General features: G+C 61.2%; 49 protein-coding genes (1 of these 49 running past the window's edge). 12 read left to right on the forward strand and 37 right to left on the reverse strand.

The window, feature by feature from the left end; genetic code table 11:
- The 13 genes from fliN to fliE all read right to left on the reverse strand — a co-directional run.
- On the reverse strand, nucleotides 1-77 hold the 5' portion of the coding sequence (gene fliN / locus E4656_RS06110; protein ID WP_135482060.1) for a flagellar motor switch protein FliN. Its footprint begins 457 nt before the window's first position; only the first 77 of its 534 coding nucleotides appear in the window; the start codon lies at nucleotides 75-77; its stop codon lies off the left edge, out of view.
- Between the two features lie 69 nt (nucleotides 78-146).
- On the reverse strand, nucleotides 147-1,280 hold the full coding sequence (gene fliM, locus E4656_RS06115; protein ID WP_135482062.1) for a flagellar motor switch protein FliM: 1,134 nt from the start codon (nucleotides 1,278-1,280) through the stop codon (nucleotides 147-149).
- Between the two features lie 8 nt (nucleotides 1,281-1,288).
- On the reverse strand, nucleotides 1,289-1,819 hold the full coding sequence (locus tag E4656_RS06120; RefSeq protein WP_135482064.1) for a flagellar basal body-associated FliL family protein: 531 nt from the start codon (nucleotides 1,817-1,819) through the stop codon (nucleotides 1,289-1,291).
- Between the two features lie 90 nt (nucleotides 1,820-1,909).
- Complete coding sequence (locus E4656_RS06125; protein ID WP_135482066.1) at nucleotides 1,910-4,060, reverse strand: flagellar hook-length control protein FliK; 2,151 nt, start codon at nucleotides 4,058-4,060, stop codon at nucleotides 1,910-1,912.
- 97 nt (nucleotides 4,061-4,157) lie between these two features.
- Complete coding sequence (locus tag E4656_RS06130) at nucleotides 4,158-4,520, reverse strand: Hpt domain-containing protein (RefSeq protein ID WP_135482067.1); 363 nt, start codon at nucleotides 4,518-4,520, stop codon at nucleotides 4,158-4,160.
- Nucleotides 4,517-6,229: an ATP-binding SpoIIE family protein phosphatase gene (locus E4656_RS06135; protein ID WP_135482069.1), complete on the reverse strand. Its 1,713-nt coding sequence runs from the start codon at nucleotides 6,227-6,229 to the stop codon at nucleotides 4,517-4,519. The genes E4656_RS06130 and E4656_RS06135 overlap by 4 nt, the downstream gene beginning before the upstream one ends.
- A gap of 18 nt (nucleotides 6,230-6,247) precedes the next feature.
- On the reverse strand, nucleotides 6,248-6,553 hold the full coding sequence (locus tag E4656_RS06140; protein ID WP_135482071.1) for an STAS domain-containing protein: 306 nt from the start codon (nucleotides 6,551-6,553) through the stop codon (nucleotides 6,248-6,250).
- Between the two features lie 129 nt (nucleotides 6,554-6,682).
- A complete protein-coding gene (gene fliJ, locus E4656_RS06145; RefSeq protein ID WP_135482073.1) occupies nucleotides 6,683-7,135 on the reverse strand; it encodes a flagellar export protein FliJ in 453 nt (150 codons plus the stop codon).
- Complete coding sequence (gene fliI, locus E4656_RS06150) at nucleotides 7,132-8,592, reverse strand: flagellar protein export ATPase FliI (protein ID WP_205849106.1); 1,461 nt, start codon at nucleotides 8,590-8,592, stop codon at nucleotides 7,132-7,134. The genes fliJ and fliI overlap by 4 nt, the downstream gene beginning before the upstream one ends.
- Nucleotides 8,576-9,694 carry a FliH/SctL family protein gene (locus E4656_RS06155; protein WP_135482076.1) on the reverse strand — a complete coding sequence of 373 codons (1,119 nt, stop codon included), beginning with the start codon at nucleotides 9,692-9,694 and terminating at the stop codon, nucleotides 8,576-8,578. The genes fliI and E4656_RS06155 overlap by 17 nt, the downstream gene beginning before the upstream one ends.
- 18 nt (nucleotides 9,695-9,712) lie before the next feature.
- The gene (gene fliG / locus E4656_RS06160) at nucleotides 9,713-10,750 is read right to left on the reverse strand and encodes a flagellar motor switch protein FliG (protein ID WP_135482078.1); all 1,038 of its coding nucleotides are present in this window, start codon (nucleotides 10,748-10,750) and stop codon (nucleotides 9,713-9,715) included.
- Nucleotides 10,743-12,506 (reverse strand): flagellar basal-body MS-ring/collar protein FliF, encoded by a 1,764-nt coding sequence (gene fliF, locus E4656_RS06165; protein WP_135482080.1) that lies wholly within the window; start codon nucleotides 12,504-12,506, stop codon nucleotides 10,743-10,745. Before fliF ends, fliG begins: the two co-directional genes overlap by 8 nt.
- Before the next feature lie 49 nt (nucleotides 12,507-12,555).
- Nucleotides 12,556-12,996 carry a flagellar hook-basal body complex protein FliE gene (gene fliE / locus E4656_RS06170; protein ID WP_135482082.1) on the reverse strand — a complete coding sequence of 147 codons (441 nt, stop codon included), beginning with the start codon at nucleotides 12,994-12,996 and terminating at the stop codon, nucleotides 12,556-12,558.
- 253 nt (nucleotides 12,997-13,249) lie between these two features.
- On the opposite strand from fliE, the gene E4656_RS06175 reads away from it, so the two are divergent.
- Complete coding sequence (locus E4656_RS06175) at nucleotides 13,250-13,948, forward strand: hypothetical protein (RefSeq protein ID WP_135482083.1); 699 nt, start codon at nucleotides 13,250-13,252, stop codon at nucleotides 13,946-13,948.
- Here E4656_RS06175 and E4656_RS06180 read toward each other — a convergent pair whose 3' ends face one another.
- The 5 genes from E4656_RS06180 to fliS all read right to left on the reverse strand — a co-directional run bounded on the left by E4656_RS06180 (nucleotide 13,949) and on the right by fliS (nucleotide 18,881).
- A complete protein-coding gene (locus tag E4656_RS06180; RefSeq protein WP_135482085.1) occupies nucleotides 13,949-15,316 on the reverse strand; it encodes a sigma-54-dependent transcriptional regulator in 1,368 nt (455 codons plus the stop codon). It abuts the gene before it with no gap.
- Nucleotides 15,313-16,449: a sensor histidine kinase gene (locus E4656_RS06185; protein ID WP_205849107.1), complete on the reverse strand. Its 1,137-nt coding sequence runs from the start codon at nucleotides 16,447-16,449 to the stop codon at nucleotides 15,313-15,315. The genes E4656_RS06180 and E4656_RS06185 overlap by 4 nt, the downstream gene beginning before the upstream one ends.
- 67 nt (nucleotides 16,450-16,516) lie before the next feature.
- Nucleotides 16,517-17,983: a sigma-54 dependent transcriptional regulator gene (locus E4656_RS06190; protein WP_135482087.1), complete on the reverse strand. Its 1,467-nt coding sequence runs from the start codon at nucleotides 17,981-17,983 to the stop codon at nucleotides 16,517-16,519.
- 122 nt (nucleotides 17,984-18,105) lie between these two features.
- On the reverse strand, nucleotides 18,106-18,444 hold the full coding sequence (locus tag E4656_RS06195; RefSeq protein ID WP_135482089.1) for a hypothetical protein: 339 nt from the start codon (nucleotides 18,442-18,444) through the stop codon (nucleotides 18,106-18,108).
- Nucleotides 18,441-18,881 carry a flagellar export chaperone FliS gene (gene fliS / locus E4656_RS06200; protein ID WP_240753902.1) on the reverse strand — a complete coding sequence of 147 codons (441 nt, stop codon included), beginning with the start codon at nucleotides 18,879-18,881 and terminating at the stop codon, nucleotides 18,441-18,443. The genes E4656_RS06195 and fliS overlap by 4 nt, the downstream gene beginning before the upstream one ends.
- A gap of 267 nt (nucleotides 18,882-19,148) precedes the next feature.
- Here fliS and E4656_RS06205 point away from each other — a divergent pair, with 267 nt between their 5' ends.
- From E4656_RS06205 to E4656_RS06215, 3 genes are all read left to right on the forward strand, one after another.
- Nucleotides 19,149-21,194 carry a class I SAM-dependent methyltransferase gene (locus E4656_RS06205; protein WP_135482091.1) on the forward strand — a complete coding sequence of 682 codons (2,046 nt, stop codon included), beginning with the start codon at nucleotides 19,149-19,151 and terminating at the stop codon, nucleotides 21,192-21,194.
- 194 nt (nucleotides 21,195-21,388) lie between these two features.
- Nucleotides 21,389-22,744 (forward strand): YjgN family protein, encoded by a 1,356-nt coding sequence (locus tag E4656_RS06210; RefSeq protein WP_135482093.1) that lies wholly within the window; start codon nucleotides 21,389-21,391, stop codon nucleotides 22,742-22,744.
- 2 nt (nucleotides 22,745-22,746) lie between these two features.
- Nucleotides 22,747-23,832: a M48 family metallopeptidase gene (locus E4656_RS06215; RefSeq protein ID WP_135482095.1), complete on the forward strand. Its 1,086-nt coding sequence runs from the start codon at nucleotides 22,747-22,749 to the stop codon at nucleotides 23,830-23,832.
- Between the two features lie 411 nt (nucleotides 23,833-24,243).
- On the opposite strand, the gene traF is transcribed toward E4656_RS06215, so the two are convergent.
- From traF to E4656_RS06290, 15 genes are all read right to left on the reverse strand, one after another.
- Nucleotides 24,244-25,824 (reverse strand): conjugal transfer protein TraF, encoded by a 1,581-nt coding sequence (traF, locus tag E4656_RS06220; protein ID WP_167855955.1) that lies wholly within the window; start codon nucleotides 25,822-25,824, stop codon nucleotides 24,244-24,246.
- A gap of 594 nt (nucleotides 25,825-26,418) precedes the next feature.
- A complete protein-coding gene (locus E4656_RS06225; protein ID WP_135482098.1) occupies nucleotides 26,419-27,780 on the reverse strand; it encodes a peptidoglycan DD-metalloendopeptidase family protein in 1,362 nt (453 codons plus the stop codon).
- Nucleotides 27,781-27,988: 208 nt separating this feature from the next.
- Nucleotides 27,989-29,242: a flagellar hook-associated protein FlgL gene (gene flgL / locus E4656_RS06230; RefSeq protein ID WP_135482100.1), complete on the reverse strand. Its 1,254-nt coding sequence runs from the start codon at nucleotides 29,240-29,242 to the stop codon at nucleotides 27,989-27,991.
- Nucleotides 29,242-32,313, reverse strand: coding sequence for a flagellar hook-associated protein FlgK (gene flgK, locus E4656_RS06235; RefSeq protein WP_135482102.1), 3,072 nt, complete (start codon nucleotides 32,311-32,313; stop codon nucleotides 29,242-29,244). The genes flgL and flgK overlap by 1 nt, the downstream gene beginning before the upstream one ends.
- A 6-nt stretch (nucleotides 32,314-32,319) precedes the next feature.
- Nucleotides 32,320-33,357 carry a flagellar assembly peptidoglycan hydrolase FlgJ gene (gene flgJ, locus E4656_RS06240; RefSeq protein ID WP_135482104.1) on the reverse strand — a complete coding sequence of 346 codons (1,038 nt, stop codon included), beginning with the start codon at nucleotides 33,355-33,357 and terminating at the stop codon, nucleotides 32,320-32,322.
- Between the two features lie 458 nt (nucleotides 33,358-33,815).
- Nucleotides 33,816-34,952 carry a flagellar basal body P-ring protein FlgI gene (locus tag E4656_RS06245; protein WP_135482106.1) on the reverse strand — a complete coding sequence of 379 codons (1,137 nt, stop codon included), beginning with the start codon at nucleotides 34,950-34,952 and terminating at the stop codon, nucleotides 33,816-33,818.
- An 18-nt stretch (nucleotides 34,953-34,970) separates the two neighbouring features.
- The gene (gene flgH / locus E4656_RS06250; RefSeq protein ID WP_135482108.1) at nucleotides 34,971-35,666 is read right to left on the reverse strand and encodes a flagellar basal body L-ring protein FlgH; all 696 of its coding nucleotides are present in this window, start codon (nucleotides 35,664-35,666) and stop codon (nucleotides 34,971-34,973) included.
- 128 nt (nucleotides 35,667-35,794) lie between these two features.
- Nucleotides 35,795-36,580 carry a flagellar basal-body rod protein FlgG gene (flgG, locus tag E4656_RS06255; RefSeq protein ID WP_135482110.1) on the reverse strand — a complete coding sequence of 262 codons (786 nt, stop codon included), beginning with the start codon at nucleotides 36,578-36,580 and terminating at the stop codon, nucleotides 35,795-35,797.
- 64 nt (nucleotides 36,581-36,644) lie between these two features.
- Nucleotides 36,645-37,388: a flagellar basal body rod protein FlgF gene (locus E4656_RS06260; RefSeq protein ID WP_135482112.1), complete on the reverse strand. Its 744-nt coding sequence runs from the start codon at nucleotides 37,386-37,388 to the stop codon at nucleotides 36,645-36,647.
- 320 nt (nucleotides 37,389-37,708) lie between these two features.
- Nucleotides 37,709-42,430, reverse strand: a complete 4,722-nt coding sequence (locus E4656_RS06265) for a flagellar hook-basal body complex protein (RefSeq protein WP_135482113.1) — start codon at nucleotides 42,428-42,430, stop codon at nucleotides 37,709-37,711.
- Between the two features lie 30 nt (nucleotides 42,431-42,460).
- Complete coding sequence (locus E4656_RS06270) at nucleotides 42,461-43,210, reverse strand: flagellar hook assembly protein FlgD (protein WP_135482115.1); 750 nt, start codon at nucleotides 43,208-43,210, stop codon at nucleotides 42,461-42,463.
- Between the two features lie 13 nt (nucleotides 43,211-43,223).
- Nucleotides 43,224-43,664 (reverse strand): flagellar basal body rod protein FlgC, encoded by a 441-nt coding sequence (gene flgC, locus E4656_RS06275; RefSeq protein ID WP_135482117.1) that lies wholly within the window; start codon nucleotides 43,662-43,664, stop codon nucleotides 43,224-43,226.
- A gap of 2 nt (nucleotides 43,665-43,666) precedes the next feature.
- Nucleotides 43,667-44,065: a flagellar basal body rod protein FlgB gene (gene flgB, locus E4656_RS06280; protein ID WP_135482119.1), complete on the reverse strand. Its 399-nt coding sequence runs from the start codon at nucleotides 44,063-44,065 to the stop codon at nucleotides 43,667-43,669.
- 230 nt (nucleotides 44,066-44,295) lie between these two features.
- Nucleotides 44,296-45,117, reverse strand: coding sequence for a CheR family methyltransferase (locus tag E4656_RS06285; RefSeq protein WP_135482121.1), 822 nt, complete (start codon nucleotides 45,115-45,117; stop codon nucleotides 44,296-44,298).
- Between the two features lie 134 nt (nucleotides 45,118-45,251).
- Nucleotides 45,252-46,202 carry a chemotaxis protein CheV gene (locus tag E4656_RS06290; RefSeq protein ID WP_135482123.1) on the reverse strand — a complete coding sequence of 317 codons (951 nt, stop codon included), beginning with the start codon at nucleotides 46,200-46,202 and terminating at the stop codon, nucleotides 45,252-45,254.
- 132 nt (nucleotides 46,203-46,334) lie between these two features.
- On the opposite strand from E4656_RS06290, the gene flgA reads away from it, so the two are divergent.
- From flgA to E4656_RS06310, 4 genes are all read left to right on the forward strand, one after another.
- Nucleotides 46,335-47,192, forward strand: coding sequence for a flagellar basal body P-ring formation chaperone FlgA (flgA, locus tag E4656_RS06295; RefSeq protein ID WP_135482125.1), 858 nt, complete (start codon nucleotides 46,335-46,337; stop codon nucleotides 47,190-47,192).
- A gap of 70 nt (nucleotides 47,193-47,262) precedes the next feature.
- Nucleotides 47,263-47,580 (forward strand): flagellar biosynthesis anti-sigma factor FlgM, encoded by a 318-nt coding sequence (flgM, locus tag E4656_RS06300; RefSeq protein ID WP_135482127.1) that lies wholly within the window; start codon nucleotides 47,263-47,265, stop codon nucleotides 47,578-47,580.
- A gap of 42 nt (nucleotides 47,581-47,622) precedes the next feature.
- Nucleotides 47,623-48,084, forward strand: coding sequence for a flagellar protein FlgN (gene flgN, locus E4656_RS06305; protein ID WP_135482129.1), 462 nt, complete (start codon nucleotides 47,623-47,625; stop codon nucleotides 48,082-48,084).
- A gap of 72 nt (nucleotides 48,085-48,156) precedes the next feature.
- The gene (locus E4656_RS06310; RefSeq protein ID WP_135482131.1) at nucleotides 48,157-49,593 is read left to right on the forward strand and encodes a coiled-coil domain-containing protein; all 1,437 of its coding nucleotides are present in this window, start codon (nucleotides 48,157-48,159) and stop codon (nucleotides 49,591-49,593) included.
- A 4-nt stretch (nucleotides 49,594-49,597) separates the two neighbouring features.
- On the opposite strand, the gene E4656_RS06315 is transcribed toward E4656_RS06310, so the two are convergent.
- Nucleotides 49,598-51,412, reverse strand: coding sequence for an ABCB family ABC transporter ATP-binding protein/permease (locus E4656_RS06315; protein ID WP_135482133.1), 1,815 nt, complete (start codon nucleotides 51,410-51,412; stop codon nucleotides 49,598-49,600).
- A 124-nt stretch (nucleotides 51,413-51,536) separates the two neighbouring features.
- Between E4656_RS06315 and E4656_RS06320 the strand changes: the two genes are divergently transcribed.
- Nucleotides 51,537-52,052: a hypothetical protein gene (locus E4656_RS06320; RefSeq protein WP_135482135.1), complete on the forward strand. Its 516-nt coding sequence runs from the start codon at nucleotides 51,537-51,539 to the stop codon at nucleotides 52,050-52,052.
- A gap of 8 nt (nucleotides 52,053-52,060) precedes the next feature.
- On the opposite strand, the gene E4656_RS06325 is transcribed toward E4656_RS06320, so the two are convergent.
- Nucleotides 52,061-52,798 carry an HdaA/DnaA family protein gene (locus tag E4656_RS06325; protein WP_135482137.1) on the reverse strand — a complete coding sequence of 246 codons (738 nt, stop codon included), beginning with the start codon at nucleotides 52,796-52,798 and terminating at the stop codon, nucleotides 52,061-52,063.
- Complete coding sequence (locus tag E4656_RS06330; protein ID WP_135482139.1) at nucleotides 52,791-53,885, reverse strand: DUF2066 domain-containing protein; 1,095 nt, start codon at nucleotides 53,883-53,885, stop codon at nucleotides 52,791-52,793. The genes E4656_RS06325 and E4656_RS06330 overlap by 8 nt, the downstream gene beginning before the upstream one ends.
- A 208-nt stretch (nucleotides 53,886-54,093) precedes the next feature.
- On the opposite strand from E4656_RS06330, the gene purM reads away from it, so the two are divergent.
- Genes purM through E4656_RS06345 form a run of 3 tightly spaced genes read left to right on the forward strand, consistent with a single transcriptional unit; the run spans nucleotide 54,094 to nucleotide 56,532 of the window.
- The gene (gene purM / locus E4656_RS06335; RefSeq protein WP_135482140.1) at nucleotides 54,094-55,146 is read left to right on the forward strand and encodes a phosphoribosylformylglycinamidine cyclo-ligase; all 1,053 of its coding nucleotides are present in this window, start codon (nucleotides 54,094-54,096) and stop codon (nucleotides 55,144-55,146) included.
- Entirely contained in the window at nucleotides 55,143-55,820 is a 678-nt protein-coding gene (gene purN, locus E4656_RS06340; protein ID WP_135482142.1) for a phosphoribosylglycinamide formyltransferase, read from the forward strand. Before purM ends, purN begins: the two co-directional genes overlap by 4 nt.
- On the forward strand, nucleotides 55,783-56,532 hold the full coding sequence (locus E4656_RS06345) for a DUF3108 domain-containing protein (RefSeq protein WP_135482144.1): 750 nt from the start codon (nucleotides 55,783-55,785) through the stop codon (nucleotides 56,530-56,532). Before purN ends, E4656_RS06345 begins: the two co-directional genes overlap by 38 nt.
- Before the next feature lie 21 nt (nucleotides 56,533-56,553).
- Here E4656_RS06345 and E4656_RS06350 read toward each other — a convergent pair whose 3' ends face one another.
- Entirely contained in the window at nucleotides 56,554-57,549 is a 996-nt protein-coding gene (locus tag E4656_RS06350; protein WP_135482146.1) for a 2-hydroxyacid dehydrogenase, read from the reverse strand.
- Nucleotides 57,550-57,671: the final 122 nt, after the last annotated feature.

A 57,671-nucleotide genomic window follows, 5' to 3' on the forward strand; every position in this document is an offset into this window, starting at 1 on the left:
TGGTCATCCTGATCAGCACGCTCCTCGGGAGCCTGACCATTCTCTTCTTCTTCGGGCGGTTGGTTCTCGTCAGCCATGACCGACCTCCTGCTCATTCTCTGCTGAATTCATACCCGGGCCGGCTCGGTGAGCCGTCCGGGCAGTAGTTATTTCCGGCCCTGAGCCTTTTTTTCCTGCTCCTGACGCTTGCGATCCTGCGTACTGATCACACCCGTGTCCTTCTTCTCACCCTTGTCTTCGCGGTGGTAACGCTCCAGCTGTGCCCGCCGGCTGGCCAGCACGGCCGAAGCGATATCGGAATCTTCATCCTCGACCTGGGCCCCGCGCGGAATCGGCTTGCGCACCTTGAGGGCCAACTGGTCGCGGGATCGACCCAGCGAGGTCTCGAACACCGGCACACCATTGGCGGACATCACCGTGGTCTCCGGCAGCTCAATCGGGATGATGTCACCGGGCTTGATATCCACCAGGTGCTTGAGTGCGATCTGCCGGGTAGCCACCTGGGCGGTTATACCCACGGGGGCATTCAGAATATCCTTCTGCAGCGACAGCACCCAGCGTTCATCCACCTCATCGACGTCACTCTGTACCCCGGCGTCCAGTATCTCCCGCACCGGCTCGATCATCGAATACGGCATGGTGACATGCAGGTCACCGCCGCCGCCATCCAGCTCCACATGGAAGGTACTGACCACCACCACCTCGCTGGGGCTGACGATGTTGGCCATGGCCGGGTTGACCTCGGACGACACATACTCGAAGTCGACGCCCATGACCGCGCCCCAGGCTTCCTTCATGTCGACGAAGACCTGCGACAGGATCATCTGCACCACACGGATCTCTGTGGGGGTGAATTCGCGCCCCTCGATCTTGGCGTGACGCCCGTCACCGCCGAAAAAGTTGTCCACCAGCTTGAACACCAGCTTGGCGTCCAGAATGAACAGGGCCGTGCCGCGCAGCGGCCGTACCTTGACCAGGTTGAGACTGGTCGGCACGTAGAGGGTGTGGATGTACTCCCCGAACTTGAGGATCTGTATCCCACCCGAAGCCACGTCCGCACTGCGGCGCAGGAAATTGAACATGCTGATGCGCGTATAACGGGCAAAGCGCTCGTTGATCATTTCCAGAGTCGGCATCCGTCCCCGGACGATCCGATCCTGACTGGTCAGGTCATACTGTTTGACCCCACCGGGATCAACGGCATCCTCCTCTTCCACGGCCCCGTCGTCGACGCCGTGAAGGAGCGCATCAATTTCGTCCTGTGAGAGCAGATCCTGCATGCGCGCACCTACTGTAAAACAAAGTTGTTGTAGAGCACGGCTTCGACGCCCTGCCCCTCTGATCGCTGGGTGATAATCCGGTTCATCACCTCCGCCAGCGTCTCCACCAGCTCTTCCTTGCCCTCGCGGCGCTGGATATTGCCAAACGTCTGCTCGCTGAGCGTGGTGATGATTTCATCCCGCACCAGCGGCATATGCTGGGTCAGTGCATCCAGAGACGCCTGATCGCGTGCCCTGACCGCCAACTCGACCCTCAGGAAGCGCTGTCGCGAGCCCACATCATAGGTCACCACAAAATCCGGGTTGAGCTGCAGATACAGCGCCCTGGTCGGCGGGCGGGCCTGCTGCTGCCCCGGTTCACCGTTTTCTGTCACCACCGGCTCGTCAGCGAAGAAACCGGTCAGAAACAGGGTTCCCCCAACGGATATGCCGGCGATCAACAGCATGACCCCGGCCATGGCCAGAATCTTGACCAACCGGCCCTTGTTGCCGCCTTCCTCTTCCAGATCATCGCCCAGATTGTCGTTCTGTTGAGTCATACGGCCATCCCGTTACCTTTCGGCATCATTACTACTGCGGGCAGTATAGCCCACCGACACCGCAGACCTGAACCATTGGCTGGGCAGACTTCACACATACTGATCCACCAGACCCACCGGCTCACGACGGCCGGCCGTCAGATCGGCTTCCGCACCGCCTTCTTCCTCGTCGCCACCGGCGCCACTGCCCTCTTCCTGCTCGGCCAGGTCATCCTGTGCGGCTTCACGGTCGGTAATATCGACCTGCACCTCGGTAAACCCCTGTTGTTCCAGCTGTTCACGCAGCCGGTTCGCCTGTTGTTCCAGCAGGTCACGAACCATTGGCTGCTGCGCCACAATCTGTACCTGTACCTGATCACCCTGGGTGGTTATGCGAATATCCAGCGCGCCCATATCCGGCGGGTCAAGGCGGATGCGGGCTTCCTGTATTTCCTGCCCAATCATCATCACCAGACGCTCGCCCAATTGTCGGGCCGCTTCACCGGTGCTGTAGCGTATCGGCATCTGGCGCTCAACATGCGCCCGCACCTGCTCGGCCACTGCCGGGCGCTGATCGCGCCCGAGCGGTGATTCGGTCACCAGCCGCTGCAAGCCGGAATCTTCCAGGCTGGTACGCGCCATGGAATCACGCTCGGTACGCCCCAGCAGACTGGACAGCAGCGCCTGCTCGCGCTGGTTCTGCCGCTCCTGGCGGGACGACACCGGGGCGGGCTCCTCGCGCTCGTCCGAGTCGGCGCTCAGGTCAGCCTGCATGGCCTGCATGGCACGGGTCATCAGACCCGGAGGCTCCACAGGGGCAGGCGTCTGTGCCTGTTGGAGCGCAGCAGAGGCGGTGCGCTGCCATTCCGACAACACATGGTGCAGCAGTTGCCGGGCCGCCGCGCTGTCAGTCAGGTCAACCCCGTCCCGGGCGTGGTCAAGCAAACGTTCCAGAGTCTCGGTCAGATCCGAGCCCAGGGTGGCCTGCCAGGCATCACGCAAATCTGCCGGCAAGGCATCCAGTTGTTCCGCCAGCGCCTGCAACTGCGCCAGCATTCGATCCGTCAGCCCTGCCGGCAATTGCAGATCAAGGTCATCCGCTGCCGCCTGCAGTTCGCGCACCAGGTCCTGCAGCGCTTCGAACGTCAGCACCAGCTGCTCCAGATCCTCCACCGGAGCTTCATTCAGCCAGTCGCCATCCAGCTCATCGGTTGCTGCCAGCAGGCTTTCAACGGCCTCGGCATCCAGCTCCGGCATGGACGGGAGCGGGGTCTGTGATTCGCCGTCCGCATCAAGCCGGTCGGCGTCATCATCCGCTGCCGGCGCACTGACCCAGGTGTCATCTGACAGCTCATCCCGAACCAGATCGGTGTCGATGGGCGCTGCCGCACCAATCACCGACTCCGCTGCAAGCATCGACTCCAGTTCAATCATTGATTCCGGTTCGATCATCGACACCGCATCCGTCTGCGGTTCGATATCGCCGACCACTACCGGCGTGTTCAATCCATGGCTGACCAGTGCCTGAATCAGATCATCCCGCTCGAGCAGGGTCATGTCGAAGTCGTCCCCCGGTGCCACCAGGTCGGCAGGCAGGGCCTGCAACTGAGTGGCCAGCCAGTCTTCCACCGACTCACCGGCCAGTGCGGCTTCCCGGGTTACCGCCAGGGCCAGATCAATATCCGACCAGGTGTCCAGATCGGCTTGCAGCACTGCCGCGAGGTCTTCCCGGCCCGGCAGCTCCGCCGCTAGCAGATCCTGCTCCGGCAGCTCCGCCGCCAGCAGATCCTGCTGTTGGCCCGCCACCGGACTGGCAGCGTTGTTCCTGGCGGGCAATGGTGGCAGCGGGCCCGGGCGCTCTGCGCTGGCAGCTCGAGACGCTGCCGACGGCCGCTCCGACTGCTCCGGGGAACGCCCGGCTTCAGCCCGCCACTCGCTGCTCTGTACCTGTCCGGCGTTGCGTTCCGGGCGGGCGCTGCGCGCCTGTCCCGTGCGGCGCTGGTCAGCCGGGACAGATTCACGGCGGGACGATGGCTGGCCGCGGTGTCGTTCACCGTTCGGCAAGTTGTTGCCGCCGCGTGTGTCCGGGCGGTCAGGCTGGGCACGTCCCTGGGGTTGCCGGCGCTGCTGGTTCAGTTGTTCGCCATAGCGCTCCGCAAACGGCGAAGGACGCTCGCTCGATACGGCCAACCCGGCACGTTCCCGCGTGTCCGAGGGGGCCGGCTCAAGTGGTGTCTGTGTTTGAATCTGGAATCCCAGCATTGATTGATCCATCCAGGTTACTGATCGGCAGGATCCGCCAGGCGGCCTGTCTGACAGTTGGGTAGCAATCTTCAGGCCAGAACGGCCAGAGACAGGATCAATCAGCGGGAAACCGGGCTGCCAGCACTTCCCGCGTGGCGCTCAGGCGATCGCGGACCACGGCCAGCAGACGCTCTGTGTGCGCGGCATCCAGGCTCTGTCCGGCGTGCAGACACTGCTGGCAATAGTTCTCCAGTTCCAGACAGCTGCGCGCCAGCGCCACGGCGCCGACATTGGAGGCACTGCCCTTGAAGGAGTGCGCCGCCCGCCGCAGCGCGTCAACGTCCTCCCGAGTCGCTTCCAGCGCCTGCAGGCGCTGCACGGAGTCATCGCTGAAGGTCTGCAGCAACAGTGCGAAATCATCGCCCATGATCAGCTGCAGTTCCGCCAGCACGGCGGCATCCAGTGTGGTGGTGGTCATATGCGGGTCCCCAGACGCCGTTGCGGCCAATGGAAATCGACCTCCACAATATTGCCCTTGCCCAGATACTCGACCCGGCTGCACAGCTCCCGCACCAGCCCCATGCCACGCCCGGCCAGCGGCGTTTCGGCGGCGGCTGCCGCCGCAGGCAGACTGGCCGGCTGGCGACCATGATCGAAACCGGCGCCGGAATCTTCCATGCGAATGGTCAGCAGGCCGCTGTTGCCGTCGGCCGTCTGCCGCATGGTCAGTTCGATACGACCGGAGGCCAGTCGCTCAAGGCGCTCCTGACGCTCCTGATAATAGCGACCGAACCCCTCACCGGTTGACTTGAGACGACTGTCCAGGCCCAGCACCCCGTGCTCCAGGGCATTCGAATAAAGCTCGGAAATAATGGTGTAGAGCTGGCTGCTGTAGGCATTCAAACCGTCGGTCTCGCTCAGTACATGCATGATCAGTGGCATGGGATTGTGATGCTTCAGGGTCAGGGTCGGAAAAACGAAGCTGACCTGCCAGTCCAACGCCACATAGGGTTGCCGGTCTTCTGCCTGTGCCGCAGCCAGGTCGTCGGCCGGCGGGTCGGTCATCATGACCTCGACCAGGGTGGTGTCATCCGTACTGGCTCGATTGGCCTGAAAGCGGCCCACGGCAGCCAGCAAATCGTCGAACAGAGTCTCCGGAACATCGGCGCGGGCAAACACAGCCCGCAGTCTGTCTTCACCAAACAGCTCGCCGTCCGGGTTTTCTGCCTCCACAATGCCGTCGGACCACATGAAGAACCGATCCTGGTTGCGCATGGCAAATTCATGCATCCGCAACGAAAACTGATGCCCCTCGGTCACCCCCAGCGGCAGATTCAGCGGCGGCAGAGCCGTGATATCGCCCCCCGCAGCATGATAGAGAAAACAGTCCGGCACCCCGCCCACCCAGGCGCGGCCGATTTTCTCCCGCATGTCCATGTGCAGGGCCACAGCACAGCAGAAGAAGTTGGTCGGCAGGACGCGCGTCAGCTTGCGGTTCATCTCGCGGATGATCTCTTCCAGTTCGAAGCCCTTGCTGGTCATGCCATAGAAGGTTTCGGCCAGCGGCATGGCTCCGATGGCCGCCGGCAGGCCATGGCCGGTAAAGTCTCCGAGCAGCACATGCAGCCCCCCGTCGGGGCGCATCCGGGCCAGTACCGTGTCGCCGTTGAACATGGCCCGCGAAGACAGTGAGTAGCGCAGGTTATCAATGCGGATATAGCCCGCATGGGTGACATTGTCGTACACCTTTTTCGCCACCGCCTGCTCCAGCAGCAACTGGCGGTGGTTGGCCTGCAGGGCGGCATGCATATGTCGCATGCGGCCGAAGGCGCTGATCTTGGCGCGCAGAATCACCCTGTTGTAGGGTTTGGAGAGAAAATCATCACCACCGGCATGCAGACAGCTGGCGAGCGAATCGGCATCCTGCAATGATGTCAGAAAAATGACAGGGACCAGTTCGTCACCTGCCAGCTGCTTGATGGCGCGGGCGGCTTCCAGTCCATCAAGTACCGGCATCAGCACATCCAGCAGGACCAGGTCCGGCCGCTCGGCCTCATACACCGCCGTTGCCTCCTGCCCGTCAGCGGCTTCCAGTACGATATGCCCTTCCTTGCGCACTATGGCACTCAGAATCATGCGATCCGTCTGATTGTCATCGGCAATCAGTATGCGCAGGCATTCGGTCATGGCAGGGCCCCCGGGTGCCTATTCGATATTGAACAGCTGCCCGAAATTGGAAATGTTCAGGATCTTGCGCACATCGGGGTTGCAGTTGACGATACTGATACGGGCGCTGTCGCCCCCGGCATGGTCCCGCAGCAGCAACAGCATGCCCAGCGCCGAACTGTCGAGATAGGTGGCATCCGTCATGTCGATGTTGTAAGCCCGCACCTGAGCAGGCGCTGATTCGTAGGTTTCACGAAACTCCTGATGGGCACTGAAGTCGAAGCGGCCGGTTACCTTGATAGTCAGTTCCGTGCCGTCTGATGATGGATGAGCCGTTACTGTCATGGGTCTCTGTCCTCACTGTTCCTTACATCCGTGCGTCAGTCCCGCTGCCGCCGCTGGCAGAACGGAACCCTGTTGATGACCGTAGCATAGTGGTTCGGCGTACAAATATCACCCACTGCAGAGCTCAAGTCAGTTCTCTCCCTGCAGGCGCTGACGCTGTTGCTGCTGTTGAATCAGTTCATCCAGCATTTTCTGCTCCTGCCGGGACTGCTCCAGTTGCTCCAGCTTGCTGATGCGCTCGATGGCAGATTCCATGGAGCGGCGCTCCAGATGGGCGTTCTGCCAGACACTCTGGGCACGTTCCAGTTCGACCCGCGCCAGGCCGACCTGGCGCTCCTGCTGGGCAATGATGCCACGCAGCTGTTCAATGTAGTCCTGCAGCCGGCGCCACTGGGCCATGCTGACGCCCCGCCCCGGGGTATTGGCACCATCGTGATAGTCACGCTGATAGTCCACCAGTTGCTGCAGTTGGCGCTCATGCTCGTCGAGTTCGCCCCGCGCCCGCGATACCACCTCGGCAGCCTGATCTTCCCGTCGCTGGTACAGACGCAGCACGACCTGCAGGCGCTCCGAACGTTTCATGAATCAGCACCGCCGCCGGCAGGCCGTTTCGGCATGGGCTTGATACCGCCACTGGCGCCGGCTCTCTGACCACCCTGACGGCGCAGGTTCTTCTGCCCGCCACGCGCAGGTTTGCTGCCGGCACCAGCGGCCCCGGCACTGCCGACCAGTTGCTGCATCTGCTGCGCACTGGTGGCAAAGTCGAATTTTTCCTGCAGACCCTGACGCAGAAAACCGCGCATGTCCGGCATCAGCCGCACGGCGGTATCAAGTTCCTGATCCTGGCCTTCGGTGTAGGCACCGATGCTGATCAGGTCCTGACTCTGCTGATAGCGGGAAAAGAATTGCTTGAATGTCTGTGCCGACTGCAGATGAGATTCGGTCACCACCTGCGGCATGGCACGGCTGATGGAGGCCTCGATATCGATGGCCGGGTAGTGACCCTGCTCAGCCAGCCGGCGGGCCAGCACCACATGGCCATCCAGTATGGCGCGCGCGGAGTCGGCCACCGGGTCCTGCTGATCATCCCCTTCGGTCAGCACGGTGTAGAAGGCGGTGATGGAGCCGCCGCCCTTTTCGCCGTTTCCGGCCCGTTCCACCAGGCTGGGCAGGCGGGCAAACACCGAGGGCGGATACCCCTTGGTAGCCGGCGGCTCGCCGATGGCCAGGGCAATTTCCCGCTGCGCCTGGGCATAACGGGTCAGCGAATCCATCAGCAGCAGCACATTCTTGCCCTGCGCGCGGTAGTACTCGGCGATGGCGGTGGCGTACTGGGCCGCACGCAGACGCAACAGCGGCGGATCATCAGCCGGCGAGGCCACCACCACGCTGCGCGACAGCCCCTCCTCGCCCAGAATCTCGTCGATGAACTCCTTCACCTCCCGCCCCCGCTCGCCAATCAGCCCCACCACGATAATGTCGGCGTTGGTGAAGCGTGTCATCATGCCGAGCAGTACCGACTTGCCGACACCGGAGCCCGCGAACAGGCCCAGACGCTGACCCCGGCCCACCGACAACAGCGCATTGATGGCCTTGATGCCGACATCCAGCGGTTCCCGGATGGGCTGGCGGTGCATGGGGTTGATATATTCGCCGTGCAGCGATTGACGGCTGCGACACAGCAGCGGCTCGCCGGTATCGATGGGTTCACCGAACCCGTTGACCACGCGGCCCAGCAACTCTTCGCCAATCACCAGTTCCGAGGCACTGGCAATGGGTACCACTTCCGCACCGGCGCGCAAGTGCCCCATGGCCTGCACCGGCATCAGGTAGGTCTTGTCTTCGGTAAAACCGACCACTTCGGCTTCCAGTGACTGCAGACCATCGCGCACCAGACAGCGGTCACCTACCGACACCGCCAGACCCGAGGCCTCCAGCGTCAACCCGACTAACCGCGTCAGCTTGCCTGACACCGGCAGTTCCGGCTGTTCGGGCACCCGCGCCAGGGCACTGCTCAGGGCTTCAGCCAGTCGGCTCATCGTCATCTCCCGGCGCAGCGTCTTCGTCGATCACGGGGTCAGAGCCTTCAGCGTCAGGGTCAGAGCCTTCAGCGTCAGGATCAGAGCCTTCAGCGCGGGAAGCAGAGCCTTCAGCGTCCTCTTCTTCAAGGTCGTCGACTTCGGCCTCCGGTGCTGCCGTCTGCCGCTGCGACGCAGTAGCCGCCGCACTCTCGTCCAGCAGCGCAGAGAACCGATCAGCGCTCAGCGAGCGCAGAGCTTCAGGCGGCTCGGCAGCCTTGCTGAAGCCGTTGTTCAGATCCAGCAGGGCCATGATCTGCCGCTGATAGCGCTGATCCAGGCTGTAATCCAGCAGGCTGTGATGGGTCTTGATCAGGCAGCCACCGGGAGACAGGCTGTCGTCGGGTTGCAGATCCACCTGCTCCAGCCAGTGCAGTTGCAGGCCCTTGAGCATGGAACAGTCTTCCGGATGCAGAAAGATGCGCATCCGCTCGTGGGCGGCCGGCATCAGTTGCACGGCCTGATGGACAATGTCTTCAATCTGTTCGGAGTTCTGCTGCAGCGACTGCACTACCAGCCCCTGCGTCAGCTTGAGAATCAGGTCGCGCGCCACCGGTGCCAGTTCCTGCTCCAGTGCCTGCTCGTGTTCATTCAGCGCCTGAATGGCCTGACCAAAGCGTTGGCTCAGCGCCTGCAGGTGGGCATCCAGGGCCGCGCGGGCATCGATCTCGGCCTGCTCTCTGCCGGCGGCCTCACCGGCATCCAGGCCCTCGGCATGCCCTTCCTGATAGCCAGCAGTGCGACCCTCTTCAAACCCGGCCTGGTAACCGGCCTGGCGGCCCTCTTCCAGACCTTCTTCACGCGCTGCTTCCCGAATGGCCTGCAGCTCCGCCGCCGAAGGCGGCGCGGGAACCACTTCGTCTTCGGCTTCTGCACCGGTCGCCGCTTCGTCGTCAGCGGCTCCGGCCAAGGGGTTGCCGCGCTGGCGCATGGCGGCTTCCCGCAGCGCCCGGTTGCCCAGTGCATCTTCTTCATGCACGCGCGGGCCTTCCAGATCAGGCAGCTGCCACGAGCGCACATTGAGCTTTTCGGCTTCGGTAAAACCCTTTTGATTGACTGCCACGCCGGGAACTCCCTACCGTCAGACCAGAGACTCTGAACCCGCGCCACCCAGTATCAGGTCGCCGGCATCGGCCATGCGACGCGCAATGGTAAGAATTTCCTTCTGCGCAGCCTCCACATCGGACACCCGTACCGGGCCCATGGCTTCAATATCATCACGCAGCAACTCGGAAGCCCGTTTGGACATGTTGCCGAGCACTTTCTCCATCAGGCGGTTGTCGGCACCGCGCAGCGCCACCTTGAGCAGATCCGTGTTGATCTCGCGCAACAGTGACTGAATACCGCGATCGTCGATATCCACCAGGTTTTCGAACACGAACATGAGCTCCTCGATCTCGGTGCCCAGGTCTTCGTCGATATCCTTGATACCGTCCAGCAGCTCGGTTTCGATGCTGCTGTCCAGGAAGTTCATGATCTCGGCAGCCCGCTTCACGCCACCCAGAGCCTGCTGCTGAGCACCGGCGCTGGAAGCGAACTGTTTCTCCAGAATATCGTTGAGCTCCTGCAGGGCAGCCGGCTGTACCGTATCCAGGGAGGCCACCCGCATCATGATGTCGAGCCGCACCTTCTCGTTGAAGTGCTGCAGGATTTCCGCCGACTGTTCGCCATCCAGATAGGCGATCACGATGGCCTGAATCTGCGGGTGCTCGTTGCGGATGATGTCGGCCACCGAACGCGGCTCCATCCACTTGAGGGTATCCAGACCGGTGGTGTTGCCGCCGAGCAGAATGCGGTCGATCAGGCCGGTCGCCTTGTCGGCGCCCAGGGCCTGCGTCAGCATGGCACGAATGTATTCATCCGAGCCCACGCCCAGACTGGTACGCCCGCCGACTTCGTCCAGAAACAGCTGTACCACACCTTCGACCTGCTCCTGCGTGACATCGGACAGCTGTGACATGGCGGTACCGACCCGCTGCACCTCTTTCGGCCCCATGTGCTTGAGCACCTCGGCAGCGTCGCTTTCACCCAGCGTCATCAGCAGGATGGCGGCCTGGTCGAGCTTGCGCACGCCATCCAGTGCCTTGCGGTTGTCATTGGCCAGATTCTGCTCAGTCATCGCTCATGATCCACTTCTTCATCAGTACCGAGACCTTGCCCGGGTCTTCGGCGATCAGGCCGCGCAGGGCCTCCAGTTGCTTGTCAAAGCTCTCGGACGGCCCTGGCAGCAGATACTCATCGGACACGCTCAGGGTCACCTTGTCATCCGAAATGGCATCTTCGTCGATATCCAGCGCATCCAGCGCCGCATCATCGTCCACCTCGTCTTCCGCCTGTGCCATCAGGTTGCGTACCGCCGGCCGGACCACACCGAAGATGAGGATCAGCAGGAAGATGCCACCCAGCACGTAGCGCATGATTTCCCAGAACCAGGGCTCGCGCCAGAACGGCGGCTCTTCGATCACCTCTTCCGGGGCCATGAACGCGGAGTTGATCACGTTGACACTGTCTCCGCGCGCCGCATCAAAACCCACTGCATCCTGTACCAGAATGCGCAGCCGGTTCAGTTCTTCCTCGGTCCAGGGCACGCGTTCGACTTCACCGTTGGCGTTGACCTGGCGCATGTCATCGACCGCCACAGCCACCGTCAGGCGACGCAGACGCCCTACCTGTTGTTGAGTGTAGCTCAGGGTGCGATCAACTTCATAATTCCGCGTCGATTCCGAGCGCTGTGTCTGTGGCGGCGGGTTGATCGGGTTGCCGTCTTCATCTACCTCTTCCGGTGCTTCGGCGTCCCCCGGCGGCTGATTGGTCAGCGCGCCCGGAATACCACCATCGGCCTGCCCGATGGTCGTTTCATCCAGCAATTGCTCACTGCGCAAGGCGATCAGATCGGGGTTGTACAGCTCTTCGGCCTGCTCGATACGGGTGAAATCCACATCCGCCGACACCTGCGCCTGGAAACCCTCGTTGCCGATCACCCGTTCCAGAATGCCGTGAATGCGCCGCTGCAGGTTGTCTTCCACCCGCCGCGCAAACTGGAACTGGCGGTCGGTTTCCTGATCCGAGGCGTCCATTTCCAGATCACTGAGCAGACGGCCACGTTGATCGATCACACTGACCTGGCCGGAATCCATCTGCGGCACGCTGTTGGCGACCAGATTGACGATGGCCTTGACCTGATCACGTTCCAGGGCCGTGCCACCATGCAGATCCACAAACACACTGGCGGAACCCTGCCGTACATCGCGCACAAAGACGCTGCGCTCCGGAATAGCCAGATGAATGCGGGCGCTGCGCACCTGATTCATCGACATCACGGTACGCGCCAGCTCGCCCTCCAGGGCGCGCCGGTAGCGGGCCGTCTCCATGAACTGACTGGTGCCCAGACCACCGGCATCATCCAGCAATTCCATACCAACCGTCTGATCAGTACTCAGGCCGGCACGAGCCACCGCCAGCCGGGCATCATGCAGTTGGCTGTCGCGGACCAGTATCAGGCCGGAATTGGGATCGATATTGAAATCCACGCGGGCTTCGGACAGCACATCCAGTACATCACGCACTTCATAGCTGTCATGCGCGCTCATCAGGGGCCGGTAGTTGGTACCCTGGGTCCACAGCACTGCCGCAAAACCCAGCGCCACCGCCGCCGCCAGCGCCACCATCAACCAGAGCTGACGCATCATGGTCAGGCGCTGAAAGCCTGCAATCAGCGGATGCGGTTTCTTGTGCTCGGTGTTGAAACCACCGCGCTCATTGACCGAACTGGTGTTGGCGACCGCATCCCGGCTGGAACTCTCCTGACTCTGACCACTGGTTGTGGCCGGAGCATTCGAGGTGCCGGTGCTGGGCGCCGCAGGTACATTTTCCATCAGGCTGAATTCTCCGGATTGGTGTCAGCAGTCATCCTCAGGCCAGCCATCAGACCGGCATATTCATGATTTCCTTGTAAGCTTCCAGCAGCCGGTTACGCACCTGCGTGGTCGCCTCAAAACTCACCTGGGCCTTGTTGGCCGCGATCATGACGTCCGGCAGGTCAACGCCCGGCACACCCTGTTCATAGGCTGTGCGCAGGGTGTTTGCGGTCTGCTGACTCTGATTCACGGTATCGATGGCGCTCTTGAACATCTCGGCAAAGCGCGGCGCATCCTGCATCGAGCCGGTCGGTGCCTGGCCTTCCACCCGCGGCATGCCGGGGGCTGCATCCTGTGCTACCGACCCGATGCCCTGCGGCCGCTGAGTCTGAGGCTGCACCGCATCGGGACGTGGCATCTGCTGCGGCTGGTTCTGCACCTGCATCTGCGATCGCATCTGGCGCATCTGGCTGAGCACGCTCTGCACATCGGCTCGATTGTTGATCATGGCCCCTACCTCTTCGGACAGCGACAGCAGTCGCCCTCACTGTCAATTTTCTGTTATTCATTTCAGGTAGGGGATACCTTGCAACATTGAGGCCAGTTATTGCCGCCCGGCAAGGCGTTGCCTCTGACAGGCGGGAAAAAAGTACGTCAAGTGGTTGCCCGGGCGGGCCGTCGGCCCTAGAGTGCGGCTCTGTAGTTGCCGAGCATGCGTTTGTGCTCTCTCACTCATGCTTTCTATCCGGAGTTGCCCGACAGTGCTCAAGACCCGTCATCTGTTTGTGCTGGGCCGCCACCGCCGGCCTTGGCCTGCTGTCACTTTTCTGACTGTTCTGCTGGCGAGCCCGGTCGGTGCCAATTCGCTGTCCACTGCCTTCAACGAAGAGGGCCGCTGGGACCCCAGACTCCATCTGCATGGCGGCGTACAGGTGATCGACCGGCCGCAGCGCCCGGAAGACCTGGATGCCTACTATCTGGAACTGAATTCCGCCCTGTCTCACCGGGACCTGTCGGCAGTCAGCCTGCTGCTGGACCTGCGCGGTGAAAGCCTGACCAGTGTCAGCGGCGAAGACCGGAGCACCGGGCTGTTTGCCCATCTGCGGCCCGGCATCGGGCTCACCGCCCCGCTGACCAGCAACTTCCACCTGTACGGCGAAGCCAAACTGAACAGCACGCTGGAATGGTACAGCCTCAACGGTGAGCAGGGTGAGGACTACCCCGCACACTACAATACGGCGCTCTATGAAGTCGGGTTTGCCGACAACTACCGGGGGGCTTACTGGCGTCTGGGCATGGCCTGGAGCGGCCATGCCGAGCGCGCCGACCGCCAGCCGTGGCAGCTGCGGGGGCACGTCCATGTGGTCGACCACTGGGACGAGAGCGCCTGGTCCTGGGGTGTCAACGGGCGCCTGGCGCCCGACTACTTCTCCATGGGCCTGAGCCTGAGCTTCTTCTGATCAGGCCATGGCCGCATCGACATCCACACCCATTTCGCGCAGCCGCGCCATCTTGTAACGCAGGGTGCGCGGGCTGATGCCCAGATTCTCGGCCGCCTGCTTCTTGCGCCCACGCGCCGCGCGCAGCGCATCCACAATCAGCTGATACTCGTGCTGTTTCACCCCTGCCGTCAGCATATTGTCGCTGGCCAGGTTCTGGCTCGGCTCGGTGGCCCGGGTGTCCTGATCAATCAGATGCTCACCTGACAGGCCCAGATCATACTCGGTGATCACCTGCCCCTGCTGCAGAATCAGGGCCCGCTGGATGGCATTGTCCATTTCCCGGATGTTGCCCGGCCACGGGTGCCGCAGCAGCGCCATGCGTGCTGACTCGTCCAGCTGCACCGGCGCCTTGTGCATGCGGTCGGCATGCAGGCCGATCAGCCGTTCGGCCAGCGGAATGATATCCGCCGAACGCTCGCGCAGCGGACGCCATTGCAGCGGGAACACACTGAGGCGATAGAACAGATCTTCGCGGAAGCTGCCTGCCTGCACACACTGGCGCAGATCCCGGTTGGTGGTGGCCAGCACCCGCACATCCAGTTGGATGGTCTTGCGCCCCCCGATGCGCTCCACTTCACGCTCCTGCAATACACGCAGCAGCTTGGCCTGCAGGCCGAGGTCCATTTCCGAGATCTCGTCCAGCAGCAGGGTGCCGCCTTCAGCCTGCTCGAACTTGCCCGGCAGCGACTGAATGGCGCCGGTAAAGGCGCCTTTCTCGTGACCGAACAGGGTGGCTTCCAGCATGTTTTCCGGAATGGCCGCACAGTTGATGGCCACAAAGGGCTTGCCGGCCCGGTTGGAGTGCTGATGGACATAGCGTGCCAGCACCTCTTTACCGGTACCGCTTTCGCCGGAGATCATGATGGTGGAGTCGGTGGGTGCCACCTTGCGTGCCAGCTCCAGCACATGCTGCGAGCTGGGATCGGACGCGACCGGCGCACTGGCATCCTGCGTGATACGACTGCCCAGATGACGATCCAGCACATCCAGCAACTGCTGCGGTCGGAACGGCTTGACCAGATAGTCCACCGCGCCCTTCTGCATGGCCTCGACCGCATTGGCCACATCGCCATAGGCCGTCATCAGCACCACAGGCACCTGCGGAAAATCGCGCCGCAGCTCATCCAGCAACTCATAACCGGACTTGCCCGGCATCCTGACATCACTGACCGTCAGCGCAATGGCATGGCGGGCCAGCAGGGGCACTGCGGCTTCTGCCGAGTCGGCCACCACCACCTGATAGTCATGCATTTCCAGGGTGTCGCACAGAGCATCACGCAGGCTCTGATCATCTTCCACCACCAGTATGGTCGGGTTTGAACTCATGATGTGGTCTCCGTACAGTCATATTCAGGCAGGATCAGGGTGGCACAGGCCCCCTGGTCGTTATTGCTCATGGTGAACTGGCCGCCGTGGGCGCGGCTGACCGCCTGCACCACGGCCAGACCGAGGCCGGTACCGCTGGCCTTGGTGGTCACAAAGGGTTCGCCCAGCTGGCGCATGATATTGCCGGGCACACCCGGGCCGTTGTCCTGCAGTTGCAGCCGGATGGTCGAGTGTTCGCGGGTGACATGCAGCTTCAACTCGGCATTCTTGCCCACCGATTCGATGGCATTGTTGATCAGGTTGCACAGGGCGCCGACCAGAGTGTCCCGATTGCAGACCACGCGGGCCGTGGGCACTTCGTCCAGCACAATCAGCTCTGCTTCCTGGCGGTCCAGGGCGGCGGCGCTGGCATGACGCAGATCAGCCAGCAGCTCCGCGATGTAGACCTTGTCCACCAGTCGCACTTCACCGCGGGCGAATACCAGCATGTCACGCACCTGCTTTTCCAGATGTTCCAGGCGCGACTGTACCTTCTCCGCAAAGCGCACCCGCTGCGGCTCGGTGAGACCGGTCTGTTGCAGGTTCTCGGTATAGAGCATGGCCGCCGACAGCGGCGTGCGGATCTGATGCGCCAGGCTGGCCACCATGCGGCCCACACTGGCCAGACGCTGGTGCTGTGACACCTGGGCCTGCAGGTGACGGGTGGCGGTGAGGTCATTGATCACGACCAGCTGACCCCGGCCCTCCAGGGCGCAGGTATCCAGGCTGACCAGACGGCCACTGTGCAGGGAAATCTCGTGTCCGTCATGCTCCTGCGGGCGGAATGCCAGTTTTATGACACGCCCCCAGGGCTGACCGACGAGACGCGGCAGCTCCGGATGGGCCAGCAGCGTCATGGCGGCGGGGTTGGCGATATCGATACGGCCACGCGGGTTGATCACGATCACCCCGGTGGGCAGGATGCGCAGCAGACCTTCGAGCTGGTCCGCCAGTTGCTCCTTTTCCTGCAGCTCGCGCATGCGCTGCGCACTCAGGGCGCTGATTTCGCCATTGAGTGCGGCGACTTCGCGGGCGAAGTCCTCAGCGGTACGATCTGTAGCCTGCTGTGTTGCCTGAGCTGCGGTGTAAGACACTGCCAAATTTCCGTCTTTTTGTCGGGCTTTGACAGTGTCTCTGCAAGGGGTGTGCCGAATTGTCTGTTTACGGTAGGTCGCGCTTCAACAGACCGTATTTGCGCATCTTCTCGACCAGGGTGGTGCGGCGCAGCTGCAGCTTGTCGGCCGCCCGGGCGACCACATCGTCACAGTCCTCGAGGGCCTGCTTGATCAGCTCCTGCTCCAGTTCGGTCAGATACTGCTTGAGGTCCATGCCATTGACCGGCAGCAGCGCCTGGGGCTGCAGGCTGGCGTCAAAACCGGCTTCGACCAGATCGGCTGCCAGCGGGGTCGGCGCCCTTATCGGAATCTCTTCCGGGTCTCCATCCTCGACATGGCGATACTTGGGCGGCAGTTCCTGCACCCCGACCACACTGTAGGGATGCATGATCACCAGACGCTCGACCAGATTGGCCAGCTCACGCACATTGCCCGGCCAGTCATGACGGGTCAGCGACATGATGGCAGCCGAATTGAACTGCACCGAGCCGCGCTTTTCGTTCTCGACCCGCCGAATCAGTTCATTGATCAGCAGCGGGATATCTTCCGAACGCTCGCGCAGTGCCGGCATCTCGATCGGGAACACATGCAGGCGGTAGTAGAGGTCTTCACGAAAGGAGCCCTCCGCAATCATGTCTTCCAGGTTGCGGTGGGTGGCGGCGATCACGCGCACATTGGCCGTGTAGGTCTTGTTGCCACCGACCCGTTCGAAGGTGTTCTCCTGCAGTACCCGCAGCAGTTTCACCTGCATCGACAGCGGCATGTCGCCTATTTCATCCAGAAACAGCGTGCCGCCTTCGGCCAGCTCGAAGCGCCCGGCGCGCGCCGTGATGGCGCCGGTAAAGGCCCCCTTCTCGTGGCCAAACAGTTCGCTTTCCAGCAGTTCGCCCGGAATGGCGCCACAGTTGACCGGCACAAAGGGCTCGTCCTTGCGATTGCTGTGATAGTGCAGATTGCGCGCCACCACCTCCTTGCCGGTACCGGACTCACCCAGAATCAGCACCGTCACATCCTTGTCGGCCACCTGGGCCATCATCTCGCGCACATGCTGCACACTGCGCGAGCTGCCCACCAGACTGCGAAACAGCTTGGTGTCACGCTGCTGCTGACGGGAGCGGCCCAGCTCATACTGTTCACGGTACATCTGGCACCGGTGCATGGCATCAATCAGGCGATTGTAGGTGGTTGGCCAGGTCAGATTGCCCAGCACCGTATTGCGGTGCTCTTCAGCCAGGGTTTCCGGTGCAATGGGGTTATCAAGGGTGATGATGGGCAGGCCGCGATTCCAGGCAAAGATCTCGCTGACCATCTCGGCGGTCGGGCGTTTGGTACGACCCAGTATGATGCCACCAAAACCCATGGGGCTTGTTTCCAGATGCTCCTCTGCGTGACGTTGCCAGTCAGTGCTGGCCAGCGTCAAAGTCTCATCCTGGAGAAAATTGAAAATCAGACTGACTTCCTCGCGGGCGGATGGATCATCCAGCAACACGAGAAACTTGTTTTCTTGCCACATGCGATGCCGCTTCCTGTTCGCTGCCAATACTGCGCGGAGGCGCTTTCCTACTCAGGTTGTAGCATGATTGTGATTGGAGTCAAATATTTGTCAATATTTTTATGGGGAAGGCGACGGAATGTTTATTTTTTATACACTGCGTGGCTGACTGCAGCGCTGCGTTCCTGGCGCAGATCGTCCTCTTTTTGACGCAGGTGGGTATCCAGTGCCCTGGCTTGCGCCAGTGCCTTGTGCAGAAACTCGATCAGTGCCTGCAGGCGGATATCGACCTTTTCGCTGGCAAAGCCCGCCGCCATGGCCAGGTTGAGTTCGCCCGCCACGGCATCCAGCTCGCGCGCAACCTCGCCAAGCTGGTGCCAGTCCTGCCCTGCCATGGCCGCGCGCGCCTGCTCATGGCAGGCCTCGAGACGCAGCAGGAAAACCGCTTCCGAGGCGGGTTCTGAGCGCAGCCGGGCGTTCACTGTCCGCTCCGGGCCATTTCCTGCAGAGCTTCGTCGCGAATACCATCCCAGGCGTCCTTGATCTCGGTCAGCAGCCGGATCACCTCATCGACAATCTCCGCATCATTCTTGACGTTGGCTTCGAACAGCCGCCGCGTCATGTAGTCATACAGGCGCTCCAGATTGGCCGCCACCTCGCCGGCGTCCATGTTCAGACTCTCCTGCAGGCCGGAGATAATCTTGATCGCCGAATTGAGCATCTTGTTGCGCTGCTCTATCTCGTTGCGCTCTATATGACCCCGGGCAGCGGCCATACGGTCCAGAGCGCCATCAATCAGCAACTGGATCAGGCGGTGTGGATCTGCGTCCATGACACCGGTCTGGTTGCCCACTGTCTGGTACTGCTTGGCGGCACGTGCATACATGATTGAATCCTCAACTTCGGTCTGATCAGACATACTGTCTCTTGTGGCGACCGGCAACGACAAATCTTGAGCCGTATTTACGTCCAGGGAGACGGTCTGACTATTTTGGCACAAACCTTGGAACTCTGCTTTTGCAAACACGGAACAAAGACTGACCGTGCAGCGTCCCGAAACCGTCGAAACCCGCCTGGCTGGCGGGTTCTGAACTCGGCAACCGGGAAGGACGGCGGATTCGGGAACAAAGGGGTGGCGGGCAAATTACTGCCGCCCGCAGGCAAAGCACTGCCGGAGAACAAGGCCATGACAGAGGCACAACAGCACAAAGCAGACGCGCGGGCAACGCGCGCGGCCGGTGACCTGGATCACCTGGAACAGCAGGCCGCCTGGCACCTGGATCGCGCCGGCCTGCGGGGTATTGGCGAAGAAGCCTACCGCTATCATCTGCGCAGTGCGGAGGAAATCGGCCAGACCCTGTTGGCGCACAAGCCGACCCGCGCCCGTGCCCACAACCTGCTGGGCCGCCTGGCCCTGGACCAGGGGCAGTTCGAGATCGCCGCTGACCATCTGCAGCAGGCCGCCCGCCTGGCCCCACATGATGCCGGCGTGCGCTTCAGTCTGGGCCATCTGGCCCTGCAGCAGCAGCGCCTTGCCGACGCCGCCGGCGAGTTCCGCCGTGCCATCGAGATCGACCCGCTGGCCACCGTGGCCGACCAGTCGCTGGCCTATGTGCACTATCGCAGCGGCCTCTACGCGGAAGCCTTCAGCGACTATCGCCGCCTGATTCGCAAGTACCCCAACCAGTGGACACTGAAGACCCGGCTGCTCGAATGCGCCGCCCGGGTGCGGGCAGACTATGATGACCCGGCCCTGCGTGACGACATGCCGGAGCTGCTGCAGACACCGGACCTGGATCACCAGGCGCTGGCATCGGTCACCGGCTCGCTGCTGATTCACCGCTACCACCTCACCAACCCGGACAGCCGCATCGACCTGGCCGCCCTGCTCAGTGACGACCTGTTGCTGGAAGCGCTGCACCGGTTGCTGTTCGTGCACCCCGAGGTGGAAGATCTGGTGGCCTCGTTGCGTACCACCTGCCTGCATCACCACCTGACCCTGGGTCGGTTCGATGCCCCGCTGCTGCGTCTGTTCAGCGGACTGCTGCGCTACGGCCTGCACTGCGAGCAGGTATTGCCGGAAACCGAAGACGAAATCACGACGCTCGACAGCCTGGAACAGTGCTGCGCCGAACTCGCCGCTGCCGATGACCTGCCGGGCCTGGCCCTGCCGCTGGCGTTGCTGGCCCTGTACCGGCCCCTGGACGACCGCAGCTGGCTACCGCCGACCGAGCGGTTGGAAAGCCTGTGGCCGGAACCTCTGCAGCCCATGATTCCGGCACTGATCACCAACCGCCATGCCGAGCTGGCACGGGCGCAGGAGATTCCCACCCTGACCCCGATCACCGACGATACGTCAGCCGCGGTGCGTCTGCAGTATGAAGAAAACCCCTATCCGCGCTGGGAGTATCTGCCCCGCTATGCACCCACCGCCTATCTGCCGGCGGTGGCCGGTGAAGTACCCGCCTACCGCGCGCCGACAGGCCAGCAGCAGCCGCTCGATATCCTGGTGGCCGGCACCGGTACCGGTCGTCATGCCGTGCATCTGGCGCGCCATTTTTTCGACACCCGGGTGCTGGCCATGGACCTGAGCCGACGCAGTCTGGCCTATGGTCAGGCCATGGCCGAAGAGCTCACCGTGGAAGACATCGAATTCGTGCAGGGGGATATCCTGCAACTGCACCGTCTGGACCGCCAGTTCGACGTCATCGAATGCAGCGGCGTACTGCATCACATGGCCGACCCCCTGGCCGGCTGGCAACAGCTCTGTGCGCGCCTGCGCCCCGGCGGCCTGATGAAGGTCGGCCTGTACAGCACGCGGGCCCGCCAGATCATTCATCAGTTACGGGACATCATTGCCGACCAGAACCTGAGCGCGACCCCGCACGACATCCGGCGGTTCCGACGCAGCCTGCTGCGCGAAGCGGATGCCCCCGAACTGGCCACCCTGGTGCAATCGGTCGATTTCTATTCCATGAGCGGGGTGCGCGATCTGCTGTTTCATGTGCAGGAGCATACCTTCACCCCAGCCGAACTGGCCGCCATGATCGAATCGCTGCCGCTGGAGTTTCTGGGCTTTGTCCTGCCGGCCAGTGCGCGGCGCGCCTATCAGCACTTCTTCCCCGATGACCCGGCACTGAACCGGCTGGACAACTGGGAAACGCTGGAGCGCGACAACCCCACGCTGTTCGGCGGCATGTACCAGCTGTATCTGCAGAAACCGCTGGCCTGAGTGCCGCCATAGCCACCATGGCCATGGCATAAAGAGTACCGACAGAACGCCGACAGGGATGTCGGTCCCCTTGCGGCAACACCGGTTGCCCGAACTGTGTTCCAGATCACGATTTGAACCCGCGCCCGGTAGTCACGACAGCACGGCTTGACTAAGATAGCGCCAGGATCAAAGCACAAGGAAGGAAACCCGCTATGTCCGATATGCGCTACAACATTATTTTCACCGGTGAACTGCAGCACGGCCACGAGGTCGAACAGGTCAAGGAGCGGTTTGCCAAAGCCTTCTCACTGGCGCTGGATCGCGTCGACCAGCTGTTCAGCGCCGCCCGTACCACCCTCAAGCGTGACCTGGACGCCGAGGCCGCCCACCACTACCGGAGTCGCCTGGCAACACTGGGCATGAAGGTGGAGCTGGAAGCTCAGGGCGCCGCCGGGCTCAGTCTGGAGCCGCTGGCGGCAGACAGCAGACAGGCCCGCTCTGCAGCCCCCGGCCCCGAGGCCGGTGGCAGCCAGGCCGGCAGCAGCGCGCCACAAGCCGATAGCGCCGCCGCCTCCCCGCGCATGGCACCGTTCCGGTTTCATGGTGACGGGCGCGAGTATTTCGGCATCTGGATCGTCAATATCCTGCTGTCCATTGTCACCCTGGGCATCTACTCCGCCTGGGCCAAGGTGCGCAACAAGCAGTATTTCTACGGCAATACCGAAGTCGAGGATGCCACCTTCGAATACACGGCCGACCCGAAACGAATACTGGTCGGGCGCATCATCGCGCTGGTGTTCTTTATTGCCTACACCGTGCTCGGTGAGCTGTCGCTGACCACTGCCATCATCGCCTGGCTGGCACTGCTGGCCTTCATGCCCTGGGCCGTGCGCCAGGCACTGCGCTTCAACGCCCGCTACAGCAGCTACCGCAATGTGCCGTTTCAATTCACCGGCACTCTGGGTGGCGCCTTCATGGCCTTTATTGTCTGGCCGCTGATCGGCACCATCACGCTGGGCCTGCTGTTCCCGCTGATGCTGCAGCGCCAGCAGCACTACATCATCGGTCAGCATGCCTGGGGCACGGCACCGTTTTCGTTTGCCGCGCCGGTCAGCGCCTACTATGTGATGGCACTGAAGCTGGTCGGCCTGATGGTGTTCGGCGGCCTGATACTGTGGGGCCTGGCCGTGGCGAATGCGCCGCTGCTGGTGTTGTCCACCCTGGGTATCGCGCTCTATCTCGGCCTGCTGGCCGTGTTCAATGTGCGCATGGCCAACCTGAAGTACAACTTCACCAGCCTGACCGCCGGCCAGGCCGAACACGGCTTCGAGGCCAACTGGGAAGACGGTTCCTACTTCAAGCTGATTCTGGTCAACACCCTGGCCACGGTATTCACGCTGGGCCTGTTCACACCCTGGGCCAAGGTACGGGCGGCGCGCTATGCGGCCGAGCATACCGAAGCCGTGGTCGATGGTGATCTGGACCGCATCGCGGCCGTCGAGCAGGAACGCACCAGTGCCATTGCCGAAGGCGTGGGCGACCTCTTTGATCTGGATGTGGGGGCCTGAACATGCCCTCAACCTCTGCCTCCGATGCACGCCCTGACAACCTGAACGGCGAGTGGTATCCCGCCGGTTCATCGCAGCAGCACAGGGCGCGGCTGCAGTTGCAGGACGCAGAGCAACTGGTCGTGGTCGACGCCGACAGCGGCGTCGAACTGGCCCGGGCCCCGGCTGCCGACTGGCAGTTCGGTGACCGCCTGGGCCATACCACCCGCTTTCTCGGCCACCCCGAGGGTGGTCGCTTTGCTACCAAGAATCAGGACGCCGTGGACGCACTGCAGCGCCGCTTTCGCCCCTCCCTGCTGACCAGTGTGGTACACCGGCTGGAATCCCATAAGCGCTTCATAGCGCTGACCGTGCTGCTGGTGGTGGCCTTTGGCTGGTCCATGCTGACCTGGGGTATTCCGGCGCTGGCCGGGGTCATGGCGGAGCGCGTGCCGCGGGCGGCTGTCGAACAATTGACGCGCGAGACACTGGCCGTGGCTGACCGCGCCTGGTTCGAGGAAAGCCAGCTCGACGAGGACGAAGAACAGCGCCTGCGCGAGCACTTTGCGCCCATCAAGGCCGACCACCCGGATCTGCAACTGCGGCTGCTGTTCCGTCAGGGTGGCCCGCTGGGTGCCAATGCGGTAGCACTGCCGGATGGCACCATGATCATGACCGATGAACTGGTGGCACTGGCGGAACACGATGACGAGCTGACAGCGATTCTGCTGCACGAGATTGGCCATATCGCGCACAATCACGGTCTGCAGGGGCTGATTCAGAGCTCCATCATCGGTATTGCCTTTGTGCTGCTGACGGGGGACGCCTCGGCCACGGCGGAGATTCTGCTGGGTGCGCCGCTGATCATCAATGAGCTGTCCTACAGTCGGCGAGCGGAGTTCGAGGCGGATGATTTTGCACGCGACTATATGCTGGCCAACGATATTCCGCTGGCGCATTTTCACAATATTCTGTGGCGCCTGAGTTACGGCGCGAGCTTCGATCCGGAGGCGGATCTGGCAGACCGGCGTGGTGACAGCCCCTGGTCGCGCTACCTCACCACCCACCCGCCGACTCCGGAGCGCATAGAACGCTTTCAGGCCCCGTAGCCGACTCCTGTAGGCTGTGGCCCTCAGCCACGCATGGGTGCCCTGCCAGCTCGTTTGCGGCCGTCCCTGGCCGCAAACGGTCTCACAGGGCATGCATCCGGCAGGCGACTCCAGCCGTGGCTCCCAACTCCTGTAGCGAGGCACGCAAGTGCCGACAATGAGGCGCAAGCCGAATTTGTAGCGAGCGACGCAAGTCCCGATAATGAGGCGCAAGCCGAATTTGTAGCGAGCGACGCAAGTCGCGATGGGCGGCGCAGCCGCCCTTTATAAGGGGCCTCACGGCCCATCGGCACTTGCGTGCCTCGCTACAGGAGTTGGCAGGCAACGGGAATGTGGCAGGGTACCCCGCAGAAGGAGGCTCAGCCTGTCATGAGAACCAGCGCCCCCGAAGGGGCGCCTGCATGACGGGTATCAGAAGCGGATGGCGAGGTCGGCGCTGAAGCCGGAGTTCAGCAACAGGTCGATCTCATCCTCGAAGTTGGGCTTCATCCAGCCGGAAAAATCCAGCTCCACGGCCCACGGGCTCAGGCCCACACCCGCCGTGATGATGCTGGCATCATCCACTGCCAGATTGTTGCGGTAGCCGGCCCGCAAGCGCGCCCAGTCCCAGGCGTTGAACTCGCCACCCAGACCGAAATAGCGCGTCTTGGCGCCAAAGCCGATGGGGTCGTTCTCGGTCAGATCCAGATCCATCGTGACCCGCGTCAGCTGCGTATGGTGCGAAATACCCGCCCGCACCTTGGGGTTGATCTCGATCTCACGGCCATCACCGCTCTCGAAGGTCTGCGGAATCACATCCCGTACTACCGCCCCCACCGAGAACATGCCCAGCCCCGGCTGCTCGAAGCTCTGGGCCACACCCAGATCCAGATTGCCGGTAAAGTATTCCTCGGTATTCTCCTGAATAAAGCCCAGGTCGACATTCTCGATCTCGTTGAACTCGATGATCTCGCCGAATACGCGGATATACTGCAGCTTGGCCGTGGCACCGAACGACAGGTTGCCGTAGACATTGGGGAAATCCATGCCCGAACCAATGGCCAGCTCGGTGATATTGGCCCCCAGAATATCTATTGTGGAATCCAGATCGTCTTCGTCGAAGGCCAGGATGGCCGCATCGTCATCAATCTGGCCGTTCACGAAGAGCTCATTCTCTGAATCAAACTCCTCAACAACGACCTGCTGAGCAGTAAACGCCGTGTTCGCATCATTGAAGTTTTGCTCTTGTGGGGTACCGTCACCCGGAAAGCCGTTGGCATCTGACCATGCCTGTGCAGCATCAATCAGATCTGACAGGCGTTGATTCAAGATTTCAACCTCGTCCAGATAGTCATTTAGATCATCCAGTACAAAGTTCAGGTCCTGCAGGTCGCTTTCTTCCAGATTCAGCTGCGAGCCACCATAGGTATTGTTGCTCAGCGCAATGGCGAAGGGGACATCACCGCGCGGCATGGTCAGACCCAGGCCAGCCAGCAGGCCGAAATTGACCGGGCGATCGGAAAAACTGCGGAAGGTGGTTTCAGTGCGCTGTACCAGGCCCCGGTAGTTGCCCACACTGCCCTGGGTATCATCAGTGGCCGCAGATTGATTTTCCTGCGCAGCACGCAGATCATCCAGTGTCTGGGGAGCACCTGGATTAAAGTCATCTGCTGCCTGAGCTGTATCACCGGCAGCCTGAGACAGATTCCCCGCCGAAGTATTCAACTGCCCGTAATCAAAGTCCTGATAGGTCTCCAGATCATCTTCCAGAAACTTGCGCAGGCTGTTGCCGAAGGTATTGGGGTCCTCCAGATAGATGGTGGTGGAGCCCAGCGTCAGATCAAAGCGATTGGCCCCGCGGTTGGGGGTAACCAGTGCCGGGTTCATCAGGGAAGAGGAGCTGACCCCTGCCCCGCCCATGCTGGTCACCTGAGGGCTGTTGTAGACCATGCCGCTGGCTGCGGCTCCCGAAGCAGCTGCCATGGAGGCAGCGAGAAGAGTAAGACGGCGCATGATGAGTGCTCTCCCTGAGATACTGCGAGGCGGTTGATTCCGGCCTTTGATGGATGGCAGATGATCAAAAACCATCTGCTAACGCCTTTAGAATAGCTTATTGACAAAATATTTAAAGTCGATTTTCAATGGCGAGGGTGTCGAGGTTTGGGCACGGGTGGTGATTGGGTTTGTAGCGAGCGACGCAAGTCGCGATGGGTGGCGCCAGCCGCCCTTGCTCGGGGCCTGGGGCCCATCGGTCTAATCGGGATTTGCGTCGCGTTATCGGGACTTGCGTCGCGTTATCGGGACTTGCGTCGCGTTATCGGGACTTGCGTCCCTCGCTACAGGAATTGGGAGGCACAAGTGGTGCGGCCGCCGCGCGGCGGTACCCTGACCGCAGACCGTCTGCGCACAGGGATGTGCGCAGTCGAGCTGGCAGGGATGCCGTTTTTTGCGTGTCTGCGGTCAGGGTACCCCGCAAAGGCGGCATGCCAGAGAGTGGCACAAGGGGCATGTGCCCGAGCATGGCGACGGGAATGTGGCAGCATTAATCGGGACTTGCGTCGCGTTTATCGGGACTTGCGTCCCTCGCTACAACAGTTCCCTGTCGGTTCAGCGGTTGGCGGCGTACTGGACGTTGCTGTCTTCCACTACCACCAGCAGTTCTTCCACGCGGCGTTCGAAGGCTTCGCGCTGATCACTGGGTACCGATTCCGCCATCGGGATCTCGGCCCGCATGGGGTCGACCGGGCGGCCATTGACGTGCAGTTCGAAGTGCAGGTGCGGGCCGGTCACGCGGCCGGTAGCACCGGAAAGCCCGATACGGTCACCCCGGCTGACCGTCTGCCCGTGGCGTACCAGAATGCGGTCCAGGTGCATGTAGCGGGTGGTAAAGCGGGTGCCGTGCTGAATTTCCACATACTTGCCGGCGAACGGATGGTTCTCGACCCGGGTCACCACACCATCACCCGTGGTCAGCACCGGTGTACCGGTGTTCATGGCAAAGTCGGTACCGTTGTGCGGCGCCACACGCCCGGTTACCGGGTGGCGACGCTGCGGATTGAAGCTGGACGATACCCGGTAGCGGGTATTGGAGGGGTAACGCATAAAGGCGCGCTGCAGGCTCTCGCCTTCCTGGTCATAATAGTTGCCGTCATCAAACAGGAAGGCCGAGCGCGGACTGTGACCATGAATCCGGATCGCCTCGATGCGGGTGCGGCCGGTGGCACGGCCATTGATCATCTGCTCGGCACGAATCACATCAAAGGTGTCACCGGCGCGAATCTCGCGCCGGAAATCAATGCTGTCTTCCATCAGGCGGGTGATCTCGGCCACTTCGCGATCATTGAGGCCGGCATTGCGTGCCGACACGTAGAAGCTGCCATTGATCTCGCCACCGATAACGCGCTGCGGCCAGTCACCCTCGACCAGGGTTTCGGTATATTCGAAATTGTGGTCATCAAAGCGTTCATAGCTGACCTGATAGCCGGCGTGCACGTACAGGTCCATGCGCTCCAGGCGGCCGCTGTCCGGGTCCTTGTAGAACTTCAGTCGATGGCCGGCGCGCAGTACGTCCAGCGCCAGCAGGGATTCATCGGCGGAGAGAATCTGGTACATCGCGGTCTGGCCGAGGTCGAGGCGGTCGAAGATACCGCTCAGGCTGTCACCGGAGCCAATCTCGTAGGTGACGATGTCGTAGTCACCGTGGCTGGGAATATCACCGTACATGCCTTCGCCACGCAGGCGCTCGCGCAGGCGGTCTTCGGTAAAGGGAGTGCGGTTCAGGCTGCCGTTGAGGGCATCCAGATGCGAGAGTTCAGGCGGCAGATAGATGGCGGCTTCCAGCGCTTTGTCTTCCGTCGGCCACAACAGCACGACCACCAGCACCAGGGCCAGAAACGAAATACCATGGCGATGAAGATTTGGCAGAGTCTGCCATCCCCGATGCAATCGCCGAACTTGTCTAACTCCCATAACTACAGACTCTGAGTAAACACCAAGCTACTTGCGGACCCTGTCCGCGCCCGCATTATGGCGCCAGCAGTGAATCGTTTTCAACAGTTACGGACTGTTGGCGCTTGTAAAGGCGAACCGGGTCACATTTCTGTCACCCTCTTTACGCCCTCTGCTACAGCGCCCTGATGTCGCGGCCCGGCACTATTTCAGGCCCTCGGAGCCGCCCTCAGCGAATGAAATTGAACAGTGAAAGGCTGGATACCTTGGCATAGGCCTGCTGGGAGGCTTCCAGAATCATGGTCTCCATCTGCAGTTGGCTGACGGCCTCGGCGTAGTCCACTTCCTTGAGGTTCTTGCGCACGTCCTGCAGCGTCAGCTTGCTCTCTTCGTGCACGTCGAGCGTGGATTCGGCGGTGTTGATACGGGCGCCGATCTTGGCCCGGTAGATGGAGAGGTTCTCTATGCCCGCATCCAGATTGTCGAGCGACTCCGCCACCAGGTTGGCCAGATTCTGCGTGCCTTCCGGCGTATCCGGCAGTACATCCAGCCCTTCGATCATCTTCTGAATGGTCTGCAGGGGCCCCTGCTTGCTGGTGGTTTCCACGGTGAAGTTGTCACCGGGTCTGGGCTCACCGGTAATGCGCACCTGCATGCCGGCAAAGCTGATCGCCTGGCCCGGAGCGAAGCTGACATTCTTCAGGCTGTCGATCACCTGGTTGTCACTGCGCCGGCGCACGGTGAAGTTGCGCCCGGGTGGATTGCCGTCCAGCTCATTGTTGAAGGTGATGATGGCATCATCCGGGAACAGGTCCTGCAGCGCTTCCTCGTCCACGGTCACCCCGGCGGAAATCACCCCCGGCGGGTTGCCCTGATTGCGCGGACTGGCATTGGTGATAAAGGAGGGGTTGTCCACCGGCACATCGAGAAAGATATCCTTGCCGTTGTCGCTGGCCGGGATGCGCGCCGAGTTGGAAATACGGATCTGGCGCTGGCCCTCGTCGCCCTGATAGACGAAACCGCCGCCGGCGGCTTCGACAAAGGGCTGCGTCTGGCCCGAATAGCCGGAGAACAGATAGTCGCCGCTGGCATCCTTGGCATTGGTCAATTGCAGCAGCTCTTCCAGCCGCACCTTCATTTCGGAGGCAATGGCCCGCCGGTCCTCGATGGACAGCGAACCGCCACCGGCCTGCACGGCCAGCTCACGTACCCGCTGCAGCACTTCTTCGGAGCCCTTGAGGTAGCCTTCCTGCAGTTCCAGGCGCCCGGTCACCGACTTGATATTGCGGATGTACTGATCGGTCAGTTCGATGTCCTGATCCAGTTGCAGAATACGCGCGGCGGCCACCGGATCATCAGCCGGGGTCTGAACCCGTATACCGGTGGCCACTCGCTGTTCGGACTGGGCCACCCGGGCCTGATTGCGCAGAATATTGTTCAGTGAACCCAGGTTCATCTGGTAGCTGGAAATACGATCACTCATCAGCGGAATGCCCCAAGTAATGAGGTAAAGATATCCTGTGCCACCTTGATCATCTGGGCACTGGCGTTGTAACCCTGCTCGAAACGCAGCATACGGGCGGCCTCCTCGTCCAGGTTGACCCCGGAGACTTCCTGTATCCTGTTTTCGGTCTGTTCTTTCGATACTTTAGCGGCGTCGGTATTGATCTGTGCCTGCCGGGTGCGCACCCCCACCTGTTCGGCCAGTTGGGAGTAGGCTTCGGTAAAATTCATGCCGCCGTCCTGACGGTTGATGCTGCGGTCGGTCTGCAGATCAAGCATGCGGTCGGCGTTCCGGTTGTCGCCGCTGGGATCGCGGTTGAAGTCGATCTCGAAACGGTCGCCCGCCTCCGGGCGTCCATCCACCTGGAACTGATAACCGAGGAAGGTCGACAGCTGCTCCGGCTGCCCCGGAAACAGGTTGCCCCGGTCGGGCTCGGTGCGCATCCGGACGCCCTCTTCCATCACCACGTCGACGGTGCCGCCCATGGTCAGCTTCTGGCTGTCGTCATCGGGCAGGCCTTCCATCTTCATCAGTACCTTGAAGCTGATCTGGCCCTGCTCGTCGATGCTGGCCTCGACCCGACCCGGCGCATCGGCGCCGTTCAACCAGGGATCATTGCGCTTGATACGCTCCTGGCTGATCAGTTCCTGCTCTATCTTCTGCGCGATGTCGTCCATCATTTCATCGGCCGACTCGTAGTTCTCGGTCAGTTCAATCGAGGCCGGCTCGCCGTAGGGCGTGGTGAATTCGTAGGTGTAGGGCCCGCGCTCCGAGAAATCGAACGGCTGGCTTTCGGTCAGCAGGCCACGCGTATCGGCGCCGGTGGCAGACAGCATGACTTCCTGGCCATTGCTGACTTCAAAGGAATCAGGGCGCGAGCCGGTGGCTCCGGTAATGCCGTTGGCCCGCAGTTCGATACGGATGTCGTCACCGTCTGCAGACAGAATACGCAGGGATTCGCCATCGCTGCGGGCGGTAATGCCGGCATCCTGCAGTTCCCAGTTGGTGTTGATGCGGTTGGCCAGGAATTCCGGCGTCATGGGGATGGGCACATCCGGAATGAAGTCATCATCGAATACTTTCTGACCGTCACCCAGTTCCTGCGCCGATATGGTCAGGTCGACGCCATTGATAAAGACTTCTACCGGGTCGGAAGCCGTTTCTTCCGGCAGCGCACTCTGGAAATTGGTCAGTTCCACCTCGGTAAAGGCGCGCGCACTGACACCCGGCACACCACTCAGCGATGACGCCACCTCACGGGCACTGGCACCCTTCTCGGTGGAGATACGTTCCAGCAGGCTGGGTTTGCCCTCTTCATCCAGTGTTTCAAAGGTCACCCGCTCGGCATTGAATTCGTTATCGGGCCAGAAGTCCGGCTGGTCGGCTGGCTGCACATGGGGCACGGTGGGCAACCAGCCGCTGTAACTGGTGACCTGGGTCTCACCGGGATTGGCACGCAGCATGTCGTTGCTCGCACCGGGCGAAAACGGCAGGTGGCGCATGGGTGGTTCCAGGTTGCGCGGGCGCAGCGGGTCACTGTTGTCCAGTACCGAATAGGTGTTCTCGGACTCGAACACGATCAGCAGCGGCGGCGACAGCTCACCCGGCATTTCAAAGGCCGGGCTGGTGACATCGAGAATTTCGCCCTGGTTGATACGCCCGCTGCCCTGGTTGGCCAGGCTGCCGGAACCGGTGATGGGGGCCGCGAAAGCCAGTTCAGCCGGGCGGGTCAGGACCTGCTTGAAGTCACCGGCAGCATCCCGGGTCGGCTTGATCAGGAAGCTGTCGCCAGCGCGAAAATCACCATCCACCAGGCGCAGTTCCAGGCCGTCAAACTCCAGTGATTCGGGCCGTTCGCCTGCCAGAGCACCGGACTTGACCACCTCGCCACTGTCCAGGCGGACGATTTCGTAACCGAAATCGAGCGGCCCGGTCATGCGCAGTTCGTAGTCACTGGTGGTCAGGTCACCCACATCCTTGATGTAGACTTCGGCCGTGCCTGTCTGCGGACGGCTGTTGGTGCTGTTGGCCTGTACCCGTTTGCGCGCCAGATCCTGATCGTTGAAATCGGTGAACAGGTCACTGCCGAACTGCCCTTCCAGATTGATACCGCGCGCCTGCTGCGCATTGAACAGCTCGCCGATGCCAACCCCGATGCGACCCAGGCTGTTGAGGGTGCTGTTGAGGCTGTCGGCGCGGAACTTGAGCGTGCCGCCCAGGGTGCCGCCTTCGATGCGGTCGGTAATATTGACGCGCTGACCGGTGGAATTGCGGAAGAAGACTTCATCCTGGGTGACATCCCGTTCGCTGGTGCCGGTTTCCAGACGGCGGGCCTGGAAACCGGAGACCAGTGACTGGCCATTGGCGATGAAGATATCCAGCCCCTGGCCGGTATCGACCACATCCAGATCAATGATTTCGGACAGTTCACGCACCAGTTCGTCGCGCTGGTCCAGCAACTGATTGGGCTGGCCGGTACTGGAACTCGAGTTGGAGCGCCGATGTATCTGATCGTTCAGCTCGGCGATGCTGCTCGCCAGGCTGTTGATGTCCGCCACATTGGAACGCAGTGTCTTGTTGACCGTATTGTTCATGTCGGTCAGCCGGTCATGCAGCACATTGAAGCGGTCCTGCAGCACCTTGGTGGCGCCCAGAAACGCCTCGCGCGAGGGGATAAAGCCGGGGTCTTCCGCGGCAGTCTGCAGGGCGGAGAAATATTCGTTCAGGGCGGAGTTCAGGCCGGTGCGTTCATCGCCGAGCAGCTTGTTGATCTGCTCCACATTCTGCTTGTAGGACTCGTAGCCCTTGAATACCTGGGTGTCGGTGCGCAACTGTTCGATGGCGAACTGGTCGACCAGGCGTCGGATATCATCGATCTGCACGCCGGTGCCCTGATAGCCATAGCCCTTGTCGATCGACAGGGCCGAGCTGAGCACGACTTCCTGCCGGGAATAACCGGGCGTATTGGCATTGGAGATATTGTTGCCAATGACATCCAGATGCTTCTGGTAGGCATTGATACCGCTGATCGCCGTATTGAGCAGGCTCATGGCTGCTTACTCCGCGCTGGCCGCCAGACCGCCCTGCAACCAGGGGCCGGTGGCGATACGTTCAATTTTTTCGGCATAGGCCGGGTCGGTGGCATAGCCGGCCTGCTGCAGGGCCTGAGCCCAGGCCGCGCCGTCGTCGGCCACTTCCAGCGCCGGCGCATAGCGTGGGTTGTCGCGCAGGAAGTCGGCAAAATCGGCAAAGCTGTCGGCAAAGCTGTCATAGGCGCGGAAATCCGCTTCCACCATGACCGGGCGTCCCTGCAAGTATTCGCGTGTGCTGACCCGGGCACTCTCGCCCGACCAGCGGTGATCGGCCTTGATATTGAACAGGTTGTAGCTGCTGTCGCCGCCCTGGCGGCCAATCACGTGCTGGCCCCAGCCGGTTTCCAGCGCTGCCTGGGCGATGACATAGCGCGGGTCCGTACCCAGTTCATCGGCCACCTGCTCGGCCAGCGGCCACAGGGTCTGCACAAAGTCGGCCGGGGATTCGAATTCACTGCGCTTGTCGGCCGGGTCGACCAGATCCTGCCCGACGGCGCCGGTAACGGTCAGGTCGGTGTCATCCATGTTCAGGCCCTGGGTATCCAGTGCCGCATCGTCTTCACGTTCGGGGCGCGGACGCCCCATGTGCGACGGCAGAATCGGCCGGCCGGTGCTGTCGAGCGGCAATACATGCGGCACGGAATTGCCGTTGGGGCGATCCGGATCACGCGACAGCTGCTGGTACATCATTTCGCCCAAGCCCATGCCACCGGACTTCGCCATTTCCTGCACCAACTGCTCGTCGTGCATTTCCTGGTAGAACTCGGTGTACTGGGTATTGAGAAAGGAATCTTCGTTCAGCGACCGGGTGGCTTCACGCATGCTTTTCATGATCATCTGCATGAACAGGGTCTCGAACTGCAGCGACACCTGCTTGAGCGCGGCATCTTCGTCCTGCTCGGCCAGGCGCTTGATGTTCTGCAGCCCCTGCACATCGTTGTACACGAACGAGCGCTGGGTGCTCAGATCCGGGTTGCTGAAAGCGGATGTTGGCAGTGACATGAAGACCCCTTGCTACCGCCTGCGCGGATTATGGTTTGCCGAAACTACCGTATTAACAGCATAAACTGTGCCAGTTCCATTCGCACGGCGGCCGCACCACCTGCACCAATTTTCGATGCAGTCTCATTGTAGCGAGGAACGTGTAGCGAGGGACGCAAGTCCCGATTGGGACCGGCGCCCCCCAATATGAAGGGCAGCTACGCCGCCCATCGCGACTCGCGTCGCTCGCTACAGGAGTTGGGAGGCACGGTTGGAGTCGCCTGCCGGGTGCATGCCTGTCGTGAGACCGTCTGCGCACAGGGATGTGCGCAGTCGAGCTGGCAGGGATGCCGTTTTTTGCGTGTCTCACCGGGCATGCACCCGAGCGTGGCGACGGTCCGATTGGCACAGGCAGACCAAAAGCCCTGACGGCACCATGCGCAAGGGTCACAGCCTACAACGGCCCCACTCACCAACCATCAGATCACGATCAGCTCGGCATTCAACGCGCCGGCCTGCTGCATGGCTTCGAGAATCGCCATCAGGTCGCCCGGTGCGGCACCGATGCCGTTGACGGCGTTGACCAGGTCTTCCAGGGTGACGGTTTCGCCTACCAGGAACATCCGGTTGTCATCCTCTTCCACGTCGATGTCGGTATCCGGCACGACCACCGGGTCGGCATCGGTAAACGGAGCCGGCTGGGCCACCTGCAGCGTGTTGTCGATGGTCACGGTCAGGTTGCCGTGCGTCACCGCCACTTCGTTCAGCGTCACATGCTTGCCGACCACTATGGTACCGGTACGGGCATTGACGATGACCCGGGCCCGTTCTTCACCGGCCTCGACCTGCAGGTTTTCCAGCACCGACATGTAGGACACGCGCTGGCTGGAATCGCGTGGCGCGGTGACGCGCACGCTGCCACCGTCCAGTGCATAGGCGGTTTCCGGCCCCAGCAGGTCGTTGATGCTGTCCGCCATCCGGGTGGCGGTGGTGAAGTCGGGGCGGTTCAGGTTGAAGGTCAGGTAGTCACTGTTGTTGAAACCGGTGGCAACCTCGCGCTCGACAATGGCGCCGTTGGGAATACGGCCGGCGCTGGGCACATTGACGGTGACGCTGGAGCCATCAGCCCCCTCGACCCCGAAGCCACCCACCAGCAGATTGCCCTGAGCCACGGCATAGGTATTGCCGTCCGGCCCGGTCAGTGGTGTCATCAGCAGGCTGCCGCCGCGCAGACTGCCGGCGTTGCCCAGTGAAGACACGGTGACATCGATGGTCTGCCCGGGCCGTGCGAAGGCCGGCAGGCTGGCGTGCACGGACACGGCCGCCACGTTGCGCAGCCGGGGGTCGGTACCCTCGGGGATGGAGATGCCGAACTGGCCCATCATGTTGCTGAAGGTCTGGTTGGTGAACGGCGCCCGGTCACCGGAGCCATCCAGACCCACGACCAGACCATAACCGATCAGCTGGTTTTCCCGCACACCGGCCACCGAGGCCAGATCCTTGATGCGCTGGGTCTGCTGGGCCAGTGCCGACAGGGTCAGCAGCAGCAGGCAGCCACCCACCAGCAGCCTGGTCAGCCAGGCTCGGGACACGAATGCAGTGGAATGAACAGTCATGATAAAGCCCTCAATGAATCAGAACGGAAACAGCGGACTGCTGAATACACGGGTCAACCAGCCCTGGCGCGTCGAGTCGGCCAGCTCGCCGGTACCGCTGTAGGCGATCCGTGCATCCGCAAGCTTGCTGGAGTCGATGGTGTTGTCCAGGTTGATGTCTTCCGGCCGAATCAGGCCGGTCACCCGCAGGTACTCTTCGCCCCGGGTCAGGGTAATCCACTTCTCGCCCCGTACCCGCAGCACGCCGTTGGGCAGCACCTCGGAGACGGTGACACTGATGGCACCTTCCAGCCGATTGCTCTGGTTGGCGGTGCCACTGCCGTTGAAGCTGCGGTCGCCGTTGATCTGGGCCGACAGCGGGTTGTTCAGTATGGCCAGATCATTGCCGCCGATCTGGGGTGTCTGCAGATCCACATTGGACTGCCGGCTGGAGTTGGTCTGGGTCGATTTCTGCGACACCGTACGCTCGTCCAGCATCACGGTAATCACATCGCCGACCCGGTGTGCGTTCTTGTCACCGAACAGCGCCACCCCGTACCCCTGGGCATAGATGGAGCCGTTGCTCGGCGGCGGCGGCGCAATCGATTCGCTCGACACCGGTGCAAAGTCCGGTTCGTCCGGCACTTCGTCGAGACGGAACTCGCCGGTACTGGTGCAGCCGGCCAGCAGCACCAGAGCGGACAAATACAACGGGACTGTCTTGTGAATGTTCATGTGGCTGTCCTCTGCTTGGTAGTAGACAGTAAACGGTCGACAGTCGACAGAAGGAGCGGATCTACAGCGCTGAACAGGCTGTGTATTCACTGTCTACTGTCATCTGTCTACCGTCTACTCTCCGCCAATTACATATTCTGCGTTATCGCGCCGAGCATCTGATCCGAGGTGCTGACCACCTTGGAATTCATTTCATAGGCCCGCTGGGTGGAAATCATGTCCACCATCTCTTCCACAATGGCTACGTTGGAAGTTTCCAGGGCGCCCTGAATGATGGAGCCAAAGCCGTCCAGTGACGGAATGCCGGCTTCGGGGGCACCCGAGGCGGCCGTTTCCCGGAACAGGTTGTTACCGATGGCTTCCAGGCCAGCCGGATTGATGAAGTCGATCACTTCGATCTGGCCGATGTCGATCGGGTCGTTGTCACCGGCAAAGGTGGCGGTGACGATGCCGTCTTCACCAATGGTGACGCTGTTGGCCTGCTCCGGCACGATAATGCCCGGATCCAGCAGATAGCCGCTGGCGGTGACGATTTCCCCGTCCGCATTGATGTGGAAGGTGCCATCCCGGGTATAGGCGAAATCACCGTCCGGCGTCAGGATGGGAAAGAACCCGCGGCCGTTGATGGCCAGGTCCAGCGGGTTCTCGGTCACTTCCAGGTCACCCTGGGTGAACTCCTTCTGCGTGCCGACAATGCGCACACCGGTACCCAACTGCAGGCCCGAAGGTAACTGGGCGTTTTCGGCGTTCTGCGCACCGGGTTGCCGCTGGATCTGGTAGATCAGATCCTGGAACACCGCACGGTCTTTCTTGAAACCCGTGGTGCTGACGTTGGCCAGGTTGTTGGAGATGGTGGACAGGTTCTTGTCCTGTGCTTCCAGCCCCGTTTTGCTGACCCAGAGTGCTTTCATCATGGCGTTATGCTCCCGTTACCCCTTGGGGTGACGCTGTGGGGTCTGGTGACCCGAGTTGATCCTGTTAACTCATCCGCATCAGAGTGGTCGACGACTCGGTCATCCGCTCTGCCGATTTCATCATCTTGATCTGCATTTCGAACTGCCGGCTCAGGGCCAGGATGCCGATCATCTCGCTGGCCGCATTGACGTTGGAGCCCTCGCGGAAACCGGACAACACCTGTACCACCGGGTCATTGGGCAGAATCTCGTCGCCCTCGGTCGGCCGGAACAGACCATCGGTGCCCTTCTGCATGTTCTGCAGGTCCGGGTTGACCAGCTTGAACGCATCCACTTCCACAAATTCTTCGGCGCCGCCGCCCAGGGGTCGGATGCCGATAACACCATCCTCACCGATATTGACGCGCTCGAATTCGGGCAATACCAGCGGACCGCCTTCGCCGACCACCTGCAGGCCATCACCATTGATGACTTCGCCGGCCGGTGTGACCATCAGGTCGCCGCGGCGGGTATAGGCTTCTTCGCCATTCTGGTCGATAACGGCGAAGAAGCCGTCACCAGCAATGGCCACATCCAGATCGCGCCCGGTGGAGATCATGGGCCCGTCATTGAAGTCGGTGGCAGGCCGCTCGGTCATGGCATAGGCCCGCGATGGATAGAACTCGCCGAATACCGGCATGGAGCGGGCCTGCGCCCAGTCTGCCCGGAAACCGGTGGTATCCACGTTGGCCAGGTTGTTGGAATGCGAGGCCTGGGCCAGGGTGTTGTGCTTGGCACCCGTCATGGCGATGTATAGAGCGCGATCCATGGTCGTCCTCTCGTCTGTCTCGGTGTAAAGCCGTCCATGCAATGCATGGCGATCTGCGTCGCGTGCTCAGGGGACCTGTGTCACCTGATCGGGACTTGCGTCCCTCGCTACAGGGCTCTCTACATTGGTTATTGCGAGGATCGTGCCAACTCTCAGACAAAGAAAAACCGCCCGGAACGGGCGGTTTGAGGGTGTTGCCGCCGCTGAGGCGGCAAGGAGCGGCAAGCCGGTCTGCCGGTTGCGGCAAGGCGGCTTACCGCTCGGAGAGTGCCACCGGCGCCGGCGCGGCATTGCAGGCTTCGGCGGCACTCTCAGCGGAGTTAGCGCAGGTTGATAATGGTCTGCGTCACCGCGTTGGTGGTCTCTATGGTCTTCGCGCTGGCCTGATAGTTGCGCTGCGCGATGATCAGGTTCACCAACTGCTCCGACAGGTCGACATTGGAATCTTCCAGCGAAGACGATTTGATATTGCCCAGTACCCCTGTACCCGCCGAGCTTATGGTGACACTGCCCGAGTCGGCTGTTTCCGTCCACTCGGTAAAGCCCGAGGGATCCAGCCCTTCCGGGTTGCGGAAGTTGGCCAGGGCCACCTGACCCAGCTTCTGGTTTTCCCCGTTGGTGTAACGGGCAAAGATGAAGCCTTCATCATCGACACTGATATCCCGCAGGCGGCCGGACGCATAACCATCCTGCTGGAAGTCGTTGCGCGCGAACGAACCACCGTACTGCGTGGTGTCACGGAAGTTGATCTCGAAGTTGGAGGTGACGTTGGGGTCTCCCAGCGGCAGACGTCCGCCTTCGGCTGAGGTCTGCGGAGGATAGGCACCGGTAGGATTACCTTCCTCATTGCGCGGAATCCAGTTCGAAATCAGCCAGTCACCGGAAGCGTCCTCATCCAGGGTACCGTCCGGGGAGAAGAACATGGTGAAACTGGCCTGCGTCGGTTCCTGGTTCTCGGGGAACGGCAGGTCGGGATCCGGCTCGCCAATATCACGCCCATCGATCTGCGCATAGACGGTCCAGGAGTTCAGGTCCTGCGGGCGATCCGGATCATCCGGGTCCTTCACGAAGAAGAGATCCAACTGGTGCGATGTACCCAGCGAGTCATAGACGGTGATCGAACCACGCTCGTTGTAGGTCTCCGAATCCTGCGGATCAAACCGGTTGATCACATAGTCTTCGAAATCATCGCTGGTCAGACCATTGAACAGGCCGGTTACCCTGGGGTCCGGCTGCCGCATGGTCACACCCTCATTGAGGATGATCTCGACCGTGCCACCGACGCGGGCAGTGTTTTCCGCATCCTCGGTACCACCCAGCGTGATCGGTGAGGTGTTGGTCTCACCCAGCAGGGTCAGGCGGTCTGCGGTGCGGGGTGACTCGACCTCGACCGTGATATCAGCACCTGAGGCCGAGCGCAGTACCAGGTCTCCGGCGTCATTCACTGAAGCCGTGATACCGCGCAGTGTACTCTGCTGGTACTGGTTGATCTCTGACACCATGTTCTGGAAAGTGTTGGCTTCGATCACCTGGTCATTGATGAAGATATTCATGTTGCCGGCGTTGACATAGTCATCGGCCAGGAACTTGAGCTCCGTGGTGGCCGACGCCCGCACTCCGGGCTGATCGGTCAGACGATTGGCGATCTGGGCAGCCGACAGGTTGGCATCCAGCGTTATGGTACGCTCCTCGCCATCAGCGTCCTGCAGAATAAAGGTCTGCTCCGGATAACCATTGGTCACCTTGGGCTGGCCCAGTTCCAGATACTCGTTGTTGAACCGGTCTATCTGCAGCAGTGCATTGATTTCGGCCAGGGTAATGTCTTCACCCGGGGCACGCACATCGGACAGACTGATTTGCGACGGCTCACCATCCTGCGTGGCCACGAACTGCAGCTGCTTGGTGCCGTCATCATTCACCTGCACACGGGCACGGACGCCAATGAAGTCCTCTTCCGGCACATCCGCCAGTTCGCGGTTGATGGCCTGCGCCAGCTGTTCAATGCTGCGGATATTCTCGTCCAGTTCAATGCGTACCGAACCTGAGCGGTTGTCGTCATCCGGCTCCGGTACGGTCAGGTTGATGCGGAACGAGGTGCGGCGATCGACCGGGTCGATGGCCTCCGGTTCGCTCTGCGATTCGTGACCGATGGCTTCCATGGAAGCGGAGTTCCCCGATACTTCCAGCGTATTCGGGAAACCACCCACTTCGGTCAGTCGGAAGCCGATACGGTCATTGACCAGATAGGCTTCCACTCTGCCGAACAGCGAGGCATTGCCCTGAATCTGGTTGTTGAGAGCCTCCACCACTGCTTCCGGGCTGTCGTAATCGCCGGCCGGAATCAGCACCGTGCCGGAGCCGGGGTTGTCTCCACCCACGGCAATGTCGATTTCGTTGTTGGCCGGTTCATCCTGCACACCCAGTACCTGGGTGGGCTGTGGGTTGCTGTTGGTGGTCAGACCCAGATTATCGGCCGTAATGGCATCACTGCTGCCATTGTCATTGACGATAATGGGATCCGGGCCGTTGTTGGCGTTGGTAAAGCGCAACCGGTTGGACGAATCCAGGCCGGCGCTGACCTGCCCGTTCAACTGCGCCGAGGCATTGATCTGGGAGTTGATGGCACTGACCAGGCCCGCCGCCGACGTGAAGCCACCGGTCGGCACATTCACCGAGATGGTATCGACCGTATTGCCACTCTGGATGGACATTTGCAGCGTGCCGGAGCCATCACCAATGGGGGTGGTCAGGTTCAGCGAACCGGTCAGCCGCGTCGGGTTACCCGGTATGAAGTTGTTGAAGTCCAGCTCTGTCGCGTCGTTACCGATCACCCGAACCGGTGTGCCTTCGATGGACGTCAGGTCAATGGACCCGCCGTCGGCAAACAGACGGGTGCCGGCGACCGGGCTGGTGACTGTCGGCGCATCCGGAGCCGGGTCATTGACATCCATGCCGAGCAGCGAAGCCACCGAGCCGACGTTGTCGGTCATGCCCAGGATGGCGGTGCCGTCACTGCCGAAGGGTCCGTCCGCAATCAGACGCAGGCGACCCGGGTTGTCCGGTGCCTCTTCAAGACGCACCCGCCCTGCCAGTGAAGGGTTGTTGCGAATGGCCGTCTGAAATGAGTCGATCAACTGCGTCATGTTGTTGATGGTGCGATCACTCGGGAACGGCTCGATGGTCTCGGTTACCGGGTCACCATTGTTGATATTCGGTCCCTGCAGCGAGATATCAACCGTTCCCGGTGAGCTCGGCGGCAACTGACTGAAGATCGAGGGCGAGATGGTGCCACCAACCAGGTTCAGGGTGTCGGCAATCTGGCTGCCGCCCTGATCATTGATCGAGGTGATGCGGGTGCCAGTGGTGGACAGCAGTTGCAGTACACCTTCCTGATCCGGATCTTCCTGAATCTGCACGCGACCACCCAGAATGGAGTTGGCGTCCAGGGCGCTCTGGAAGGCATCGATCAGTGAATCCAGAGAAGTAAAGTTGGCCCCGCTGGCGAACGGCTGCAACTGCACGGTAGTGGGTGTGCCGTTGTTGATGTTCGGATCCTGCACCTGAATCTGGATGGTGTCGGTCGGGTTCGGGATGGCCTGGAAGATGCGTTCGTTCTGCGAGCCATTGGTGATGTTGAGCTGGCTGCCTATGGTGCCCGCGCTGTCCTGAATATTCAGGATACGGAAGCGATTGTCCGCCGCATCAGCCGAGACGATTTCAATACCGCCGCCACCGAATGGATCCTCCTGCACGATCAGGTCACCAGCTGCGTAGTCGCCGCCGAACAGCGCGCCACCCTGCGCATCCAGTTCGTCCTGCAGGTAGTCGATCAGTTCCTGCCGGGTGGCAAAGTTCTGGTTGCCGGCGCCGGTGAAGTCGATGTCGAAGGTCTCATCACTGTCGTCATCGGTATCCCGAACGGTCACCTGGACAATATCGGCACCTGCATCAGCATCATTCAGCAGCAGGCGGGTATCCGGGGCGTAATCCGGGTCGCCGGCACCATCCAGCAGACCCAGGTTGAAGCCCAGTGTGCCGGTGTCTTCGGCCACTTCATTGATGATGGTGCCATCGGTGCTGTACAGCTCCAGGTTGCCGCCGACATTGCGTACCAGCACATTGCCCTGCAGCGAAGTACCATTGATGGCGGTCTGCAGATCTGCTGCCAGGTCATCCGGGTCGGTCGAGTAGTTCGACAGCGGGCCGACAGCAACGCTTTCCGTGGTGCCGTCCGGGCGTTCCACTTCGATGATGATGCTGTCATCGGTGTTGTCGGCGGTCAGGTCTGCGGCGTTGTTGGCCAGAATGGCATTGATCTCGGGTGTTGGCCCGGTCGAATAGACGTAGGACAACGGCAGTTCGTCGGTACCGGTGTAGCGATCAGCCACATTGACCGAGCCCAGCATCTGGGCAGCGGTGCCCTCAGTCAGCGGTGGCCCGATGGTCGACAGCTTGGAAGCAGTCGCTTCCGGTGCACCGGTCTGCACCTGGCCGATGGCCAGGCCATTGGTGCGGGTAATGCTGCCGAGCTGCTGCAGTACCGGCGCCCCGGCCGGCACATTCACCCCGGCATCCACTTTCTGCGTGGCACGCGGTGGCTGCGCGGCCTGGTCAATGCGAATATCGCCCAGAATGCCGTCTGCTGTGCCGCGGTTGGTAATACCGAAGCCCTGCAGGCGAGCATCCTGATTGTTGACGATATACCCCTGATCATTGATGCCAAAAATACCACTGCGGGTATAGGTGGTCTTGACCCCGGGGTAATCCATGATGAAGAAGCCGGTGCCGTCAATGGCCATGTCCAGGGCGTTGCCGGTCTGGCTGATATTGCCCTGGGTAAACTTCTGACCGATTTCGGCGACGCGCACGCCACCCCCGATCGGCGAACGCCCCATGCCCAGAATGCTCTGGGTATAGGCATCTCCGAACTCCGCACGACTGAGCTTGAAGCCCGTAGTGGAGGCGTTGGCGATGTTGTTGCCGGTGACCTTGAGGTCCTGATTGGCGGCGCTGACGCCGCTTAAGCCTGTACCGAATGCCATGATATTTTCCTCACTTCATGTCGTACCCGATCAGAAGACTTCGTTAATGCGCTTGACCTGATCCAGTGTGGCAGTGTTGCCGTTATTCAGATGGAGCTGTACCCGGTTGCCGTCGAGTATGGCGACACTCTCGACGCGCGAGCTCATGGACAGATCCATGGCTTCATTCTGTCCCAGGACAGAGCCCTGGAGACTGAAGCGGTAACGTCCTTCCGGGTGCGGATAGAGGTTGCCGTCTTCATCCTTCTCGAACTTGTCGTAATCGATGTCCATCATCTCGCCGTTGACTTCGAGATCCAGACCATTCCATTTGAACGTCAGTTCACCGTCCGACTGGAAGCCGAGCGGCACGGTTTCTATGGGCTGGCCGGTTTCATCCTCGATACGCAACACCAGATTATCGGTGCCGGGTTCGATATTGGCCGTGCCGTACACCAGCTCGCCGTAACGCAACATGCTGGTGTCTTCGCCGTCAACTGTTACCGCGCCGCCCACTAGGCTCGATGCCTGCAGGGCCTGGCTGGAACGCATGGAGGCCGACAGTGATTCGACACTCTCGGCCATGTTGGTGATGCCCTCTACGGTCGAGAACTGCGCCAACTGGGCAATGAACTCGCCATTTTCCTTGGGCTCCAGCGGGTTCTGGTTATTCAGCTGCGCAATCATCAGCTTCAGGAACTCGTCTTTCCCCAGTTCCTGGGGATCACGGTCTTCCTTCTGCTTGTTGCTGATGGCGTACTGATCCAGTGCGCCACCGGTAATCTGATTGATGTCGGCCATGATGGTTTACCTGTTATCGACCCATGGTCAGGGTCTTCTGGACCATTCCCTTGGTGGTGTTGAAGACTTCCACATTCACTTCGAACGAGCGCGAAGCGGAAATCATGTCGGCCATTTCCTCGACCACGTTCACATTGGGGTAGTACACATAACCCTCTTCGTCCGCCATCGGATGCGTCGGGTCATAGCGAATATCCAGCGGGTCCTCTTTCTCCACAATGGCCGCCACGTTGACACCGCTGCCGGCGTCAGTGATGGTCCGCAACTGGCGAAACTCAGGGTCCCACTGCTGTTTCTGAATCTGCTGGAAAATGGGCTTGCGCGCGCGATAGGTCTCGTCAATGCTGGAGCTGACACTCTCGGCGTTGGCCAGATTACTGGCCGTGGTATTCAAGCGCACGGACTGGGCATTCATGCCCGAGCCGGCGATATTGAAAATATTACTGAAAGCCATGATCATTCACCTCTCAGAGCATTGCGCAGGCCCATGAACTTGCTGTTCAGGAACTCGAAACTGGCGTCATAACTGAGCGCATTCTCAGTGAACTGAGCGTGCTCGTAATGGGGGTCGACGGTATTACCGTCGATGGCCGGCTGGTGCGGCACCCGGAAATCCAGCTGCTGTTCGGCAGTGGCGCGACCTTCCAGGTGACGGGCATTGGTCCGGTTGACGGACAGGCTGCGTCGCTGCTCCACCTCACCGCGCAGCACGGCCTGGAAGTCAAAGTCACGCGCCTTGAATCCGGGGGTGTCGGAGTTCGCCAGATTGTTGGCCAGCACTTCCGAACGCTCGGCTCTGGTGGTCAGTGCTGTGGGGTGGATACCCAGCGAATTGTTGAAACCCAATGCAGACATCACGTCTCTCCTGCCAGCTGTCCCGTCGGTAAAAAACAAGAGTTCGGACGGGAACCTTCGACAAAGACCATTCAACAACCATGCCAGACCCGTGAGCCGGGTCGACAATTGCATTCAGGGGAGCGCCAGCGGCAGTGTTACGCGGGGGTCGAGGGGCTGCGCAGACGGCCAGCCCCAAGTGAAGACAGCACCGGACAGGCAAGAGTTTGCCGGTCGGCAGGCAAGCGGCATCAGCGCTTGCGGTAAATGATACCGGGGCGGCAATGCACCATCTCGAAATAGTCGTTCAGCCCGTTCACGGCTTCCGACGCACCCACAATGAGATAGCCCCCCGGATGCAGGCACTGATGGATCTTGAGCAAGATCTGGCGTTTTAGATCACCGCTGAAGTAGATCAGGACATTGCGGCAGAAGACGAAATGGAACTGACCCAGCAGGCTGTAGGATTCCAGCAGGTTCAGCGGCCGAAACTCGACCCGCGAGGCAATCGGCTGCTTGACCCGCCAGCGGCCATCACTGGTCTGATCGAAATACTGCTTCAGTTGCTGTGTATCCAGCCCGCGCCCCAGCGCCAGCATGGCATACTCCCCTGCCCTGGCATCGGCCAGCACGCGTGAGGAGATGTCGGTGGCAATGATTTTTTCACCATTCAGAGCACCTGGACGGCGCTGCTTGAACTGGTCGATGATCATGGAAATGGAATAGGGTTCCTGCCCGGTGGAGCAGGCCGCCGACCAGATGCGCAGCGGCTGCCTGACCTTGCTGTCAACAAACTCCGGCAGCAGGCGGTCACGCAGTATTTCGAACGGATGCGTATCACGAAACCACAGGGTTTCGTTGGTTGTCATGGCGTCAACGATCTGACTGCGCAGTGTGCCTCGGACATCCCTTTCGACCAGTTTAAGCAGCTCCCCCAGGTCTTCCACACCGGTGTCACGCAGAATACTGCGCAATCGGCTGGACACGAGATACTGCTTGTTCGGGCCTAATGCGATGCCGGAGTGGCGTTCCAGAAATTCGCTGAACGCTTCATACCCTTTACTGTCCGACATGGGCAGGCCTTCTCCTTTTGATCTGAAATCCGATTGCAACGACCCGGACTGGCCAACACTTGCTGGCGTCTGCGGGCCGGTGTACGACCGACTACCCTTTTCAGGCTCTCACGATGGAGAGTATTCTTTGATGGCTATTCTTCCAGCGCCGGCACAATGCCGCCCATGGAAAGAATCCTGTCAATCACCTTCTGTGCCAGTTCATCAGGATGGAACTTGGCCTGAAACTCGTCAGCGCCCACCTTCCTGACCATATTCTGATTGAACACACCGCTCAGGGACGTATGCAGAATGATGTGCAACCCCCGGAGCTGCGGGTCGTCTCGCACCCGTGTAGTGAGAGTATAGCCGTCCATCTCCGGCATTTCGATGTCGGAAATCAGCATGGCGTATTCCTGCAACGGGTCCTTGCCTTCGCTCAGCATGGCCTGCAGGTGATCCCAGGCCTGTTTGCCGTCTTCCAGCGTGACCGTTTCGATGCCGATCTGCTGGACACAGCGTTCAATCTGCTTGCGTGCAATGCGGGAGTCATCACAGATCAGCACTTTGAGGCTCACGGCTGCAGCCCGGGCCTCATCGGTAATGACGCCCGCACCGACCTCTTCATTGACCGGCGATACCTCGGCAAGGATCTTTTCCACATCAATGATCTCGACCAGCTGTTCGTCCAGCCGCGTCACTGCAGTCAGATAATGAGCATGCCCGGACCCCTTGGGCGGCGGCAGGATATCTTCCCATTTCATGTTGACGATGCGGTCAACCGAATTGACCAGAAAACCCTGCGTCTTGCCGTTGTACTCGGTGACAATGACAAAGGCCTCTTCGACTTTCTCCAGTGGCTTGAGCCCAATGGCCAGCCCCAGATCCAGTATGGGGGTGGTACCGCCGCGAATATGTGACACCCCGCGCACAACGGCCTTGCTCTTGGGCATGCTGGTCAGGCGCGGACAGGGCAGCACCTCCTTCACTTTGAACACATTGATGCCGTACACCTGTTTGCTCGCCAGTCGAAACAGCAGCATTTCCAGCCTGTTCTGCCCCACCATCTGGGTGCGCTGATCCACGTTGTGCATGACTCCGGACATGACGCTGTTCTCCCATGACTGTAATACTGAGCCTGTCTGCTATCTGACCACTTGCCATCTGTCGGCTGCTGGCCCGCAGGGGTGGCATGCTAGTTGCTGCATATCGGTTAATCGCATAATACCGACGGATTCATGACAACCATCAGCCGCCGCCTGCACAGAGAGGTCAGCCCGGGTTCAGCCCACAGCTCGAACCCCCTGACCACTCCGGTCCGCCGCCCTGAACCAGCCTGCCTGACCCGAAGGGTTGGCGGCCAGGTCCTGCGCGTCGGTGCGCTGCTTGCACTGAGTGCGCTGTGTGCGGCACTGCCAATGGCTGCCGAACCAGCAGAGCAGGATTATGCCAGCGAACTGAAGGCGCTGCTCACCGAGCGGATTGTCACCACCATTCTAGCTCAATATAGCGGCGCCACCCGAGAAAATATTAGTGTGGATATGACCCTGCCCAGCACCATGCAGGCACTGGCGCCCTGTGCGATCGAGCCGGACGTGGATGCCAGCCGCGACCAGTGGCTGGGCAGCGTGCGCCTGTCGGTGCGCTGTCACGGTTCGCCGGGCTGGGCGCTCAATGTTCGAGCCACCAGCAGTCTGACGCTGCCAGTGGCGGCACTGGACAGCTCTTTACCGCGTAATCACGTCCTTACTGAGAACGACATCACATTCCGTGAAACCGACATAGCCGGTCTGCGTCAAGGTTTCTATCTGGATGCCGACTCAGTGGTCGGCGCGGCGCTGGTGCGCAACCTGAGCAGCAACCAGATTTTGACGCACAGGAATGTTGAAGTGCCGCCGATGATCCATCGGGGTGATCAGGTCACCATTCTGGTCCGGGGCAGCGGCATGATGATATCAATGGAAGGAACAGCCATGGCCGATGGCGTGCATGGCCGTCAAATATCTGTCAGGAACAACAGTTCAGATCGTGTCATACGGGCCTGGGTCGTGGACCGGGGAGTTGTTGAGGTTCCCTTTGTAGCCAGGAACCCGTAAAAAAGACTAAAGTTCATGTTACAGTGGCCGCTACCCCACACAGCGGAACTGTATTTAGAGGGTGAAGACAATGGCAATCAATTTCAATAATGGTGTCGGGCCAACGCAAAACGGCACCAGTAATACCCGGGAACGGGACAATGTGACCCCGATGGGCCGGAATGTCAGTAGCGGCACTGACAGCCAGGCCGCCGAGGAATCCACTGATTCGGTGCAACTGAGCAGTCAGGTACAATCCTTGCAGTCTCTTGAGGCGAAGATCAAGGATATGCCGGACGTGGATGAGGCAAAGGTAGAGCGTATCAAGTCTGCCATTGCCAACGGCGAATACGAAATCAACTACGAGCGACTGGCGGCCGCCATCCAGCGGTTCGAAAGCGGGGCCTGAGTCCGGCGGCCGGTTCAGTCGCTGAACTGAGGGTTCATCGTTATGAACTGGCACACTGAACAGTTACAGGAACTGATCGACCGGCTGGATGCCCTTGCCGTTGCCGCCCGGCAAATGCTTGCCGTTCTGCAAGAGGAGCACACGGCCCTTTATCACCGTGATCCCCCTACCCCCGAGCTATTGCATGAAAAAGCCCGTCTGGCCGGAATTATCGAGACAGAACAGGCGACTTTCAGTGCATTTCGGTCTACTCTGAACACAGACAATCTGGAATCATCACTGGCCGAGCAGGAAGCGCCAGCCGCTCACGAGCACTGGGTGACCACCCGCAGCCTGCTGCAGCAGTGCGACCATCTGAATGAAGTCAATGGGCGCCTGCTCAACCGACTGCACACACGGAACAGACTGTTCGACCGCGTGCTGCGTCAACAGGTCACTGAACCCACCTACTCACGCAGCGGACAGCTCGGTGATGGTCGTCAGGGCAGTCTGGGGCGCGCCTGAGACCTGGCACAAAGGCTCCCGGCGGCTTGCATTGAACGACCAAGACGAGCGGGAGCCTGGCAGTTGTAGCCTATGTACATAGACACTCTTACCCTCTTCATTGTCGCCGAAGTGCTGGTGGTGTTCATCATCATCGCGGTGATTCTGTTCCGGCGCAGTCGCCTGCTGAAGATAATGCTGGCCCTGCTGACGGAACGCCGACTGCAACGGCTGCACCAGCAAAGCGAAGAGCACAAGGAGTTGCTGGCTCTGCGCAAGGCCTACGGCAAGCTGCAGGTCGAACTGATGCAGATGCGGCGCGAGGGCGGTCAGACCTATGCCGAACAGGTGCAGAACCGGCTGGCAGACCTGGCCGGCGGGGATCAGGGCGACAAGGAAGATGACGACAGTGCGCAAGAGAGCACTGATGACGAGCCCCTTGACCAGGAAGGCACCCACAGAACCCGCGCCATACGGCGTGCCTTTTACGAATTCGAAGCCGCTCGCGCCTCACCACTCGAACAGGACATTCTGGCAGCCGAAAATACGCTGCTGGAGCAGCTCAAGATCCAGCTTGGCCGCGATCCGGACGAGGAAGAGGATGAGTTGGTACAGTCACAGAATGCCGAGTTGCTGGCCCGCATTCGTGAACTGGAAGCTGTGGAAACCGAGTACAAGGCACTGCAAAAGGAGATGGCCAAGGCAGAGAGCCAGTTGGCCGACCAGGAACGGAAGCTGGAAGAACTCAAGAAGATCGATGACGCCAGCCGTCTGGATCCTGGCAATATGCCCGCGGTCGGCAATGACGTTCAGGACGAAATCTATCGCCTCAAATGCGAGCGCTTCGACCAGGCAGAAGCCATCAACAACCTCAAGCTGCGCCTGCAGAAACTGGTGGATGATGGCGATGCCAACGAGTTGATTGCCGTGCAGCAGGACCAGATCGCCGCGCAGGAAAGATACATCAAGGAAGCGGAAGCCAGCATCAAGCTGCTCGAGGAGGAACTCGAGGCAGCGGCGAAGAAAGGCTCCGGTCCGAGCTCAGGCGGCAAGGCGCAGGACTCGGAACATATGGACAAGCTGGCGGCCTATGCCAGTGAGCAGCGGGCCAGCATGGGTGATATCCGTGACAACCTGAAGGCCCTGCGGGCCGCCGAAAAGGCCGAGGAACGTCTGCAGTTGCTGGAGCAGCAGGAACAGCAGCTGGGCCGCATGGAGCGCGCGGTACAGGAGGCGGACACCTGTGTCAGCATGCTCGAGGGTGAGCTGGCAGCAGCCAACGAACGCATCGAGTCACTGAGCAGTGCCGCCGAGAATGCCGAACAGAATGATCATTTCCGCCAGCAGGCCGATGAGTTGGAGAAACTGCTCAACACCTTCCTGACCGACAGCGAAGACATGATGGCCTGTATCAACGGCCTGGAAGACCACAACAAGGCGCTGCGTGAGATGCTGCTGGAGCGGGGGGCCAAGGCCAGTGAGCTGCCTGCGCCACCACCGCCGCCAACCATGCAGAACCGCCCCAGCTGAGCTCTCAGCCGATTTGCCCGGCCTGTGCCTCCTGTTCCTGCTGCAACGCCCAGAGGCGGGCATAGTGTCCCGCCTGATCCAGCAGGGCCTGATGCGTGCCCTGCTCTGCTACCCTGCCCTCATGCAGCACAATGATGCGGTCGGCATCAGTGATGGTGGACAGCCGGTGCGCAATGACCAGGCTGGTATGACCGGAAGCCAGGCTGCGCATGGCGGCCAGTATGGCCTGCTCGGCACCGGAATCCAGCGCCGAAGTCGCCTCGTCGAACACCACTATGGGTGACCCCTTCAGCAATACGCGGGCAATGGCGATACGCTGTTTCTCGCCCCCCGACACCTTCAGACCACGTTCGCCCACCAGGGTCTGATCGCCGTCCGGCAGGCTGTCGATAAAGTGGCGCAGGTGTGCCATGTCGATGGCGCGCTCGATGGCTTCCGGCGCGGCCTCGGGGTCCCCATAGGCGATGTTGTCACGAATGGTGGTATTGAACAGCACGGTATCCTGCGGCACCACGGCGATGGCCTGACGCAGGCTGTCCAGGGTGACACCCTCTATGGGCTGGCCATCAATGCGAATCTGGCCGCTGTCCAGATCATAGAAGCGGAACAGCAGCCGCGCCAGCGTGCTCTTGCCGGCTCCGGAGGCTCCGACAACGGCCACGCGCTGACCGGGCTCCACGACAAAACCGACATCCCGCAACACCGGTCGGTCGGGCCGATACCCGAAAGCAACCCGAGCAAACTCGATACGCCCCTGGCGGACGATCAGCTCGGGTGCACCGGGCATATCCTCTACCGTTGGCTGCTGCTCCAGCAGCCCCAGCATGTTTTCCAGATCAGTGAGCGCGCGCCGTATTTCCCGGTATACGAAGCCGAGAAAGTTCAGCGGTATGAACAGCTGAATCATGTAGGCGTTGACCATGACCAGATCGCCCACGGTCATGCGCTCCCCCACCACACCCTGCGCGGCCAGCGTCATGATGGCCATGATCGCCAGACCGATGATCAGGGCCTGGCCCGAGTTCAGCGCCAGCAGCGTGGTGCGGTTCTTCAGTTTGGCGTTCTCCCAGTGGCGCAGAAAATCATCGTAGATCCGCGCTTCATGGGTCTCGTTGTTGAAATACTTGACGGTCTCGTAGTTCATCAGGCTGTCGACCGCCCGGGTATTGGTCGAGGAGTCGGCCAGGTTGGCCGCGCGCACAAAGCGTGTGCGCCATTCTGTGACCAGGATGGTGAACAGGATATACAGCGTAACGGCCACCAGCGTGATCAGGGCATACCAGATGGAGAACGTCAGGGTGAAAATCAGTGCCACCATGATGATCTCGAACAGCGTGGGCACGACATTGAACATCAGAAAGCGCATCAGAAAACTGATGCCGCCGGTGCCCCGCTCGATATCACGACTGATGCCACCGGTCTGTCGATTCAGATGAAAACCCAGATCCAGTCGATGCAGATGTTCGAACACCCGCAGGCCGATGCGGCGCATGGCATGCTCGGTAATACGGCTGAAGATGGCATCGCGCAACTCACCGAAAAACACCGACGCAAAGCGCAGGCTGCCGTAGATCAGAATGAAGGCCAGCGGCAGCACAATCTCGGGTTGCAGGCTGCGATCCACGCCGTCGACGATATGCTTCAGCGCCCAGGGCATGGTCAGGGTCGCACCCTTGGCAGCCAGCAATGACACCAGGGCCAGCAGCGCCCTGCCCTTGAAGTCCCACAGATAGGGCCAGAGCGATACCACAATCTTTTTCAGGTCGAGTGCGCTGAGTGCCTTGGGTGGGTGCGGGCTCGGAGACGAGGAGCGGGGCATATCTACAACCTGATGTCGGGGTGAGGTCGACAGGGCCGCACAGCGGTCCTGCCCAAAGGCACTTGGGTCTGAGGCGCCCGGCATTATACAATGCGCCTCCACACGAGCACAGGGTCACCGACACATGCAGTTTCCTGCCATGATCGCTTTCGAGTACAGCCACTTCGAGCCTACCGCCTTCCCGACGGCAGTGGCCTGGACGCTGGACTCGGGGCTGTACAAAGCGGTCCTGATTCAGCCTGACGAACCCTGGTTGCAGACCCTGAGTGATGACAGTACTGCGCTGGAGCGCCCCGTGTCCGAGTTGCTGGAACTGGGGGAGAATCCGGCCGATGTGGGCCAGGAACTGAATGCCGACCGCCCTTCAGGCCCGCTGTTTGCGGAAGAGCCAGACATGGTCCAGAACATGCTCGAACGCCTGTTCGATGCCCTGCATCTGGACAACCCCTACACCGTAGAGCCGATTGGCAGCCTGTTCGGCCCCTGGCCGGAGACCGATATCGATCAGACCCGGCAGCTCTATATGGACCGTCTGGACCTGTCGCCGCACATTGCCGAACAGAATATCCTGCTGTGGCGGGCGACCTATGCGCACCTGATGCAGCAGGCCGAGATCATTACCGGCGCGAGCGACGAATAGACCGCCGTTCAGCCCTGCCAGCCGGTCACGGCACGGATAAACGGCTGCGTCAGGCGGCGTTTTTCGGCCAGGGCCCGGGTATCGAGCTCGGTCATCAGGGCCGCCATCCGCGACCAGTCTCTGGGTCCCCGCAGAGCGAGATAACGGGCCGCATCCGTGCCCATCTGCAGGCCGCGCCGGTTAGCCAGTGACTGTATGGCGGCTTCCCACTGTTCATCTTCCGGCAAGCGCCAGTTGGCGACCATGCCCCAGCTCAGCCGTGAGTGCAGGTCGGGCAGCACCTTGCCCTCCAGTTCCGTCAGCGGCCGGTGGCTGCCCATGATCAGCTGATGCCCCTGATCGCGCTGCTGGTTGAACAGGTGAAACAGGGCTTCATCCCAGGTCGGCTTGCCCAGCACGGCATCCATGTCGTCCAGACAGAGCAGTGTCATGGCGCTCATGTCCTCCAGCACGTCCGGCCCGTAATCGGCCAGATCCCGCAGGCTCAGGTAGAACACGGCAAGATCGCTCTCTTCCCCCTGCCGGCACAGCGCCTGCAGCAGTTGGGTCAGGCCACCGCCCGGCGGTGCATGAATAAACAGACTCTGCTCGCTTGCGTGCCCGCCCTGCAGGCTGTCCTGCCAGACCGTTTCCAGCCAGTCCAGAAACCAGTCGTTGGGCGCCCGGAACAATGCAGACAGGCGCGCATCATCCGGCAGGCTGACCATCAGGGGAAGTTGTCGCGGCGGATCGCGAGGCTCAGTCACGCCACACAAACTCCAGGCGCGGTGACTCGCCGAAAGCCGCTACCGTGGGTACCAACTGCAACCGACCTTCCAGCGCCAGCAGATCCAGCCATTGCGTTTCATCTGCGGCCGAAGTCACACGATAGCTGGCCCGGTCACCGTTGAGGCTGTCCATGTAGACCGCATCGGTACCGATGACATCGCGCAGATAGCGCCGCACGGCCACATGGGTCTCCATGTTGCCGAGATTCATCACATTGAAGGTATGGGTATGGGTTTCATCGCTGCCCACCAGCACCCCGTAGCGATCGCTGAGCACGCGGGTGGCCAGCTCGACACCGCGCTGAACCACTTCCTGCTGAGTCTCTCCGAAATAGGTTGAACTGGTGCGCTGGTTGCCCAGAATATAGTGCCAGCGGCCCACCCAGTTGCCGGTATCCGGCTGCAGGCCGACATAGCCCGCAAGGATGGCATCAGCCTGATAGCGCTCACCCAGCATCAGCAGCTCCTCGGTGAAACCTCCCCAGACCTCGTCCGTACTGACCAGCATGGTGTCTTCCAGATCCAGCAGTGGCCAGCTCAGCGGCAAACCGCTGAGGCGCGCATGGTCGCGCAGGTGTGTGACGGCATCGACCTGGCTGTTCTCCGGCTGCAGGTCAATACGCTGGCCGTCCGGCGCTGCCAGCACAATCAGGCTGCGGGGCCGACGCTCGGTCCAGACCGGGATCTCTGCGGCACCCAGAATCTGGTGAATCAGTGACGACTCGAAAATCAGTTCCAGCCTGTAGGTGGGTTGCGGGTTGCCTATGGCATCGGGAATGGTTTCGTCACTATCGCCCAGACTGAAGCGACTGAGCAGATCGATGGGTCGTTCCCGCGCTGCATCCAGGGCCTCATGCTCCGGCAATTGTGCCAGGCCCGACACCCGGCGCAGCACCTCGTCCAGAGCATCCGCAACGACTTCGACCTGTCGTGACTCCCCGGCCGACTGCGCGATAATCCGTTCCGTCTCGTAGAGGGAGACCCGCTCTACCGCCAGCGCCATCGGCGCCAGCACCAAAAGCAGGCCGCAGACCAGAGACCGCACTGTATGTTGCATCCTCATCATCGGTTCGCCCGGTTGGCTGTAGCAAAGCGCCTATTCTGACAAAGTCTGAACCATTTGGGCACCCGCCAAGCGTCTGCAAACGCAAAAGGCTGACGCATTGCGGCAGATGACCCCGGGCAACTGTGCTGGTAGAATGCGCGCCACTTCCTTTTCCCGGTCAGCAAACACTGATCAACTGACGCTGCAGCACGCAGGAGGCCCGTCGCCCATGAGTGGCAAATCCCTGAGTTACAAGGATGCCGGAGTCGACATCGACGCAGGCAATGCGCTGGTAGAGCGCATCAAATCGGTTTCCCGCCGCACCCACAGACCGGGTGTTCTGGGTGGTCTGGGCGGCTTTGGCGCCCTGTTCGAGCTGCCCACCGGCTACCGGGAGCCGGTACTGGTATCCGGCACTGATGGTGTGGGCACCAAGCTGCGCCTGGCCATGGACCTGCAACAGCACGACAGCATCGGTATCGATCTGGTGGCCATGTGTGTCAATGATCTGGTGGTGGCCGGTGCCGAGCCGCTGTTCTTTCTGGACTATTACGCCACCGGCAAGCTCAATGTCGATATCGCCGCAGATGTGGTCACCGGTATCGGTCGGGGCTGCGAACTGGCGGGTTGTGCTCTGGTCGGTGGCGAAACCGCCGAAATGCCGGGCATGTACGCAGGCGACGACTATGACCTGGCCGGGTTCTGTGTCGGCATTGCCGAAAAATCGGAACTGATTGACGGTAGCCGGGTCGCCCCGGGTGACGTCCTGCTGGGGTTGCCCTCCAGCGGCCCGCACTCCAATGGCTATTCCCTCATCCGCAAGGTGCTGGACGTCAGTGGCGCCAGCCCGGACCAGACCCTGCCTGGCAGTGAGCAGACTCTGGGCGCGGCCCTGCTGGCACCGACCCGCATCTATGTGCAGCCGCTGCTGAACCTGTTGCGCCAGTCACCCGTGCATGCCATGAGCCACATTACCGGCGGCGGCTTTATCGAAAATATCCCGCGCGTGCTGCCGGCCGGCACGCGAGCGGTAGTGGACACCCGGGCCTGGACCTGGCCACCGGTATTCCAGTGGCTGCAACAGGCCGGTCAGATCGAAACCCGCGAGATGCTGCGTACCTTCAACTGCGGCATCGGCATGGTGCTGGTGGTCCCCGCCGCCAGCCAGGAAGCCACCCTGAAAGCGCTGCAGGCCGAGGGCGAGCAGCCGCTGGTACTGGGCCATATCGAGGCCGCCGAAGGAGAGCCCACAGTTGAGCTCGGAGGGCTGGGCGACGCATGAGTTGCCGTGTCGCGGTGCTGATTTCCGGCAGTGGCACCAACCTGCAGGCCCTGATCGACGCCCGGCAGCACGGAGCACTGGGCCCGGCGGAGCTGGTGGGCGTGTTCAGCAACCGGCCCGGGGCCGGTGGTCTGGAGCGTGCCGAGAGAGCCGGCATCCCGACCTGTGTCATTGACCACAGGCAGTATGCGGACCGCAGTGCCTTCGACCAGGCCATGCAGGCGGCGCTGGAAAGCTGGCAGCCCGACCTGCTGGTACTGGCCGGTTTCATGCGCATTCTCACCGAACCCTTTGTCGCTCGCTATGCCGGCCGCATGCTCAATATCCACCCGTCTCTGCTGCCGCGCTATCCCGGCCTGAACACCCATGCCCGGGCCCTGGCGGCCGGTGACGCCGAACATGGTGCCACCATTCATTTTGTCACCGGCGAGCTGGATGGCGGCCCCGCCATACTGCAGGCCCGGGTGCCCATCGAAGCGAACGATACCGCTGAACAACTGGCCGCCCGGGTGCAACGTAAAGAACATCAAATTTATCCTGCCGTGGTGCGCTGGTTCAGCGAGGGTCGCTTGACAATGCATCAGGGGCACGCCTATATGGACGGCAACGCTATCCACCCAACAGGACTCGACTGGGATGCCCTCGACAATGCGCCAGACACTGACCCGAATTAGCCACCTGCTGCTGTTGTGGGTACTTTTCCTGCCCCCGGCACTGGCGTTCGAGCCAGAACCCTTTGAACTGGAGCTGGAAGGCTTTTTCTACCGCGGTCTGCCGGTCAAGGTCACCGGCACCCAGACGCTGACCCAGCGCAGCGACGGCTCCTGGCGACTCCTGCTGGAGGCCCGCGGACCCTTCATTCGCATGGAGGAACGGTCGGATTTTCGCTGGGAAGGCGATACCCTGGTGCCTCTGGGTTACCGCTACAGCCTGCGGGCACCGTTTGAACGGGAGGAGCGTCGGGTGCGTTTCCAGCCCAACCAGAACCGCATCCGGGCCGAGGTCAACGACCGCCGCACCGATCATGAGTTTGATCCGGACTGGTATGACCCGCTGAGCTATACCCTGTTATTGCTGCGCGATCTCGAGCGCGGCGATTCGGTATCGGAATTCATGGTGGTGGACCGGCATGATGCACGCCAGTATCGCTTTGCCCAGATCGACCATGAACTGGCGCCGTCAAGGGCTATAGTGATGTCACAGGAAGAGCCGGACCGGGGCGATATATTCATCATACTGGATGAAGAATCACGCCTGCCGGCCCATCTGCTGCGCTGGCGTCGGGGCAGTATCGACTACCAGATTCGCACGCTCAGCGGCCACATCAACGGCCGGACCTGGGACGACCTGCCGCACTGGCCGAACCCAAGGCGCAACGCACCCTGAAGCGGGCCTGTGCCCTGGCCGCTACAGCGTCACGGTGTAGCGGCCGGCGGCATCATCCCGTTCGAAGGCACTGATATTGGCCAGGGTGACCCGGGCAATGGCATCCAGGGCCTCGCGGGTAAAAAAGGCCTGGTGCCCGGTGATGATGACATTGGGAAAGGTCAGCAGCCGCGCAAAGACGTCATCCTGCAGCACCTGGTTGGAGAAGTCCTCGAAGAACAGGTCCGCCTCTTCTTCATAGACATCCAGCCCCAGATAACCGATTTCGCCCTGCTTGAGCCCCTCGATCACAGCGCGGGTATCCACCAGCGCGCCACGGCTGGTATTGATCAGCATCACGCCCCGCTTCATCTTGCTGATGGCCTGTGCATCCACGATATGATGTGTGCTCTCCATCAGCGGGCAGTGCAGCGAGATCACGTCGGCCTCGGCCCAGAGCGCTTCCAGCTCCACATAATGCCCCCCCATGGCCTCGATTTCGGGGTTGATCCTGGGGTCATAGGCCAGTACCCGACACCCGAAGCCGATCATCAGGCGGGCAAAGGTAGCCCCGATCTTGCCTGTACCGACCACCCCCACCGTCTTGCCGTGCAGATCAAAGCCCAGCAGGCCATTGAGTGAATAGTCATGTTCGCGCACCCGGTTATAGGCCCGATGGATGTTGCGGTTCAGGTCCAGAATCAGGGCCACGGCATGCTCGGCTACCGCATGCGGCGAGTATTCCGGTACCCGCACGATCTCGATGCCAACCTCTGCTGCGGTCCCCAGATCCACATTATTGAAACCGGCACAGCGCATGGCCACCAGGCGCACACCCTCCTGGGCCAGAATGCGCAGTGTGTCGGCATCCAGGATGTCATTGACGAAGCAGCAGACCACCTCATGGCCGGCGGCCAGGGGCGCTGTGCGTGCATTCAGCCGGGGCTCGAAGAAGGTCAGTTCATGGCCCGGATCGGCATTGAATGACCGCAGGTGGGCCTCGTCATAGGGTTTGGTACTGAACACGGCTACTTTCATTTTGCGGTCCTCCATGAGATGCGCTGCAATTACAGATTAGTGGATAGAGGCGCTGCTGATACTGATCCAGATCAAGGGAGTGCACGCAGGCCTGTTGAGTTTGCGGCAACAATCGACCCGCA

It is taken from the genome of Natronospirillum operosum (assembly GCF_004768465.1).
Taxonomy (GTDB): Bacteria; Pseudomonadota; Gammaproteobacteria; order Pseudomonadales; family Natronospirillaceae; genus Natronospirillum; species Natronospirillum operosum.

Bases quoted from the DNA above. Each gene is read 5' to 3' on its own strand.
- fliM (WP_135482062.1), bottom strand. From the start codon at position 1,280: ATGCAGGATCTGCTCTCACAGGACGAAATTGATGCGCTCCTTCACGGC.
- E4656_RS06120 (WP_135482064.1), bottom strand. From the start codon at position 1,819: ATGACTCAACAGAACGACAATCTGGGCGATGATCTGGAAGAGGAAGGC.
- E4656_RS06125 (WP_135482066.1), bottom strand. From the start codon at position 4,060: ATGCTGGGATTCCAGATTCAAACACAGACACCACTTGAGCCGGCCCCC.
- E4656_RS06130 (WP_135482067.1), bottom strand. From the start codon at position 4,520: ATGACCACCACCACACTGGATGCCGCCGTGCTGGCGGAACTGCAGCTG.
- E4656_RS06135 (WP_135482069.1), bottom strand. From the start codon at position 6,229: ATGACCGAATGCCTGCGCATACTGATTGCCGATGACAATCAGACGGAT.
- E4656_RS06140 (WP_135482071.1), bottom strand. From the start codon at position 6,553: ATGACAGTAACGGCTCATCCATCATCAGACGGCACGGAACTGACTATC.
- fliJ (WP_135482073.1), bottom strand. From the start codon at position 7,135: ATGAAACGTTCGGAGCGCCTGCAGGTCGTGCTGCGTCTGTACCAGCGA.
- fliI (WP_205849106.1), bottom strand. From the start codon at position 8,592: ATGAGCCGACTGGCTGAAGCCCTGAGCAGTGCCCTGGCGCGGGTGCCC.
- fliG (WP_135482078.1), bottom strand. From the start codon at position 10,750: ATGACTGAGCAGAATCTGGCCAATGACAACCGCAAGGCACTGGATGGC.
- fliF (WP_135482080.1), bottom strand. From the start codon at position 12,506: ATGGAAAATGTACCTGCGGCGCCCAGCACCGGCACCTCGAATGCTCCG.
- fliE (WP_135482082.1), bottom strand. From the start codon at position 12,996: ATGATCAACAATCGAGCCGATGTGCAGAGCGTGCTCAGCCAGATGCGC.
- E4656_RS06180 (WP_135482085.1), bottom strand. From the start codon at position 15,316: ATGAGTTCAAACCCGACCATACTGGTGGTGGAAGATGATCAGAGCCTG.
- E4656_RS06190 (WP_135482087.1), bottom strand. From the start codon at position 17,983: ATGTGGCAAGAAAACAAGTTTCTCGTGTTGCTGGATGATCCATCCGCC.
- fliS (WP_240753902.1), bottom strand. From the start codon at position 18,881: ATGTCTGATCAGACCGAAGTTGAGGATTCAATCATGTATGCACGTGCC.
- E4656_RS06205 (WP_135482091.1), top strand. From the start codon at position 19,149: ATGACAGAGGCACAACAGCACAAAGCAGACGCGCGGGCAACGCGCGCG.
- E4656_RS06210 (WP_135482093.1), top strand. From the start codon at position 21,389: ATGTCCGATATGCGCTACAACATTATTTTCACCGGTGAACTGCAGCAC.
- E4656_RS06215 (WP_135482095.1), top strand. From the start codon at position 22,747: ATGCCCTCAACCTCTGCCTCCGATGCACGCCCTGACAACCTGAACGGC.
- traF (WP_167855955.1), bottom strand. From the start codon at position 25,824: ATGCGCCGTCTTACTCTTCTCGCTGCCTCCATGGCAGCTGCTTCGGGA.
- E4656_RS06225 (WP_135482098.1), bottom strand. From the start codon at position 27,780: ATGGGAGTTAGACAAGTTCGGCGATTGCATCGGGGATGGCAGACTCTG.
- flgL (WP_135482100.1), bottom strand. From the start codon at position 29,242: ATGAGTGATCGTATTTCCAGCTACCAGATGAACCTGGGTTCACTGAAC.
- flgK (WP_135482102.1), bottom strand. From the start codon at position 32,313: ATGAGCCTGCTCAATACGGCGATCAGCGGTATCAATGCCTACCAGAAG.
- flgJ (WP_135482104.1), bottom strand. From the start codon at position 33,357: ATGTCACTGCCAACATCCGCTTTCAGCAACCCGGATCTGAGCACCCAG.
- E4656_RS06245 (WP_135482106.1), bottom strand. From the start codon at position 34,952: ATGACTGTTCATTCCACTGCATTCGTGTCCCGAGCCTGGCTGACCAGG.
- flgH (WP_135482108.1), bottom strand. From the start codon at position 35,666: ATGAACATTCACAAGACAGTCCCGTTGTATTTGTCCGCTCTGGTGCTG.
- flgG (WP_135482110.1), bottom strand. From the start codon at position 36,580: ATGATGAAAGCACTCTGGGTCAGCAAAACGGGGCTGGAAGCACAGGAC.
- E4656_RS06260 (WP_135482112.1), bottom strand. From the start codon at position 37,388: ATGGATCGCGCTCTATACATCGCCATGACGGGTGCCAAGCACAACACC.
- E4656_RS06265 (WP_135482113.1), bottom strand. From the start codon at position 42,430: ATGGCATTCGGTACAGGCTTAAGCGGCGTCAGCGCCGCCAATCAGGAC.
- E4656_RS06270 (WP_135482115.1), bottom strand. From the start codon at position 43,210: ATGGCCGACATCAATCAGATTACCGGTGGCGCACTGGATCAGTACGCC.
- flgC (WP_135482117.1), bottom strand. From the start codon at position 43,664: ATGGCTTTCAGTAATATTTTCAATATCGCCGGCTCGGGCATGAATGCC.
- flgB (WP_135482119.1), bottom strand. From the start codon at position 44,065: ATGTCTGCATTGGGTTTCAACAATTCGCTGGGTATCCACCCCACAGCA.
- E4656_RS06285 (WP_135482121.1), bottom strand. From the start codon at position 45,117: ATGTCGGACAGTAAAGGGTATGAAGCGTTCAGCGAATTTCTGGAACGC.
- E4656_RS06290 (WP_135482123.1), bottom strand. From the start codon at position 46,202: ATGTCCGGAGTCATGCACAACGTGGATCAGCGCACCCAGATGGTGGGG.
- flgA (WP_135482125.1), top strand. From the start codon at position 46,335: ATGACAACCATCAGCCGCCGCCTGCACAGAGAGGTCAGCCCGGGTTCA.
- flgM (WP_135482127.1), top strand. From the start codon at position 47,263: ATGGCAATCAATTTCAATAATGGTGTCGGGCCAACGCAAAACGGCACC.
- flgN (WP_135482129.1), top strand. From the start codon at position 47,623: ATGAACTGGCACACTGAACAGTTACAGGAACTGATCGACCGGCTGGAT.
- E4656_RS06310 (WP_135482131.1), top strand. From the start codon at position 48,157: ATGTACATAGACACTCTTACCCTCTTCATTGTCGCCGAAGTGCTGGTG.
- E4656_RS06315 (WP_135482133.1), bottom strand. From the start codon at position 51,412: ATGCCCCGCTCCTCGTCTCCGAGCCCGCACCCACCCAAGGCACTCAGC.
- E4656_RS06320 (WP_135482135.1), top strand. From the start codon at position 51,537: ATGCAGTTTCCTGCCATGATCGCTTTCGAGTACAGCCACTTCGAGCCT.
- E4656_RS06330 (WP_135482139.1), bottom strand. From the start codon at position 53,885: ATGATGAGGATGCAACATACAGTGCGGTCTCTGGTCTGCGGCCTGCTT.
- purM (WP_135482140.1), top strand. From the start codon at position 54,094: ATGAGTGGCAAATCCCTGAGTTACAAGGATGCCGGAGTCGACATCGAC.
- purN (WP_135482142.1), top strand. From the start codon at position 55,143: ATGAGTTGCCGTGTCGCGGTGCTGATTTCCGGCAGTGGCACCAACCTG.
- E4656_RS06345 (WP_135482144.1), top strand. From the start codon at position 55,783: ATGCCCTCGACAATGCGCCAGACACTGACCCGAATTAGCCACCTGCTG.
- E4656_RS06350 (WP_135482146.1), bottom strand. From the start codon at position 57,549: ATGAAAGTAGCCGTGTTCAGTACCAAACCCTATGACGAGGCCCACCTG.